General features: G+C 76.1%; 27 protein-coding genes (1 of these 27 running past the window's edge). 12 read left to right on the top strand and 15 right to left on the bottom strand.

All coding sequences use genetic code 11. From position 1 onward, the window contains the following. A protein-coding gene (locus ACWGB8_RS02455) for a prolyl oligopeptidase family serine peptidase (RefSeq protein ID WP_452209445.1) crosses the window boundary here: on the top strand, positions 1–591 show its 3' end. Its footprint begins 1,509 nt before the window's first position; 591 of the gene's 2,100 nt are visible here — the last part of the coding sequence; the start codon falls outside the window, past its left edge; its stop codon occupies positions 589–591. A 40-nt stretch (positions 592–631) separates the two neighbouring features. Here ACWGB8_RS02455 and ACWGB8_RS02450 read toward each other — a convergent pair whose 3' ends face one another. The 9 genes from ACWGB8_RS02450 to ACWGB8_RS02410 form a co-directional block, all read right to left on the bottom strand. Beyond that, entirely contained in the window at positions 632–1,414 is a 783-nt protein-coding gene (locus ACWGB8_RS02450; protein WP_452209443.1) for a thioesterase II family protein, read from the bottom strand. A gap of 35 nt (positions 1,415–1,449) precedes the next feature. Continuing rightward, positions 1,450–8,739 (bottom strand): hybrid non-ribosomal peptide synthetase/type I polyketide synthase, encoded by a 7,290-nt coding sequence (locus ACWGB8_RS02445; protein ID WP_452209441.1) that lies wholly within the window; start codon positions 8,737–8,739, stop codon positions 1,450–1,452. Beyond that, positions 8,739–14,507 (bottom strand): amino acid adenylation domain-containing protein, encoded by a 5,769-nt coding sequence (locus ACWGB8_RS02440; RefSeq protein ID WP_452209439.1) that lies wholly within the window; start codon positions 14,505–14,507, stop codon positions 8,739–8,741. Before ACWGB8_RS02440 ends, ACWGB8_RS02445 begins: the two co-directional genes overlap by 1 nt. Beyond that, positions 14,504–18,172, bottom strand: a complete 3,669-nt coding sequence (locus tag ACWGB8_RS02435; protein ID WP_452209437.1) for an ATP-binding cassette domain-containing protein — start codon at positions 18,170–18,172, stop codon at positions 14,504–14,506. Before ACWGB8_RS02435 ends, ACWGB8_RS02440 begins: the two co-directional genes overlap by 4 nt. Positions 18,173–18,183: 11 nt before the next feature. After that, positions 18,184–18,744, bottom strand: coding sequence for a DUF6817 domain-containing protein (locus ACWGB8_RS02430; protein WP_452209435.1), 561 nt, complete (start codon positions 18,742–18,744; stop codon positions 18,184–18,186). Positions 18,745–18,752: 8 nt separating this feature from the next. After that, a complete protein-coding gene (locus ACWGB8_RS02425; RefSeq protein WP_452209433.1) occupies positions 18,753–19,730 on the bottom strand; it encodes a TauD/TfdA family dioxygenase in 978 nt (325 codons plus the stop codon). 105 nt (positions 19,731–19,835) lie between these two features. Further along, positions 19,836–27,740 (bottom strand): amino acid adenylation domain-containing protein, encoded by a 7,905-nt coding sequence (locus ACWGB8_RS02420; protein ID WP_452209431.1) that lies wholly within the window; start codon positions 27,738–27,740, stop codon positions 19,836–19,838. Beyond that, the gene (locus ACWGB8_RS02415; protein WP_452209429.1) at positions 27,737–27,976 is read right to left on the bottom strand and encodes an MbtH family protein; all 240 of its coding nucleotides are present in this window, start codon (positions 27,974–27,976) and stop codon (positions 27,737–27,739) included. Before ACWGB8_RS02415 ends, ACWGB8_RS02420 begins: the two co-directional genes overlap by 4 nt. Before the next feature lie 528 nt (positions 27,977–28,504). Next, on the bottom strand, positions 28,505–28,831 hold the full coding sequence (locus ACWGB8_RS02410) for a hypothetical protein (protein ID WP_452209427.1): 327 nt from the start codon (positions 28,829–28,831) through the stop codon (positions 28,505–28,507). Positions 28,832–29,020: 189 nt separating this feature from the next. On the opposite strand from ACWGB8_RS02410, the gene ACWGB8_RS02405 reads away from it, so the two are divergent. Next, a complete protein-coding gene (locus tag ACWGB8_RS02405) occupies positions 29,021–30,001 on the top strand; it encodes a LuxR C-terminal-related transcriptional regulator (RefSeq protein WP_452209425.1) in 981 nt (326 codons plus the stop codon). Between the two features lie 165 nt (positions 30,002–30,166). Here ACWGB8_RS02405 and ACWGB8_RS02400 read toward each other — a convergent pair whose 3' ends face one another. After that, on the bottom strand, positions 30,167–31,603 hold the full coding sequence (locus ACWGB8_RS02400; protein WP_452209423.1) for a glyceraldehyde-3-phosphate dehydrogenase: 1,437 nt from the start codon (positions 31,601–31,603) through the stop codon (positions 30,167–30,169). Between the two features lie 454 nt (positions 31,604–32,057). Further along, positions 32,058–33,542, bottom strand: coding sequence for a helix-turn-helix domain-containing protein (locus ACWGB8_RS02395; RefSeq protein ID WP_452209421.1), 1,485 nt, complete (start codon positions 33,540–33,542; stop codon positions 32,058–32,060). A gap of 856 nt (positions 33,543–34,398) precedes the next feature. Between ACWGB8_RS02395 and ACWGB8_RS02390 the strand changes: the two genes are divergently transcribed. From ACWGB8_RS02390 to ACWGB8_RS02345, 10 genes are all read left to right on the top strand, one after another. Then, the gene (locus ACWGB8_RS02390) at positions 34,399–35,244 is read left to right on the top strand and encodes a Crp/Fnr family transcriptional regulator (protein WP_452209419.1); all 846 of its coding nucleotides are present in this window, start codon (positions 34,399–34,401) and stop codon (positions 35,242–35,244) included. Positions 35,245–35,287: 43 nt separating this feature from the next. Further along, positions 35,288–36,175: a hypothetical protein gene (locus ACWGB8_RS02385; RefSeq protein ID WP_452209418.1), complete on the top strand. Its 888-nt coding sequence runs from the start codon at positions 35,288–35,290 to the stop codon at positions 36,173–36,175. Next, the gene (locus ACWGB8_RS02380) at positions 36,168–38,999 is read left to right on the top strand and encodes a hypothetical protein (protein WP_452209416.1); all 2,832 of its coding nucleotides are present in this window, start codon (positions 36,168–36,170) and stop codon (positions 38,997–38,999) included. The genes ACWGB8_RS02385 and ACWGB8_RS02380 overlap by 8 nt, the downstream gene beginning before the upstream one ends. After that, positions 38,996–40,582, top strand: coding sequence for a hypothetical protein (locus tag ACWGB8_RS02375; protein WP_452209415.1), 1,587 nt, complete (start codon positions 38,996–38,998; stop codon positions 40,580–40,582). The genes ACWGB8_RS02380 and ACWGB8_RS02375 overlap by 4 nt, the downstream gene beginning before the upstream one ends. A 4-nt stretch (positions 40,583–40,586) precedes the next feature. Further along, entirely contained in the window at positions 40,587–41,216 is a 630-nt protein-coding gene (locus tag ACWGB8_RS02370; protein WP_452209413.1) for a Pycsar system effector family protein, read from the top strand. Positions 41,217–41,305: 89 nt separating this feature from the next. Continuing rightward, positions 41,306–43,711, top strand: a complete 2,406-nt coding sequence (locus ACWGB8_RS02365; protein WP_452209411.1) for a VWA domain-containing protein — start codon at positions 41,306–41,308, stop codon at positions 43,709–43,711. Between the two features lie 172 nt (positions 43,712–43,883). Further along, positions 43,884–47,873, top strand: a complete 3,990-nt coding sequence (locus tag ACWGB8_RS02360; RefSeq protein WP_452209409.1) for a tubulin-like doman-containing protein — start codon at positions 43,884–43,886, stop codon at positions 47,871–47,873. Continuing rightward, positions 47,870–50,506, top strand: coding sequence for a hypothetical protein (locus tag ACWGB8_RS02355; protein ID WP_452209407.1), 2,637 nt, complete (start codon positions 47,870–47,872; stop codon positions 50,504–50,506). Before ACWGB8_RS02360 ends, ACWGB8_RS02355 begins: the two co-directional genes overlap by 4 nt. Next, on the top strand, positions 50,503–52,620 hold the full coding sequence (locus ACWGB8_RS02350; protein ID WP_452209405.1) for a hypothetical protein: 2,118 nt from the start codon (positions 50,503–50,505) through the stop codon (positions 52,618–52,620). Before ACWGB8_RS02355 ends, ACWGB8_RS02350 begins: the two co-directional genes overlap by 4 nt. Further along, a complete protein-coding gene (locus ACWGB8_RS02345; protein WP_452209404.1) occupies positions 52,617–54,713 on the top strand; it encodes a hypothetical protein in 2,097 nt (698 codons plus the stop codon). Before ACWGB8_RS02350 ends, ACWGB8_RS02345 begins: the two co-directional genes overlap by 4 nt. A 24-nt stretch (positions 54,714–54,737) precedes the next feature. Here the strand turns inward: ACWGB8_RS02345 and ACWGB8_RS02340 are convergent, their stop codons facing one another. Genes ACWGB8_RS02340 through ACWGB8_RS02325 form a run of 4 tightly spaced genes read right to left on the bottom strand, consistent with a single transcriptional unit; the run spans position 54,738 to position 57,186 of the window. Beyond that, positions 54,738–55,613, bottom strand: coding sequence for a phosphotriesterase family protein (locus tag ACWGB8_RS02340; RefSeq protein ID WP_452209402.1), 876 nt, complete (start codon positions 55,611–55,613; stop codon positions 54,738–54,740). Further along, the gene (locus tag ACWGB8_RS02335; protein WP_452209400.1) at positions 55,610–56,008 is read right to left on the bottom strand and encodes a carboxymuconolactone decarboxylase family protein; all 399 of its coding nucleotides are present in this window, start codon (positions 56,006–56,008) and stop codon (positions 55,610–55,612) included. Before ACWGB8_RS02335 ends, ACWGB8_RS02340 begins: the two co-directional genes overlap by 4 nt. Positions 56,009–56,027: 19 nt before the next feature. Then, complete coding sequence (locus ACWGB8_RS02330; RefSeq protein ID WP_452209398.1) at positions 56,028–56,609, bottom strand: DUF4865 family protein; 582 nt, start codon at positions 56,607–56,609, stop codon at positions 56,028–56,030. Between the two features lie 19 nt (positions 56,610–56,628). Further along, on the bottom strand, positions 56,629–57,186 hold the full coding sequence (locus ACWGB8_RS02325) for a TetR/AcrR family transcriptional regulator (protein ID WP_452209396.1): 558 nt from the start codon (positions 57,184–57,186) through the stop codon (positions 56,629–56,631). Positions 57,187–57,671: the final 485 nt, after the last annotated feature.

Here is a 57,671-nt window from a genome sequence, read left to right as displayed (position 1 = left end):
GGTGGCGGCGAGGAGGGCGAGGAGTGGCACCGCGCCGGGATGCTCGACTGCAAGCAGAACACCTTCGACGACTTCCACGCCGCCGCCGACCACCTGGTGGCGGCCGGCTGGACCACCCCGCGCCGGCTCGGCATCTGGGGGGCCTCCAACGGCGGTCTGCTGGTCGGGGCCGCGCTGACCCAGCGGCCGGAGCGCTACGCCGCCGCGGTCTGCATGGCGCCGCTGCTCGACATGGCCCGCTACGAGCTGTCCGGGATGGGTCCGAGCTGGGTCGGCGAGTACGGCAGTGCGGCGGACCCGGAGCAGCTCGCCCACCTGCTCGCGTACTCGCCGTACCACGCCGTCCGGCCGGGCACCGACTACCCGGCGGTGCTGTTCGCGGTGTTCGACGGTGACAGCCGGGTGGATCCGCTGCACGCCCGCAAGACGGCCGCCGCGCTGCAGGCGGCGACCGCCGGCGGGCGGCCGGTGCTGTTCCGGCTGGAGCGCGGGGCCGGCCACGGGGCCCGGGCGGCCTCCCGGCGCACCGCGCTCTTCGCCGACCTGCTCGCCTTCTTCGCCGACCGGCTCGGGCTCCCGGGGGGCTTCTGACCGATCCCCCCGGGAGCCCCGGGTCCTGTCCGGCCGCGCGCTACCGGCCCAGCTCCGCCCGGACGGCGGCGAGCAGTTCGTCCCGGGCGGAGCGCAGGAAGAAGTGGCCGCCCGGCAGGACGTGCCGGGCGAAGCGCCCGCCCGCCTGCTCCCGCCAGGGCGCCACCCGGGCGGGCGGCACCTCCTCGTCGTCGGCGCCCGCGAAGGCCACCACCGGGCAGCCGAGCGGCGGCCCGGCCCGGTGGGCGTAGGTCTCGCAGACCGCGAAGTCGGCGCGGATGGTCGGCAGCAGCAGTTCGACCAGCTCCGGTACGGCGCAGACCTCCTCGGGGAGGCCGCCCATCGCGCGCAGCCGCTCCACCACGGCCGCGTCGGGCAGCTCGTGGACGAGCGGGTGCTCGCGCCGCAGGGTCGGGGCGAGGCCGCCGGAGACGAACAGCGCCCGCGGTTCGCCGTGGCCGCGCCGGCGCAGCTCCCGGGCCAGCCCGAAGGCCACCAGCGCGCCCATGCTGTGTCCGAACAGCGCGTACGGGACGCCGAGTTCGCCGGTCAGGGCGGAGGCGAGGGCCTGCACCAGCGGGTCCAGCCGGTCGTACGGCGCCTCCCGGGCGCGGGTCTGGCGCCCGGGCAGTTCGACCGGGCAGACCTCGATGTCCGGGCCGAGCCGGCCGGCCCAGTCGGTGTAGACGGCGGCGGCGCCGGCCGCGTACGGCAGGCAGAACAGCCGGAGGGCGGGCGGCACGGCCCCGCGCGGGGTGCCGACGATCCAGCCGTCGGCCCGTACCGCGCGGCGTGCCGCGAGGGGGATCGCAGAGGTGTTCACGTGCGGATGCTCCGTGGGGTCGGTCGGTCGGCGGGTCAGTGGGCGAGCAGGGCCCGGGCCTCCTCCTCGGACATCCCCTCCAGGTCGGAGAGCAGCAGGTCCTCCAGGACGGCCGCGGTCTCGGCCAGGGTGGGGCTGTCGAAGAGGACCCGGATCGGGATCTCCAGCTCCAGGGCCTTGCGCAGGTGGACGACGGCGCGCATGGCCATCAGCGAGTCGCCGCCGAGGGCGAAGAAGTTGTCGTGGACGCCGACGCGCTCCGCCTGCAGCAGTTCGGCCCACACCTCGGCGACGGTCTCCTCGATCGGCGTGCCCGGGGCCTCGTACGGGGGCGCGGCCTCGTCGACGGCGTCCTCGGGCACGACCAGCGCCTTCCGGTCGACCTTGCCGTTGGCGGTGAGCGGCAGCGCGTCGAGCTCCAGGTAGACCACCGGCACCATGTAGCGGGGCAGCTTGGCGGCGAGGAACTCGCTGACGTCCGCGGGCACCGTGCGGCACTCCTGCGGGAGGACGAAGGCGACCAGCCGCTTGGCGCCGCGCGGTTCGCCCTGGACGGCGACGACCGCGGCCCGGACGTCCGGGTGCTGCATCAGCGCGGCCTCGATCTCGCCGAGCTCGATGCGGTAGCCCTGCACCTTGACCTGGAAGTCCTCGCGGCCGAGGAACTCGATCTCGCCGCCGGGGAGCAGCCGGCCCAGGTCGCCGGTGCGGTAGAGCCGCTCGCCGGTCACCGGGTGGGTGGGGAAGGCCGCCGCCGTACGGGCCCGGTCGTGCAGGTAGCCGAGGGCGAGCCCGGTGCCGCCGATGTACAGCTGACCGGGGACGCCGGCCGGGCGGGGGCGCAGCGCCTCGTCGAGGACGTGGAACTGCTGGTTCCGCATCGGCCGGCCGTACGGGATGCTCGCCCAGTCGGCGGGCACCTCGCCGATCGGGTACAGGATCGACCAGATCGACGCCTCGGTCGCGCCGCCGAGGCTGACCACCTCGGGGACGCCGAGCAGCCGCCGGATCCGGTCGGGCAGGGTGACGGGCAGCCAGTCGCCGCTGAGCATCACCAGGCGCAGCGCGGCGCCGGCCGCCCCGGTGACGCCGATGTGCTCGACCAGCAGCTCCATCAGCGCGGGCACCGAGTTCCACACCGTGACGCCGGCCCCGGTGAGCAGGTCCAGCCAGGCGGCCGGGTCGCGGTGCGCGCCCGCGTCGGGCAGCACCACCGCGCCGCCGACGGCCAGCGGGCCGAAGACGTCGTACACCGACAGGTCGAAGCTGAGCGAGGAGAGCGCCAGCACCCGGTCGTCGGCGCCGACGCCGAAGCGGTCGTTGATGTCGGCGACGGTGTTCAGGGCGCCGCGGTGGTCGATCATCACGCCCTTGGGCAGCCCGGTGGAGCCGGAGGTGAAGATCACGTACGCGAGGTCGCCGGGGCCGGCCGGGACGGCGGGCCGCAGCGGAACGCCGTCGGCGGGCAGCGCGTCGACGCACAGCACCGCCTCCGCGCCGGCCGACCGGCCGTGCACCCGGCCGGCCGTCCCGGTCTGCGTCAGCACCGCCCGGACCTTGCCGTGGTGGAGCAGGAACTCGATCCGCTCGTCCGGGAGTTCGGGGTCGATCGGCAGGTAGGCGGCGCCCGCGGCGAGGATGCCGAGGACGGCGGCGCACTGCTCCCAGCCCTTCTCCATCACCACCGCGACCAGGTCGCCCGGCCGCAGCTCCAGGTCGGCGAGCCGGCCGGCGATGCCGTGGGCGCGGGCGGCCAGTTCGCCGTAGCTCAGCGTGCGGGACGGCGTGATCACCGCGGGCCGCTCCGGGGTGCGGGCGGCGGCGGCGAAGAACGGCTCGTGCAGCAGCCCCTCCGGCAGCCGGCCGGCGGTGCGGTTGTACGCCTCCCAGGCGGCCAGGTCGGCGCCGGGCACCAGGCTCGGCACGGCCCGCTCCCACTGCGCCTCGTCCGCGGCGAGCCGGCCCAGCAGCTCCAGGGTGGCGGCGTGCATCGCGGTGACCATCCCGTCGGGGAACAGCCCCTCGACGGCGTCGATGTCGAGCACCAGCGCGCCGTCCGCCTCGTACACCTGCGCGTCGATCCAGACCTGCGGGGTCTGCGAGATGCTGTAGGCGACCTCGCCGAGCTGCTCGTCCGCGCCTCCGTGGTTGGCGAAGAGGCTGGTGAACACGACCGGCATGGCGGCGGCGCTGTCGCCGCGCATCCGCTTCATCTCGCGCAGCACCCGGACCCCGCTGTACAGCCGGTGGTCGAGGTCGGTGGCCAGCCGGTCGCGGACGGCCTCCGCACGCACCCGGAACGGCGCCTCGCTCACCGCGTCGATCTCCAGCAGGGTGACCGAGGTGAAGTCGCCGATGATCGCGTCCACCTGCGGGTGCAGCGGCAGGCGGTTGGCCATCGGCAGGTTGAGGGTGAAGCGGCGGTGCTTGGACCAGGTCGCCAGCACCTCGCTCCAGGCCGTCAGCAGCAGCGCCGTCGGGGTGATGCCGCGCCGCGAGGCCGCCGCCTTGACATGGGCCCACGGGCCGGCCGGCAGCTCGCCGGAGGTGCGGTGGAAGCGCGGGGTGTCGATGGTGCGCGGGTCGCGGGCGAGCGGCAGCTCGGGCGCGAGGGCCAGCTCCGGGACGCGCTCCTGCCAGTACGCCTCGGCGCGCCGGAAGCGGTCGGTCCGCTCCAGGGCCTGCTCGGCCAGCACGTAGTCGCGGAACGAGAGCTCCAGCGCGGGCAGTTCGGCGTCCGGGCGGGTGTAGAGGTGGGCCAGCTCCCGCATCAGCAGGTTGTACGCCCAGGCGTCGGTGATCAGGCCGTCGACGCTGTAGTGCAGCCGGCCCACCCCGCCGTCCATCAGGGTGGCGCGCAGTTCGAACAGCGGCCAGCGGTCGGGCACGAAGACCTGGTGGGACATCGCCGTCCGGGTCTCCTCCAGCACCGCCCGCGCGTGATCGGCGGGCAGGCCGCGGACGTCCTCGGCGGCGATCACGTAGTCGGGCACGGCGGCGAGGATCTCCTGCTCGCCGTGCGGGTGCACGATCGCGCGGAGCATCCCGTGCCGGGCGACCAGCCGGCGGAACGCCTGCTCCATCCGGGGCAGGTCGAGGCCGGGGACGTCGAACTCCTCGTAGCCGTGCATGCCGACGTTGCCCAGCTCGAACACCCCGGTGCGGCCGACCAGGTAGGCCTGCTGCACATCGGTCAGCGGGAACGGCAGGGCGGCCGACGCCGGGTCCGGCACCACCGCCGGCAGCGCCTCCGCCGGGCCCCCCTCCCCCGCCGACTCCCGGGCCGCCCGGACGGCGGCGGCCAGCCCCCGCACGGTCGGCTCGGCGACGAAGGTGCGCAGCGCCAGCTCGACCCCGCACACCTGGCGGACCCGGGTGACGAACTGGGCGGCCAGCAGCGAGTGCCCGCCTAGCTCGAAGAAGCCGGCGGCCGGGTCGACGTCCGGCACGCCGAGCAGATCGGCGAAGATCCCGGCGATCCGCTCCTCGGTCGCGTCCGCGTACTGCGGGGCCCCGGCGGCGGCCGGGCCGTCCTCCGGCTGCTCCGGGGTGACCACGGTGTGGCAGGGGCCGGTCGCGGCGCCCACCACCCGGGCGGCGGCCCGCTCGACGGCGGCCGGGTCGGCGTCCTGCCAGCCGAAGGTCGTCCAGAGCAGCTCCGACTCCCGCCGGACGAGCGCGACCGCGGCCTCGACGACCCCGGCGAGCGGCGCCTCGGCGCCGGCGGCCACCACATGGACCTCGCAGCCGGTCAGGGTGCCGGCGGGGGCCTCCCGGACGGCCGCGGTGCAGCGGTCGAGCAGGTCGAGGGCCTGCTGTGCGGGCGCGTCGGCGTCCAGCAGGACGAGCGCGGTGGACGGGGCGGCGGCGAGCGAGGCGGCGGCGGACGGGTCGGCGGCGGGCTCCGGAGCGGTGAGGTCGGCGGTGGTCCGGGCGCCGGCCCGGGTGAGGGCCCGCTCGGCCGCGGCGACCAGCGCCGGGTCGCCGGCCAGCGCGTACCCGGCACCGGTGTGCCGGTCGTCGGCCGGGGCGGTGCGCAGCGGTTCGAGGCCGGCCGCGAAGCGGTGGCCGCCGCGCAGGGCGAGCACCGGGGCCTGCGCCGGGGCGGCGGCCTCGGCGGCGACGGCGGTGAGCAGGCGGCGCAGCACCGCGGCGGCCGGCGGGGCGTGGAGCGGGCCGGCCGCGGCCGGGTCGGGGACGTCCAGCAGAGTGCGGGTGCCGGGCCGGCCGGCCGCCGCCCAGGCGGTGAGCGCGCCCCTGCGGGGCTGCAGCGGCTCCTCGCCGGTGACGTCCAGGGCGCCGGAGGAGACCACGAGGATCCGGGCGGCCAGGTCGCCGCGGGCCTCCAGGGCCTGCCCCAGCAGGTCGAGCGCGGGCAGGTCCGCCCCGGACGGCTCGCCGTCCGGGCCGTCGGCGCCGAGCGGCCCGCCGAAGACCACCCCGGCGATCCGCTCGCCCTCGGCGACCGGCAGCACCGGCGGCACCTCGGCGGCCGTCCCGGCCGCGACGGCGGTCAGGCCCGCGGCCCGCAGCCGGTCGGCGAGGCCGTCGAGGGCGCCAGCCGGGTCGGTGAGCACCAGCCAGGTGCCGGCCGCGGCGGCGGCCGGTCGGGCGGCCGGCGGTCCGGTCCGCCGGTAGCCGCGCACCGCCAGGCCCTCGGCGCCGGCGGCCGGACGGGCCGGGTGCCCGCCGCGCGGCGGGTCGATCCAGCAGCGCTCGCGCTCGAACGGGTAGGTCGGCAGGACGGTGCGGCGCGGTTCGCCGCCGCCGTGCAGCCGGGCCCAGTCGAGCTCCACCCCGAGGCACCACAACTCGCCCGCGGCGGTGAGCAGTTCCACCCGGGCGTCGGAGTCGTCGGCGGCCGTCGGCAGTGAGGAGACCGCGGCGAGGGGCGCCGTGCCGCCCCGGGCCAGGGCGGTCAGCACCCGCCCGGGGCCGACCTCCAGCAGCACCGCGCCGGGGCGGTCGACGGTGCGCAGGGCGTCGTCGAAGCGGACGGCGGAGCGCAGCTGGCGGGCCCAGTAGGTGGGGTCGGTGGCCTGCTCGTCGGTGATCCAGGTGCCGGTGACGTTCGAGACGAACGGCAGGCTCGGCGGCTCGGGCCGCAGCCGGGCGACCTCCGCCGCGAAGGCCGCGGCGGCGTCGTCCATGGCACGCGAGTGGAAGGCGTGCGAGGTGCGCAGCAGCCGGGTGTCGAGGTCGCGCGCGGCGAGCAGGGCGCGCAGCTCCTCGACGGCGCCGGCCGGGCCGGAGACCACGCACTGGCGCGGCCCGTTGACGGCGGCGAGGTCGAGCCGGCCGCCGAGCAGCGGCAGCAGCTCCGCCTCGGGCAGCGGCACGGCGGCCATCGCCCCGGCGGGCGCCTGCTGCATCAGCCGGCCGCGGGCGGCGACCAGCCGCAGCGCGTCCTCGAACGGGAGGACGCCCGCCACGCAGGCGGCGACCAGCTCGCCCAGGCTGTGCCCGACCATCGCCGTCGGCCGCACGCCCCGGTCCGCCCAGAGCGCGGCGAGCGCGTACTCGACGGCGAACAGCGCGGGCTGGGCGTACTCGGTGCGGTCCAGGGCCGCGCGGGCGGCGTCGCGCTCCTCGTCGGCGGGGTGGAGCAGCCGGCGCAGGTCGGTGCCGAGGACGGGCAGCAGGACGGCCGCGGCCCGGTCGATCTCCGCGCGGTAGACCGGCTCGTGCTCGTACAGGGCGCGGCCCATGGCGGGGCGCTGGGTGCCCTGGCCGGAGAAGGCGAACACCACCGTGCGGTCCGCGTCGGCGGCGGGTCGGGCGGGGGCCGGGAGGCGCAGCGCCCCGGCGGCGCCCTGCGGGTCGGCGGCGACCGCGAAACCGCGGTGCGCGAGGGCCCGGCGCCCGGTCTGCAGGGTGTGGGCGGCGTCGCCGAGCGGCTCCCCGGGCCGGTCCGCCAGGTGGTCGGCGAGCCGGGCGGCGGTGGCGGCGAGGGCGGTCGGGGTGGCGGCCGAGTACGGCAGCAGGTGCGGCCGGGGGTCGGGGGCGGCGGCCGGGCGCGGCGGCGCCTCCTCCAGGACGACGTGCGCGTTGGTGCCGCCGATGCCGAAGGAGCTGACCCCGGCGCGCAGCACCCCGGCGGTCCACGGGGTGGCCTCGGTGACGACGTGGAACGGGCCGTCCTCGGTGCCGAGGGCCGGGTTGGGGGTGGTGCAGTGCAGCGAGGGCGGCAGTTCGCGGGCGCCGAGCGCCAGCACCGCCTTGATCATGCCGACCACGCCGGCGGCGGTGTCCAGGTGGCCGATGTTGGTCTTGACCGAGCCGAGGGCGCAGCGGTGGTCGGCCCCGGTGTCGCCGAAGGCGGTCCGCAGGGCGGCCACCTCGATCGGGTCGCCGATCCGGGTGCCGGTGCCGTGCGCCTCGACGTAGGTCACGGTGGCCGGGTCGACCTCGGCGACGGCGAGCGCCTCGGCCACGGCGTCGGCCTGGCCCTCGACGCTCGGCGCGGTGAAGCCGACCTTGCGGGAGCCGTCGTTGTTGATCGCGGTGCCGCGGACGACCGCGTGGATCACGTCGCCGTCGGCGAGCGCCTTGTCCAGCCGCTTGAGGACGACGACCCCGGCACCGCTGGCGGGCACCGCGCCGCCGGCGTCCGCGTCGAAGGCCCGGCAGTGGCCGTCGGGCGACAGCACCCCGCCCTCCTCGTAGCGGTAGCCCTGCTCCTGGAGGGCGTTGACGGTGGCTCCGCCGGCCAGCGCGACGTCGCACTCGCCGCTGATCAGGGCCTGGCAGGCGAGGTGGACGGCGACCAGCGAGGTGGAGCAGCCGGTCTGCACGCTGACGCTGGGGCCGTGCAGGTCGAGCTTGTAGGAGACCCGGGTCGGCATGAAGTCCTTGTCGTTGCCGAGAGAGGTCTGGAAGGCGCCGATCCGCTCGACGAGCCCGTCGTGGGCGAGCAGGTTGTGGTGGAGGTAGGAGCTCTCCCCCACGCCGGCGTAGACGCCGGTGACCAGGTCGTCGGGGCCGGCGGTACAGCTCGCGCGTTCCAGGGCCTCCCAGGCGCATTCGAGGAAGAGCCGGTGCTGCGGGTCGAGCATCTGCGCCTCGCGGGGCGAGAAGCCGAAGAAGCGGGCGTCGAAGTCGGCGGCGCCGTCGAGCACGCCGAAGGCCCGGACGCGGGCCGGGTCGGCGAGCTCCTCGGGCGCCACGCCCGCGGCGAGCAGCTGCTCGTCGGTGAGGGCGGCGACGGACTCCACGCCGTCGCGCAGGTTCTGCCAGAACTGCTCCGGGGTGTGGGCGCCCGGGACGCGCAGGGCCATGCCCACGACCGCAACGGCGCCGGCCGGCATCGGGTTCTCGTCGATCATCAGTTGTCTCCTGCGGTTCGGGGCGCGGCCGGCCGCCTGCGCGGCGGGCGCACGGTCTGGTGCTGCTTGCGTTCCTCGGCCCGGCGGCGGCCTGCGGCGCCGCCGGCCGGGCGGGGTTCGCCGCCCGCGGTGAGGTGGCGCGCCAGGGTGCGCACCGTCGGGAAGCGGAAGAGGTCGACGACGGGCACGTCCCGGCCGAGCGCCTCGGCCAGCCGGGTCTGGACCCGGACCATGAGCAGAGAGTGGCCGCCGAGGTCGAAGAAGTTGTCGTCGGCGCCGACGTGTTCGAGTCCCAGCACCCGGCACCAGATGTCGGCCAGGGTGCGGGCGAGCCCGGTCGCGGGCGGGCCGTCCGGTCGGCCGGTGCCGCTGGTCGCGGCGGGCGCGGGCAGCGCGCGCCGGTCGGTCTTGCCGCGCTCGCCGCGTGGCAGGGCCTCCAGGGCGACCAGCGCGGCGGGCACCATGTAGCCGGGCAGCCGCTCGGCGAGCCGGCCGCGCAGGTCGGCGGGTACGGCGGCGCCGGCCACCGCCAGGTAGCCGACCAGCTGCGGCCGGCCGGGGGTGTCCTCGCGCAGCAGCGCGGCGGCCTCCCGCACGGCGGGGTGGGCGGCGAGCGCGGCCTCGATCTCGCCGAGGTCGATCCGGAAGCCGCGTAGCTTGACCTGGTCGTCGCCGCGGCCGAGGAACTCCAGCTCCCCGGCCGCGGTGCGGCGGGCCCGGTCGCCGGTGGCGTACATCCGGGTGCCGGGCGGGCCCCACGGGTCGGGCAGGAAGGCGCCGGCGGTGCGGGCCGGGTCGCCCAGGTAGCCGTGGGCGACGCCGCCGCCGGCCAGGTGCAGCCAGCCGGTCACCCCGGGCGGCACGGGGCGCAGCGAGGCGTCCAGGACGTACGCCCGCACGCCGGGCAGCGGGCGGCCGATCGGCACGGTGGCACCGGGGGCCGGGGCGGGGCCGGGGGCGGGCTCGTGCACGGTGGCGGTGATGGTGGCCTCGGTGGGGCCGTAGGCGTTGAGCCACCGGACCCGGTCGGGGGCGGCAGCCCGCCAGGCGGCGAGCCGGCCCGCGTCGACGCGTTCGCTGCCGGTGACGACCAGCCGCAGGTCGGGGCAGGCCGCGACCGGGAACCGGTCGAGGGCGGCCACCCACTCGTGCCAGTAGGAGGCCGGCAGGTTGAGTACGGTGAGCCGCTCCTGCCGGGCGAGGGCGGTGAGTTCGTCGATGCCGGGCACCGGGCCCGGCGGCAGCAGGACGACGGCGGCGCCCCGGGCGAGGCCGGAGAACAGCTCCTCGGCGGCGACGTCGAAGGTGAGCGCGGCGAACTGCAGCACGCGGTCCTGCGGTCCGATCCGGTAGCGGTCGGCGACCGCCCGGACGGTGTGGGCGAGGTGGGCGTGGGCGACCACGACGCCCTTGGGGCGGCCGGTGGTGCCGGAGGTGTACAGGACGTAGGCGGGCGCCTGCGGGTGCACGGCGGGCTCGGCGGGGGCCGGACCGGCGGGCCCCGCGGCGCCGTCGAGGGCGTCCTCGACGGCGGCGAAGGGCACCGCGGTGCCGGGCGGCGGGCCGTCGGCGCGGGCGCCGAGCAGCAGCGCCGGGCGGGCGTCGTCGAGGATCGCGGCCAGCCGCCGGGGCGGCGCCTGCGGGTCGGTCGGCACGTACGCGGCACCGGACTTGAGGATGCCGAGCAGGGCGACCGGCCAGTCGGGGGTGCGGTCGAGGCGGACGGCCACGGTGGTGCCGGTGCCGATGCCGCGGGCCCGCAGGAAGGCGGCGACCCGGTCGGAGCGCGCGTCGAGGGCGGCGTAGTCGAGCGTCCGGCCGCCCTGGGCGATCGCGGTGCGCTCCGGCTGCCGGGCGGCGACGGCGCGGATCAGGTCGAGCACCGTACCGGCCGGCTCACCGTCGACCGGCCCGGCAGGCGCGGTCGCGGTCTCGGGCGCGGTCTCGGGCGCGGTCTCGGGTGCGGTCTCGGGTGCGGGCGCGGGCTGCAGGCCCGGCTCCGGCTCGGCGAGCGCCGGCAGCCGGTGCAGCGGGGTCCGCGGGTCGGCGAGCGCGGCCTCCAGCAGGAGCAGGTAGTGGCCGGTCAGCCGCTCGACGGTGGCCCGGTCGAACAGGTCGGTGTCGTACTCGACGGTGCCGCCGAGCGCGCCGGAGCCGAGGGTGCCCTCGTCCCAGGCCACCGTCAGGTCGAACTTGGCGGCGCGGACGGCCGATTCGCGCACCGCCACGGCGAGCCCGGGCAGGTCGGCGGTGTCCGCGGGCACGTCCTGCATGGCCAGCATCACCTGGAACAGCGGCGCCCGGCCGGGCTCGCGCGGCGGCCGGACCGCCTCGACGACCTGCTCGAACGGCACGTCCTGGTGGGCGGACGCGCCGAGCACGGCCTCCCGGACCAGGTCGAGCAGCCCGGCGAAGTCCAGCCCGTCGTCCCAGGCGGTACGGATCACCAGGGTGTTGACGAAGAAGCCGATCAGCCCCTCGAACTCGGGGCGGACCCGCCCGGAGACCGGGGTGCCGACGCTGACGTCCCGGCTGTCCGCGTACCGGCCCAGCAGCAGCTGGAACGCGGCCGTCAGCACCATGAACCTGGTCGCCCCGTACGCCCGGCAGACCTCGTCCAGCCGCCGGGTGGCCGCCGGGCCGAGCCGCACCGGCAGCACGTCGCCGCGGTGCCGGGGCACGGCCGGGCGCGGCCGGTCGGTGGGCAGCTCCAGGACGGGCGGGGCGCCGTGCAGCCGCTCCCGCCACCAGTCGAGCTGCTCCGCGCGGACCGGTCCTGCCAGGTGCCGGCGCTGCCACTGCGCGTAGTCCGCGTACTGCACCGGCAGGGCGGGCAGCGCGGGCGCGGTGCCGCGCACGGCCGCCGCGTACAGTGCGCCCAGCTCGCGCACCAGCACGCCCACCGACCAGCCGTCGGAGACCGTGTGGTGCATCGTCAGCAGCAGCTCGGCACGCTGCTCGGCGAGCCGCAGCAGCCGGGCCCGGAACAGCGGTCCGGCGGCGAGGTCGAACGGGCGCTGCGCCTCCGCGCGGGCCAGCCGCTCGGCCTCGGCGCCGCGCGCCGCCTCGGGCAGGGCGCGCAGGTCGACGGTGTCCAGCGGGTCGGCGGGCGGTTCGACGACCAGCTGGCGCGGGTCGCCGCCGCCGTCCGCGAAGACGGTGCGCAGCGCGGTGTGGCGGTGCAGCAGCCCGCGCAGGGCGGTGCGCAGCGCGGCGGTGTCCAGGGCCCCGTCGAGGGCGAGGACCAGCGGCACGTTGTAGAGGGCGCCGCCGGGGGCCAGCCGGTCGAGGAACCAGAGCCGCTGCTGCGCGTACGACAGCGGGTGCGGCCCCTCCCCGGCCGGGGTGACGGGGGTGCGGCCGACCGCCCGGGGCGCGCGGGCGGCGCGTTCGGCGAGCCCGGCGACGGTCGGCGCGGCGAAGAGGTCGCGGACGGCGAGCTCCACCCCGAGCCGGTCGGCGAGCCGGGCCACCGCGCGGCCGGCCAGCAGCGAGTGGCCGCCGAGGGCGAGGAAGTCGTCGTGCACGGACACCTCGGGCAGGCCGAGCAGTTCGGCCCACACCTCGGCGACGGCCGCCTCGGCGGGGGTGCGCGGCGCCACGTGGTCGGCGGCGCGGGCGCCGTCGGCGTCGGTGGGCGCGGGCAGGGCGCGGCGGTCCACCTTGCCGTTCGGGGTGACCGGCAGTTCGGGCACGGTGACGTAGCGGGCGGGCACCATGGCGGCGGGCAGCCGGGCGGCGAGGTGGGCGTGCAGGGCGCGCGGCTCGGCGGGCCGGCCGTCCCGGGTGACCACCCAGCCGACCAGCAGCCGGCCGTCGCCCTCGCCGCGGACGTCGACCACGGCGGCCCGGACGCCGGGGCAGTCCGCCAGCGCGCCGGCGATCTCCTCCGGTTCGATCCGGACGCCGCGGATCTTCAGCTGGGCGTCGGCCCGGCCCAGGTAGTCGAGTTCGCCGTCCTCGCGCCAGCGCACGATGTCGCCGGTGCGGTAGAGGCGCTCGCCGGGCTCGAAGGGGCAGGGCACGAAGCGCTCGGCGGTGAGGTCGGGCCGGCCGGCGTAGCCGCGGGCCAGGCCGGGGCCGCCGAGGTGCAGTTCGCCGGGGACGCCGATGCCGGCCTCGCGTCCGGCCGGGTCGAGGACGTGCAGCCGGGTGCCGGCGATCGGCCGGCCGATCGGCAGCCGGCCGTCCACCGCCGGTGCGGCGCCCACCTCGTGGACGGCGGCGACGGTGGTGCCCTCGGTCGGCCCGTACGCGTTGACCAGCCGCAGGCCCGGGAGGGCCCGGCGCAGCGCGGCCACCCGGCGGGGGTCGGCCGCCTCGCCGCCGAAGAACAGGGTGCGCAGCGGGGCGAACACCGCCGGGTCGTGGTCGGCGCAGCGGTGTGCGAGGACGGTGGTGAGCAGCATCGCGGTGACGCCGTGCTCGGCGAGGCGGGCGCCCAGCCGCTCGGGGGCGAGCACGTCGTCCTTGGCGATGCCGACCAGCCGGGCGCCGTTGAGCAGGGCGCCCCAGATCTCGAAGGTGGCCGCGTCGAAGGAGGTGTTGGCGACCTGGGCGACCGTGTCACCGGGGCCGAGGTCCAGGTAGGGGGTGTCGCGGACCAGGCGGACGATGCCGCGGTGGGTGATCTCGACGCCCTTGGGCCGGCCGGTGGAGCCGGAAGTGAAGAGCACGCAGGCCCGCTGGTCGGGGTGCGGTCCGGGCCGGGCGGCGGCCGGGCGGGCCGGCCCGTCGAGCGGCCGGTCGGTGCGGAGCACCGGGACGTCGCCGGCGAATCCGGGCTCCCGGTCGGCGAGCAGCAGGCGGGCGCCGCTGTCGGCCAGCATCAGGGCGAGCCGGGCGTCCGGGTGGCCCGGGTCCAGCGGCAGGTACGCGGCGCCGGCGGTGAGCACCGCGAGCATCGCGGTCACCAGGGCGGCGGACGGCTCCATGGCCAGCCCGACCACGCTCTCCGGGGTGACGCCGCGCTCGGCGAGCAGCCCGGCCAGCCGGTCGGCCCGGTCGCGGAGCGCGGCGTAGCCCAGGGTGGCGTCGGGGAACTGCACGGCGACCGCGTCGGGCGTCGCGTCGGCCTGCCGGTGGAAGGCCGCCAGGACGCTGCCGGCGGGGCCGCCGGCCGCCCGGCGGCCCCAGTCGGCGAGGCGGGCGCGCTCCTCGGCGGTGGTGTGGACGAGCTGCCCGACGGAGGCGGCCGGGGTGGCGAGTGCGGCGTCGAGCAGGGCCAGGTAGTGGCCGAGCAGCCGTTCGGCGGTGGCCCGTTCGAACAGGTCGGTGTCGTAGCCGAGGACGCCCTGCCGCAGCTCCTGGTCCCAGCCCAGGGCCAGGTCGTAGCACCCGTCGGCCGGGAGGCCCGGGCCGGTGGCGAACAGCGCCTCCACCGGCCCGTCCGTGCCGTGGTCCTTGCCGCCGTGGTCCTTGCCGCCGTGGTCCGGGCCGCCGTGGTCCGGGCCGCCGTGGTCCGGGCGGTCGGCGGCGAGCAGGTCGGTGAAGGGCGTCCGGTCCTCCCACCCGACGGCGCCGGTCCGCACCGCCCCGCCGCCGGACGGGGCGAGGGCCACCGCCGCCTCCCGGCGCCCGGTCCGACGGCCCAGCAGCAGCCGGTACACCGCGAGCAGCACGGCGGACGGCGCCACGCCGTGCGCCCGGCCCAGGGCGGCGACCCGCCCGGCCCGCTCCGCGCCGAGCGCGACCGGCAGCCGGCCGGTGGCCGGGCGCCGCACGGCGGGCCGCACCCGGTCGGTCGTCAGCTCCAGCGGCCCGGTCACGAGGCGGCTCCCGCCACCGCGCGCTCCTCGCCGCCCGCGGTCGCCCGGGCGACCCGGCCGCCGTCCAGCACCACGACGCGCTCGGCGTCGGCCAGCGCGTCGCCGCGGTGCGCGATGCACAGCACGGTGGCGCCCTTGAGCTCGGTGTCCAGGGTGCGGCGGATGTGCGCGTCGGTCTCGGCGTCCAGGCTGGCGGTGGCCTCGTCGATCAGCACGATCCGCGAGCGGTGCAGCAGCGCGCGGGCCAGGCAGAGCAGTTGGCGCTCGCCGGTGCTGAGCTGCGCGCCGCCGGAGGCGACGGTGTGGCCGAGCCCGCCGGGCAGGGCGAGCAGCCGGTCGGCGAGGCCGACCTTCGCCAGCACGGCCTCGATCTCGCCGTCCGGGAAGGCCTCGTACGGGTCGAGGTTGGCGCGCAGCGTGCCGGGCAGCAGCACCGGGTCCTGCGGGATCACCTCGATCCGCGCCCGCAGGTCGTGCAGCCGCAGGGTGGCGACGTCGACGCCGTCGATCAGGATCCGCCCGCTCTGCGGCTCGACGAACCGCAGCAGGGCGGCGAACAGGGTGGACTTGCCGCTGCCGGTGCGCCCGGCGATGCCGGTCTTCGCGCCGGCCGGGGCGTGGAAGGAGACGCCGTCCAGGGCGGCCGGGCCGCCCTCGGCGTACCGCAGGGTGACGTCCTCGAAGCGGATGTCGCCGGCGGCGGGCCAGCCCTCGGGCGCGGCGGCGCCGCCGTCCGACTCGGCCGGCACCCGGGTGTAGTCGTCGACCCGCTCGAAGCTGGCGAGCGCGAGGTCCATCGCCTGGACGGTCATCAGGCTCATCGCGAGGGTCTCGATCAGGGTGTAGACGAAGCTGATGCCGACGCCCGCGAAGCCCGCGCCGATGCCGCCCTGGACGACCAGCAGCGCGCCGTAGCCGAACAGCACCGCGGCGCCCATCAGGTCGAGCCGCAGGTTGAAGTGGCGGGAGAGCGAGTTGACGGTGTAGTCGGCGCGGTGCGCGGCCTGCGCGCGGGCCCGGAAGGCCCGCTGGTAGCCGTCGACCCGGGCCGGCCGGCCCTCGATCGAGGCGACGCCCTCGACCGCCTCGGTGAGCAGCGAGACCAGCGGCTCCTTGGCCTGCTTGGCGAGCCGGGAGGCCTCGACCGTGCTGGAGCGGGTGCGCTTCTGCCAGCGCAGGTAGACCAGCAGCACGATCGGGGTGAAGATCGCGGTGAGCGGGCTGGTGACGGCGAGCGCCAGCAGCGGGACGATCATGCCGACGGCGATCTTGAGGGTGTCCATCGTGTACTCGGGCAGTTCGAGGTCGATGGTCTCGGTGTCGGTGGAGAAGCGGGTCAGGACCCGGCCCGAGGAGCTCTTCTCGAAGAAGGAGAGCGGGGCCCGCAGCACCCGGCGCAGCATCGAGTCGTGCAGGGTCATGCCCGCCTTGACGCCGCGCGAGAAGCCGAAGGTGAACAGCGAGCGGTCCAGGACGAGCGTGAGCAGGCCTATCCCGGCGAACACCCCGGCGTACAGGGCGGTGTCCTCCCCCGGCCGCTCGGTCCACAGGCCCAGCCAGAAGGAGGAGGCGCCGAGCATGCCCTGGCCGAGGACGGCGAGCGCCACCAGGACCACCAGCAGCAGGCCGGGGGTGAGCACCCGCAGGTAGCCGCGGTAGGTGTCGCCGAGCACCTGGCCGGCCCGCACCGCGTCCTCGTCCGCGCCGTCCGCGCGGGCCTCCTCGGCCTCGGCGGCGGCCTGTGCGTCGGCGGCCTCGGCGGCGGCCCGTTCGGCGGCCTCCGCGGCGCGGGCGGCGGGCAGCAGCTCGGGCAGCCGGGAGCGGATCTCCTCGAAGGGGCCGACCGCGGCCACCCGGCCGCCGTCCAGCACCACCACGCGGTCGGCGCGCCGGGCGAGGTCCAGGCGGTGGGTGGCGACGATCCGGGTCCGGCCGGCGAGCACCCCGCCGAACAGCTCCTCGGTGATCACGGCGGCCACCGCGTCGTCGACCGCGCTGGTCGGGTCGTCGACGAGGTAGACGTCGGCGTCCTCGTACGCGGCGCGGGCGAGCGCGATGCGCTGGCGCTGGCCGCCGGAGAGGGTGGAGCCGCGCTCGCCGACCACCGCGGCGTCCCGGCCGGGCAGTGCGGCGAGGTCCGTCTCCAGGGCGGTGGCGCGCAGCACGGCGGCGTAGCGCGCGTCGTCGTGCGGGGCGAAGCAGCGGATGTTCTCGGCGACGGTGCCCTGCATGATCCACGGCCGCTGCGGCAGGTACACCGTGCTGCCGCCGGTGCGGGCGGTGCCGGCGACCGGGCTCAGCGCGCCGGCCAGGGCGCCGAGCAGGGCGGACTTGCCGCTGCCGACCCGGCCGAGGACGCAGACCAGCTCACCGGGGGCGATCTTCAGGTCGATGCCGTCCAGGCAGGGTTCGGCCGACTCGTCCGCGCCGGGCCAGGCGAAGGCCGCACCGGCCAGGTCGACGGTGCCCGCGGGCACCGGGGTCTCCTCCGCGGCCGGGGCCGGCGCGGCGGCGTCCGGGGCGTCCAGGAAGCCGGTCAGCTTGCCGAGCGCCACCCGCCAGGCGTTGCGCAGGTCGAAGTAGCGCACCAGCTCCGGCAGTTGGGAGCGCAGGACGGTGAGTACGGCGATCGCGGCGAACACGTCGGAGGCGCGCAGCTCGTGGCCGAGCGCCACGTAGGTGACCAGGGTGGCGGTGACCATCAGCACCGGCACGGCGGCGTTGACCAGGTACAGCGTGGCGAGGCGCTTCTGCCGGCCGACGAGCAGGGTGTTCAGCTTGGCCCGCTCGGCGGTGACGGCGCGCTCGGCGACGTCCTCCCAGCCGTGCGAGCGCAGGGTGCGCATCGCGCCGAGGAAGTCGCCGACCAGGCCGATCCGGGCGCCGTTGGCGTCGCGGATCCGCGGTTCGACCTCGTACAGCCGCTCGTTGGCGGCGTTCGACACGAAGAGGCCGGCCACCAGCAGGGCGATGCCGACCAGGCCGGCCCAGCCGAGCAGCACGCAGAGGATCACGCAGGAGCCGGCGATGCCCAGCGGCACCGCCCAGACCATGTGGAAGAAGGAGACCTGCCCGGCCTTCAGCGAGTCCGAGGAGGCCAGCGTGACGACCTCGCCGGTGGGGTGCGCGAGCCGCGCGCCGCGGTCCATCCGCAGGTACTTGCGCAGGACCTCGGTGCGCAGCAGCGCGTTGATCGAGTGGGTGGTCTTCCACGCCTCCGACCACTGGTGCTTGTGCGCCACCGAGTCGACCACGTGGAACAGCCCGAGGGCGCCGGCGATGAGCAGGCCCTGCCCCATCACGCCCTTGGCGTCGCCCTCGAACCACAGGACGAGCTCGCGCACGAACAGCGGCCCGAGGGTGGCGCAGACCTGGTACGTCAGGAAGATGAGCGCGGCGAACCAGAACCGCCGCCGGTACGTGTCGTACAGCGCCCGGCGCAGGCCGTCCTGCTGGTGGCGGCGTACCGCCCAGGCCCGTTCGAAGGCCGGGGCGACGCGCTCCAGGTGGTCGTACTCCGGCGGCACCAGGCTGTCCGCCGGTCCCAGGGACCGCTTCGCCCCGGCGGCCACCAGGACCGAGGGCCACTGGATGAAGACGCGGGAGAGCAGTCCCGCGCTCCCCTCGGCACTCGGCCGGCTCGGCAGCTTGTCCGTGTTCGCCACGTCGTCTCGTTTCAGGTCGTCGGTCGGTGCAGCGGGGCGAAGCCGTAGGCCTCTTCCAGCGCCTGCCGGGGGGTGGTGGGCAGGAAGTGGCGCATGGTGTCGAACTCGCGCGCCCGGCTGCGCCGCTTGTCCTCCGGGAAGCGGGGGCGCTGTTCGAGCCAGTTGGCGACGGTGAGCGCCGCCAGGTCGGCGTACTGGGCGGCGGTGACGCCGACCTGCCCGCCGGTGCGGGTCTCCAGCAGGAACGGCGCGCCCTCGAAGGCGGCGTCGAAGATGCTGCTGCGGGTGACGGTCCCGAAGAGGTGGACGAGCGTCTCGGCCTCCTCCCCGATGAGCTCGCGCACCGCGGGCCGCAGTTCGGTGGGCACCGCGCCGGTGGGGAAGATCTCGGTGCCGTAGGCGGAGTGGAACAGCCCGGCGTCGCACAGCGCGGGGCCGGAGCCCCAGGCGCGCAGCAGGTCGTGGACGCCCTCCAGGTGGGCCAGCAGGTCGGCGTCGGAGTGCGCGAGGCCGTCGGCGCCGTGCCGGCGGAGGAAGGCGGTCTTCGCCTCGAAGGTCGCGGTGGCGGTCACGGCGGGCCTCACGCCGCGGTGCGGCTGGAGAGCGAGCCGGTCATCGCGACGAGCACCTTGCGCGGGCCCTCGAAGCTCTTGCGCCCGTGCGAGAGCGTCAGGTTGTCGATCATCAGCAGGTCGCCGGGCTGCCAGGGGAAGGCGAGGGTGTGCGCGTCGTACGCGGCGCGGACGGCGGCCAGGTCGGCGTCCGGGATCGGGCTGCCGTCGCCGTAGTAGGCGTTGCGCGGCAGGTCCTCCTCCGCCATCAGCTCCAGCAGCGCGAGCCGGGTCGCCTCGTTCAGGTTGGAGACGTGGAAGAGGTGGGCCTGGTTCATCCACAGCACCTGGCCGGTGCGCGGGTGGGTGGTGACGGCCTGGCAGGTCTCGGTGGTGCGCAGCGAGCTGCCGCCCTCCAGCCACTCCACGGTGATGTCGCGCTCGGCGCAGAACCGCTCGATGGCCGCGCGGTCCATCCCGGGGAAGGTGTCCTGCCAGGACACGCCCAGTCCGGTGCGGTAGTTGCGGACGTAGCGCACGCCGTGCCGCTCGAAGCGCTCGCGCACCTCGGCGGGGATCGCCCGGTAGACGGCGTGGCTGTCGGCGAGCGGGGTCTCGCCGCCCGCGGTCGCGGCGATCGCCGACCAGAACCAGAGCCGCTCGGGCCAGGTGCTGGTGTACGCCATCTCGTTGTGCTGCGGGATGACCTCGCCGGCCGGGTACTCGGTGGAGGTGTAGACGTCGCCGACCTTGGTGCGCGGCGTGGAGCGGTAGGTGTACTCGTTGAGCTCCTCGCCGAAGACCCGGACGAAGCGGGAGAACACCGTCTCGTCCGGCACGTCGAAGCCGCGCAGCAGGCAGGCGCCGGCCGAGGTGACCCGCGCGTCCAGCAGGTCGCGGTGCCGCTCGGCCCAGGCGACCGGGTCGAGGCCGGGCTCGGCCGCCTCGAACAGGGCCACCCGGTCGTGCGCGGGGAAGACCAGGGATTCCTTCACGTTGTCGCTCATGCCGTCGGTCCGTTCTGTGGGTGTGGTCGGATCGGGGGCCGCTCCGGGCCGGGTGTCGGGCCCGGCCCGGGGCGGCGGTGCCCCGGTGCCCGGGGCCGCGCGGGCTCAGGCGCCGGCGTCGGCCTCGGCGGCCATCGCGCGCAGGGCGTCCTCGGTGAGGGCGGCGAGCCGGGCGATGCTCTCCCGGTCGTTGAGGTTGCGGCTGTAGCGGAAGCCGAGCCGCAGCGCACCGTCGAACAGCCGGCCGTCCACCATCAGGCGGTGCATCCGCTCCAGCCGCGGCATCGGCCAGGCGTCCTCGATCGGGGCGCCGAGCAGCGGCGACTCGTCGGTGAAGCTGCCGATCTCGCCCCAGTTGTTGACCAGGATGTGCGGCTTGCCGAGCGGGGCGAGCGCCTGCGCGACCTCCGGCCGGGCGCCGAGGTAGCGCAGCAGGCCGAAGCCGAGGCCGTTGCGGGGCACGGCCCGCAGCTGTTCGGCGACCGAGTCGAGCAGCGCCCGCGCCCCGGGGGCCGCGGGCAGGTCGAGCAACCGCGGCGAGGTCATCGAGAAGCGGCCGATGGCGCGCGACAGGTCGAGGTCGTCGCCGCCGAGTTCGCGGCCCCGGGAGACCAGGTCGACGATCACCGAGCGCTGGCCGGACCACTCGGCGAAGCCCTTCAGCACGGCCGCCAGCAGCAGGTCGTTGAGGGTCAGCCCGTACGCGCGGCGGATCAGCCGGCGCAGCGCCGCGGTGTCCTCGCCGCTCAGTGCGACCAGCACCGCGTCCTCGGAGGACATGCAGTCCGTACCGCCCCGGTGGTCCAGCGGCCACTGCGGGACCGGCCGCCGGGCCAGCTCCGTCCAGTACGCGGCGTCCGCGTCCAGTTCGGCGGAGCGGGCCAGGGTGTCCAGGTTGCGCGCCCACTGGGCGAAGGTCGAGGTGAGCGGCGGCAGTTGCGGTTCGCGGCCGTCGGCGAGCGCCAGGTAGGCGGTCTGCAGGTCCTCGACCAGGACGCTCCAGGAGCTGTTGTCCATCAGCTGGTGGTGGACGATCGCGATGAACCGGTCGGGCCGGTCGCCGCCGAAGCGCACCAGGCCGAAGTGGACCAGCGGCCCGTGCTCGAAGTCCAGCTTGCGGTGCAGCGCGCCGTCCAGCCGGCGGAACGCCGCCTCCTGGTCGTCCGGGTCGAGCGCCGAGAGGTCGACCGCGGTGAACAGCGGCTGCTCGAAGCGCTCGTGGACCTTCACCCGGTACGCGCCCTGCTCCCGCGGGAAGGTGATCCGCAGCGCGTCGTGGTGCGCGACCACGGCCTGCACCGCCCGCTCCAGCAGCTCCGGGTCGAGGTGCCGGAGCGTCTCGAACATGAAGATGTGGGTGTAGAGCGGCTTGTCGGCGAAGTCCCGCTCCTGGAAAGCCCGGTGCGAGGGCACCTGCGGTACCGCGCCGCCCTCGTCGACCCGGGCGCCGTCCCCGACGAGCTCGGTGGCGACGGCGGCCAGACCGGCGATCGTCGGGTTGGCGATGAACTGCGCCGGGGTGATCGCGATACCGGCCTTGCGGGCCCGGTCCACCACCCGGATCGCGTGCAGCGAATCACCGCCCAGCTCGAAGAAGTCGTCGTGGGTGCCGACCTTCCGCAGCCTCAGCACGTCCTTCCAGATGGCGACGAGTTCCACCACCCGGTCCAGGTAGTCGGGGTCGTCGGAGCCGGCGCGGGGCGCCTCGGCCCGCCGTTCGGTCCGGGTCTGCACAGGTGTCGCCTCCATTGCGAGCAGTGCGGCGCGGTCGACCTTGCCGTTGGGCAGGCGCGGCAGGGCGCCGACCGTCACGAGGGTGGGGAGCATGTAGTCGGGCAGCTTCTCCTTGAGGGCGGCGCGCAGCCCCGCCGCCGTGACACCGCTGCCGGGGTGGAGCGCCGCGAAGGCGGCCAGCCGACGTTCGTCCGCGCCGTCCTCGACGCAGAGCACGGCGCACTCGCGCACCCCGTCCAGCGCCGACAGCACCGCGGCCACCTCGTCGGGCTCCACCCGGTGCCCGCGGATCTTCGCCTGGTCGCCGATCCGGCCGAGGAACTCGATCCGGCCGCTCGGCAGGAAGCGCCCCCGGTCGCCGGTGCGGTACAGCCGGCTGCCCGCCGGTCCGTACGGGTCCGGGACGAAGCGCTCGGCGGTGAGCGCCGGATCGCCCAGGTAGCCGCGGGCCAGGCCCGGGCCGCCGACCACGAGTTCGCCGGGGTGGCCGGGCGGCACCCGGCGCAGCTGCCCGTCCACCACGTGGATCCGGGTGCCGGGGACGGGCCGGCCGAGCGGGACGACCGCGCCGCGGCCCTCGCGTCCGGCGCCCACCGGGGCGAGCGCCACGATGCCGGTGGTCTCGGTCTGGCCGTACATGTTGACCAGCCGCGGCGCGTCGCCCGGGGCGCCGCGCAGGGCCTCCGGCAGGTCGGCCGGCAGCGGCTCGCTGGCGGTGAGCAGCACCGCGGGACGCCACTTCCCGCGGGCCAGCGCCGGCTGGACCACCCGCAGGTACGAGGGGACGAGGTCCAGGACGTCCACGCCGTGGCCGGCCGCGTACGCCAGCAGTTCCTCCGGGGCGGCCAGCTGCCCGCGGGTCGCCACGACCACCCGGCCGCCGAGCGCCAGCGGCACGGCCAGTTGGCGCACCGAGGACGAGAAGGCGAACGAGGCGGTGTGCAGGAACACCGGCCGCTCGGGCAGCTCCAGCGCCCGCGGCAGCGCCCGGACGTAGGCGTCCAGGCCGCGGTGGGTCAGCACCACGCCCTTCGGCCGGCCCGCGGTGCCGGAGGTGAAGACCACGTAGGCGGGCCGGTCCGGCGGGAGGGCGACCGGGCCGGGCCCGGCGGCGGCGGGCGCCCCGGCCTCCGCGTCCTCCAGCACCAGCACCGGCTGCGGCCCGGCGGGCACCGAAGGGGCCAGCGCGCGGGAGGTCAGCAGCAGGGCGGGCCGGGCGTCCGCGACCACCGCGGCCAGCCGCTCCGCCGGGTAGTCGGGGTCCAGCGGCAGGTACCCGGCCCCGGAGGCCAGCACCGCCAGGACGGCCACCACCAGGTCCGTTCCGCGCTCCAGGTGCACCGCGACCAGCGACTCGGCGCCGGCGCCGCGGGCCCGGAGCACCCCGGCCAGCGCGTCCGCCCGGGCGGCCAGCTCCCCGTACCCGAGGGTGCGGGTGCCGCAGGTCACCGCGGGGGCCGCGGGGTCGCGCCGGGCGTGGGTCCGGAAGCGCTCCAGGAAGGTGCGGTCGTCGCCGTCCGCCGGGAGGTCGGCGCCGGCCGGCGCGTCCGGTTCGGCACCGGCCAGCGCGTCCAGTTCGGCGGCCTCGGCGGGCAGCAGCACCTCCACGTCGAAGACCCGCTGCGCCGGGTCGGCGACCAGGCGTGCGAGGAGGGCCTCGAAGCGGTCCATCAGCCGGGCGACGGTCGGCGCGTCGAACAGGTCGGTGCTGTACTCGGCGTGCCCCTGGAGGCCCTGCTCGGTCTCCCAGAGGTCGACGACGAGGTCGAAGCGGGCCGAGACCTGCTCGCTCTCGATCTCGGTGAGGGTCAGCCCCGCACCGGGGTCGGGCAGCCCGCCCGGCATGTTCTGCAGGGCGAAGCGCACCTGGAACAGCGGCGAGTGGCTGAGGCTGCGCCGCGGGGCGACCGCGTCGACGACCATGTCGAAGGGGACGTCCTGGTGGGCGAAGGCGCCGTTCGTGCTCTCCCGGACCCGGCCGAGCAGCTCGCCGAAGGTCGGGTCGCCCGCCAGGTCGACGCGCAGCGCCAGGGTGTTGGCGAAGAACCCGACGACGGGCTCCAGTTCGGTGAGCGTCCGGTTGGCGACCGGCGTGCCGACGGTGATGTCGCGCTGCCCACTGGAGCGGGCCAGCAGGACGTCGAAGCCGGCCAGCAGCGCCGTGAACAGCGAGACGCCCTCGCGACGGGCCAGCGCCGCGACCGCGTCGGACAGCCCGCGCGACCACTGCACCTCGTGCCGGGCGCCGCGGAAGCTCTGCACGGCCGGCCGCGGCCGGTCGGTGGGCAGCTCCAGGGTCGCCGCACCGGTCAGCTGCCGCTTCCAGTAGCCGAGTTGCTCGTCCAGGGTCGGCCCGTCCAGCCAGGAGCGCTGCCAGAGCGTGTAGTCGACGTAGGTGTGCGCGAGCGGTGCCAGCGGCGAGGGCAGGTCGGCCGCGAACGCCCGGTACAGGGCCATGAGTTCGTCCAGCAGGATGGCGACCGACCAGCCGTCGGAGACGCTGTGGTGCAGGGTCACCAGCGCGGCGTGCGCCTCGGGCGCCAGCCGGACCAGCCGGCCGCGCAGCAGCGGGCCGCGGGCCAGGTCGAACGGCCGGGCGGCCTCGTCCTGGACGAGCGCGTCCAGCCGGGCGGCGGCGTCCGCCGACCCCGCGAGGTCGATCTCCTCGAACGGCGCCTCGCCGACCGGCCGGAACTCCTGCACCGGCTCGCCGTCCTGCGACGGGAAGTGCGCCCGCAGCCCCTCGTGCCGCTCCCACAGCGCGGCGAACGCCGCCCGGAACGCGGCCGGGCGGAACGCGCCGTCGAAGCGCAGCGCGATCGGCACGTTGTAGAAGGCACTGCCCTCGGCCAGCCGGTCGAGGAACCAGAGCCGCCCCTGCGCGTACGACAGCGGGATCGGCCCGGTGCGCTCGGCCACGGTGATCCCCGGACGCGGAGCCCGGCCGCCGAGCGCCTCGATCCGCTCCGCCAGGTCGGCCAGGGACTGCGCCTCCAGGAACACCGACAGCGGCAGGTCGATGTCCAGGGCCTTCCGCAGCCGGGCCATCGCCTGCACGCCGAGCAGCGAATGCCCGCCCAGCGCGAGGAAGTTGGCGTCCCGGGAGATCTCGGACAGGCCGAGGACGTCGGCCCAGACGGCGGCGATGGCCCGCTCCAGCGGGGTCACGGGCAGGTCGGCGGCCACGGCGGCGGTACCGGCCTCGGGCTTCGGCAGCGCCTTGCGGTCGACCTTGCCGCTCGGCGCGAGCGGCAGCGCCTCCAGCGCCACGAAGTGGTCCGGCACCATGTACTCGGGCAGGTCGGCCCGGAGCGCCGCGCGCAGCTCCTCCTCCGCGGGGGCGGCGCCCGCGGTGCCCGCGGTGGTGTACGCGGTGAGCCGGCGCTCGCCGGGGGTGTCCTCGCGGAGCAGCACCACGGCCGCGCGGACCGCCGGGAGGCGGGTCAGCGCGGCCTCGATCTCCTCCAGCTCGACCCGGTAGCCGCGCACCTTGACCTGGCTGTCGACCCGGCCCAGGCACTCCAGTTCGCCGTCCGGACGCATCCGGACCAGGTCGCCGGTGCGGTACAGGCGCCCGCCGGGCTCGGGGGCGAACGGGTCCGGGACGAAGCGCTCGGCGGTGAGGTCGGGACGGTTCCAGTAGCCGCGGGCCACGCCCGCGCCGCCGATGTACAGCTCGCCGACCGCGCCGCGGGCCACCGGCGCCAGGTGCTCGTCCAGCACGTAGAGGCGGGTGTTGGCGATCGGCCGGCCGATCGGCACGGTGCCGGACAGGTCGGTGCCCTCGCCCACCTCGTGGACGCAGCAGCCCACCACGGCCTCGGTCGGCCCGTACTCGTTGACCACCCGCAGGCCGGGGGCGCGCTCGCGCCAGGCCGCGACGGTGGAGCCGTGCAGCGACTCGCCGCCGACCACCAGGCAGCCGTCCGCCCGGATCCGCGCCGGCGGCACCGCCTTGTCGAGCGCCTCCAGGTGCGCGGGCGTCAGCTTGACCAGGCCGAAGTCGAGGTCGCGGCCGAGGGTCGCGGCCAGCATGTCCAGCTCCCGGCCCTCCGGCACCAGCACCACCGGGCGGCCGGCCAGCAGCGGGCAGAAGAGCGTGGTCACCGACAGGTCGAAGCGCAGCGGCGAGACCAGCGGCGCGCCGCCGCCCTCGGCCGCCCGGTAGGCACCGGTGCTCCAGGCCAGGTAGTTGGTGAGGCCGCGGTGGGTGACCACGACGCCCTTGGGGCGGCCGGTCGAGCCCGAGGTGTAGATGATGTACGCGGCACCCTCCGGGTGGGGGCGGGACGCCTGCACGTCCTCGCCGGCGGCGTCCTCCTCCCCGGTCAGGGCGTCCTCGACGGCGAGCACCGGGGCCCCGCCGGACGGCAGCCCCGCGGCGTGCCCGCGGTCGGTGAGCACGATCCGCACGTCGGCGTCGCCCAGCATGTAGGCGATCCGCTCGGCCGGGTCGCCGGTGTCCAGCGGCACGTAGGCGCCGCCCGCCTTCAGCACCGCCAGCACCGCGACCACCAGCTCGACACCGCGCGGCAGCAGCAGGGCGACCCGGGTCTCCGGGCCGACACCCCCGCGGCGCAGGCGGCGGGCCAACCGGTCGGCGAGGCCGTCCAGTTCGGCGAAGGTGAGGGTCCGCCCGCCGGAGACCAGCGCGGTCGCGCCGGGGGTGCGGGCCGCCTGCTCCGCGAACAGCTCGTGGGCCCGCCGGTCGCCGCAGAGCGGGTCCTCGGTACGGTTGGCGTCGACCACCAGCTCGCGCAGCTCCTGTGCGGAGAGCAGCGGGGCGCGCCCGATCCGGGTGTCCGGGTCCTGCGCGAGGGCGGTCAGCAGGATGCCGAGGTGCTCGCCGATCCGGGCCACCGTCGCCGCGTCGAAGAGGTCGGTCGCGTACTCGAACACGCCCTGCAGGACGTCGTCGGCGCCGGGCCAGACCTCCAGGCTCAGGTCGTACTTGGCGGTCGCGGTGTGGTGCTCCACCGCGGTGACCCGCAGACCGCCCCGCTCCAGCTCCAGCGCCGGGTCCTCGACCAGCGCGAACAGCACCTGGGCGAGCGGCGCGTGGCTCAGGTCGCGGGAGGGGTCGACGGCCTCCACCACCCGGTCGAACGGCACCTCGCTGTGCGCCAGGCCCTCCTGCGCCAGGTCGCGGGCGTGGCCGACCAGCTCGCGGAAGGTCGGGGCGCCGGAGGTGTCCACCCGCAGCGCCAGCGAGTTGGCGAAGAAGCCGACCACGGACTCCAGTTCGACGCGCGGCCGGTTCGCCACCGGCGTCACCAGCGCGACCTCGTGGTGCGAGGAGTAGCGCGACAGCAGCGCCGCGAATCCGGCCAGCAGCACCATGAACGGCGTCGCCCGCTCCTCGGCGGCCAGCTCCTTCACCCGCGGCCAGACGGCGGCGGGCAGCGCGAACCGGTGGCGGGCGCCGCGGAAGCTCTGCACGGCCGGCCGCGGCCGGTCGAAGGGCAGCTCGATCACCGGAACGGCGCCGTCCAGCGCCGCGCGCCAGTACGCCAGGCCCGCGTCGAGCTGCGCCGCCCGCTCCGGCCGGGCCTCCCAGGCGGCGTAGTCGGCGTACTGCAGCGGCTGCGGCGGGAGCACCGCCGCGGCACCGTCCGTACCGGCCACGCCGGCCGCGTACAGCGCGAGCAGTTCGTCGATCACGATGCTCATCGACCAGCCGTCGCAGACGCTGTGGTGGACGACCAGCAGCAGCACGTGGTCCTCGGGGCCGCAGCGCAGCAGCCGGGTGCGCAGCAGCGGCCCGTGCTCCAGCGAGAACGGCCGGGAGGCCTCGGCGACCAGGGCCTCCTGCAGCGCGGCGGCGCCGCCCGGGACGTCCACCGGCGCGAGGTCGAGCCCCACCGCGGGCAGGATCCGCTGCACCGGGCCGTCCCCGACCGTCGGCAGGCAGGTGCGCAGCGCCTCGTGCCGGCCGGTGACCTCGCCCAGCGCGCGCTCCAGCGCCCCGGCCCGCAGCGGGCCCTCCAGGCGCAGCGCCACCGGGACGTTGTAGACCGAGCCGCCGGGGCTGAGCTGGTCCATGAACCACAGGCGCCGCTGGGCGGCGGAGACGGCCGGGTCCCCGGTGCGCGGCACCGGGACGACGGCGTCGGAGGCGGCGGCGCGCCGCCCGGCCATCCGGCGGGCGAGCAGCGCCCGCTTGGCGTCGGACATCGAGTCCACCCGGTCGCGGGCGGAACGCGGCGCGGCGTCGGGCGCGGCGGCGCCGGTGTCCGGGGCGGCGGGGGCGGTGGCGTCCGCGCGGCCGGGGGTCATCGTCCGGGTCCCTGGACGGGCGGACAGTCCTGCGCCATGTGTTCCACCAGGCTCAGCGGACGCATGTCGGTCCAGGTGGCGCTGATGTACTCCAGGCAGGAGGTGCGGTCGGCCGCACCGTGGCACACCGTCCATCCCGCCGGGACGTCCGCGAACTCGGGCCAGATCGAGTACTGGCCCTCGCCGTTCACGACGACGTGGAAACTGCCATGGGGGTTGTCCAGCTGATTCGACATCGCGTCTCACTTCGCCTGAGGTTGGTGGGAGGTCCGGCGCCCGGGCCGGCCGTGGTGGGGCCCGCTGCGGGCCGCGGGGTAGGCGGTCAGTCCCAGGCCCAGTTGTCGGGCTCCTCGGGGATGCCGCCGGCGACCGGACGGACCTGACAGGCGCTCGTACATCGGTTCATCTCTACCTCGTGGGGACGGTGCGGCCCGGGCGCGCACATGCGGAAGTACGGCAGGACGGAACTGCGGAGGTACGGAACTGCGAAGGTGCGAAAGTGCGGAGGTGCGACAGTGCGGAGGTGCGGAGGTGCGGAACTGCTCGGCTCCGGGGAAGAGGAGGGAGCGTGCCGCCCGCGGGCCCGGATCGGGGCGGGGGCTCAGCTCACCCGTTCGATCCTGAGGCCTCGGCTTGGCGGGGGCCAGGCGTTTCGATGGCATCTGGAGGCCATGTCCTGCAAAGGCCATGCGGCTTCCGGCATCATCTGACGGACAGACAAACTCCGTGCCCGTCCGAGGAGTCCATGTGCTTGCCAGGGCCTCTCAATCGACATCGGGGACGATAGACGGCTTGGCGGCCCAGACGCCGAGCTGCAGATCGCCCTCGCAGGACAGCAGCCGCCAGCCGGTGAACCGCTCGCCGCGCAGCCAGGAGCGCCAGGCCTCACCCGCCAGCTCCTCGGCCGCCAGCAGGTCCGCCGCCGTCACGAAGGTCATGGCGACCAGGTGCGGGGGCACCGAGACCAGACTGACGTGCGCGATCCCGCACCGGGGGTCGCTGCGGATCCGCTCCGCCGCTTCGCCCCAGGGGCGGCACCCCGCGGAGCCGTCACCGGTCCTCGGCTGCAGAACGACCTTGATGGCGTACACACGGGCACTGTAGGCGGCCGCTCCGAACCGCACCCCGTACCGCCCTGGCCGCCAGCGGACATGTCCCCGAGCGGCCATCCGACCCGTCCCGGCCCCCTTCCCCGGCCTCCGAGGACATCTGTTGACTAGCCCATGCGACGAAGCAATGATCAGGTATGCGACAAGGCGTGCCGGCTTGGGGGAAACGAAATGCTGGAAAGTGTTGGCCTCGCCCAACGTGATCACGACGTCTACCGCGCCCTCCTCCTGCACCCGGGCTGGGACGTCCGGGACATCGAGGCGCACCTCGGACTGACCGGCGAGGAGGTCTGCACGGCCCTCGACCGGCTCTCCGAGCTCTCCCTCCTGCACGCCCCGACCGACGTGCCGGGCTTCGTCCCGGCCAGCCCCGAGGTCGGGCTCCGGCCGCTGCTCCAGCGGATCGAGGCCGAACTCGACGAGCGCCGCGCCCGGCTCTCCCGCGACCGCGCGGTCCTGGCCAACCTCGCCTCCGAGTACGCCTCGCTGCGCGTCCAGGCCGGCACCGAGGGCGTGGAGCGGCTCGACAGCGTCGACTCCGTGCGCTCCCGGCTCCAGGAGCTGTCCCAGCGCGCGGCCTTCGAGGTCCGCGCCTTCATGCCGGGCGGCGCCCTGAGCGCCACGGCCCTGGAGTACTCCCGTCCGCTGGACGAGCAGAGCCTGCGCCGCGGAGTCCGGATGCAGACCGTCTACCTCGACAGCGTGCGCAAGGACCAGCGGACGGTGGCCTACGCGAGCTGGTTCAGCGAACACGGCGGCCAGACCAGGACCGCCCCCTCGCTCCCGATGCGGCTGATCATCTGCGACCGCTCGGTCGCGGTGCTGCCGGTGAACGAGGACAGCAGCCGCGAGGGCGCCCTGGTGATCCACCTGACCAGCGTCGTCTCGGCCCTCAACGACCTGTTCTGCCTGGTCTGGGAGCGGGCCACCCCGCTCGGCGAGTCCGTCGCACCGGACGCCGGGGGCCCCAGCGAGCGCGACCTCGCGCTGCTCAAGATGCTGGAGGAGGGCCTCACCGACGAGTGCATCGGCCGCAAGCTGGGCGTCTCGATCCGCACCGTCCGCCGGCTGATGGCCGACCTCCTCAAGCGGCTCAACTCGCAGAGCCGCTTCCAGGCCGGGGTGGAGGCCGCCCGCCTGGGCTGGATCTGACCGCCCCCGGGGCCCGCCCCGCGGGACGCACGACGGAGGGACGCCGCACGCACGGCCGGGGGGCGGGCGCGTGCGGCCGGAGGCGCATACGACCGAGGGGCGGCCGTCCGGCACCGTCCGGTGCCGGGCGAACCGCCCCTCGTGAGCCGTGCTCGGACCCGCGGATCAGACCGCCGGGGCCGGGTACGTCGGGTACTCGACGCCCGAGACGTGCTGGACGACCCGGATGACCTGGCAGGAGTAGCCGAACTCGTTGTCGTACCACAGGTAGAGGATCGCGTTGTCGCCCTCGACCTTGAGCGCGCCGGCGTCGACGATCGAGGCGTGGCGCGAGCCGATGAAGTCGCTGGAGACCGCGTCGGGCGCCGTGGTGAAGTCGATCTGGCGCTTCAGCGGCGAGGTCAGCGAGATGTCGCGGAGGTAGTCGAGGACGTCCTCGCGGCTGGTCTCGGAGGCCAGCTGCAGGTTCAGGATGGCGATCGAGACGTCCGGCACGGGGACGCGGATCGAGCTGCCGGTGATCTTCGCCTTGAGCTCGGGCAGCGCCTTCGCGACGGCCGAGGCGGCACCGGTCTCGGTGATCACCATGTTCAGCGGTGCCGAACGGCCGCGGCGGTCCGCCTTGTGGTAGTTGTCCAGCAGGTTCTGGTCGTTCGTGAACGAGTGGACCGTCTCGACGTGACCGCGCAGCACACCGTACTTGTCGTCCATCGCCTTCAGCGGCGGCACGATCGCGTTGGTGGTGCAGGAGGCGCAGGAGATGATCTGCTCGTCCGGCTTCACGGTGTCGTGGTTGACGCCGTGCACGATGTTCGGGACGTCGCCCTTGCCCGGGGCGGTCAGCACGACCTTGGCGACACCGGGGCGCAGGTGCTTGGACAGGCCCTCGCGGTCGCGCCACTTGCCGGTGTTGTCGATCAGGATCGCGTCGTCGATGCCGTACGCGGTGTAGTCGACCTCGGACGGGTCGTTCGCGTAGATCACCTTGATCGCGTTGCCGTTGGCGACGATCGTGCTGGTCGCCTCGTCGACGGTGATCGTGCCCTGGAACTGGCCGTGGATGGAGTCGCGGCGCAGCAGCGAGGCGCGCTTCACGATGTCCTGCTCGCCGCCCTGGCGGACCACGATGGCGCGCAGCCGCAGGCCGCCCGCCTTCTCGACCAGCAGGCGCGCGACCAGGCGGCCGATCCGGCCGAAGCCGTACAGCACGACGTCGCGCGGCTCGCGGCGCTCCAGCTTGTTCGCCCCGGTGGCGCCGACGACGGCCTCCGCGGTGAAGTCCTCGACCGACAGGCCGCGGCTGTCCGCGCGGTAGGTCGCGGCGAGCATGCCGATGTCGATCTGGGAAGGACCGAGGTCCAGCCCGGTGAGAGCCTGCAGGAAGGGCAGCGTCTCGGTGACCGAGAGCTCCTCGCCGGCTATCTGGCGGGCGAACCGGTGGGTCTTGAGGATGCTGACCACCGACTTGTTCACCAGGGAGCGGCTGTGCAGCAGGACGGTGACGTCCCTCTCCCGGTGCAGTCGGCCGATGATCGGAATCATCGACTCCGCGATCTCCTCGCGGTTCTTCCAGTTCGTGAACACGTCGTCGTTGACAGTCACAGATCCATCTTTCGAGCTAGGCGATTGCTGCCATGCTAGCTTCGCGCCGCCCCGGCCGGTCGGGCGGGCCCGCCTGAGCAGCGAGTTTCCCGTCACACCCCCGGCCGCCCCCGGACCGGCCCGCGGGGCCTCCCCCGGCCCGCCCCCGAGGCGCGCCGGATTCTGACGCACCGTCACATCGCCCCGCCCGCCCCCTCCGTCGGACGGGGGTCCACCCCCGCCACCCGGCGGGGGCGCGGCCGCGGGCGGCCCGGTCGATCATGCTCGGCGGGCTGCCGCGGCGACGGTTCCGACGGCGCCCGGGGAGCCCTCCAGGTTGCGCCGGGTGACCGCTCGCCGACCCTCGGCGACCGACCGGGCCGGGGCGATCACCACCGCAGCGACGCAGGGCCCGTCGCCAGCCGTCCGCCCCACGCGCCCCTCCCCCCATGCGCCCCTCCCCCCACCGGACCCCTCACCCGCCGTCCGCCTCCGCGCACAGCAGTGCCGCCCGAAGATCCATCCGGTCGCCGAGGCGGGTGAGGCTCCGGCCGGTCAGCTCCTCGATCCGTTTGATCCGGTAGTGGACGGTGTTCACGTGGACGTTCAGCGCCCTGGCCGTACGGGACCACGAGGCGTTGTGCCGCAGGAAGGTGTCGAGCGTGCCGAGCAGCGAGACCGGGTTCGCCCGGTCGTGCTCGGCGAGCGGGGCCAGCAGCCGCCGGTGGAAGGCCGTCCGGACGTCCCTCGGCACCCCGCACAACAGCTGCTCCAGCGAATCGAGTTCGCCGCTGCTGCCGACCGTCCCGGCAGGCTGCGAGTCGAGCGCCCACCGGGCCTGCACCAGCGCGCCCGCCAACGTCCGCCCGCTCGGCGCGACGGACGGCCCGACACCCGCCCGCATGACCTGGCGCACCGTCAGTCTCCGCTGCAGTTCCGGCCAGGCGCTCCGGAGCGCGGCGGCGACCGCGGGCGCCGGGGCCGCCGAGAGCGCGGTGGCCCCGCCCCGGCCGTCGGGGGCGGCGACGAACGGCGCGCCGGTCCGGTGCAGCGCCTCGGCCAGGGCGGCGACCGCCCACGAGTCCGCGCCGGAGTCGATCCGCGCGACGACCGGGGTGAGCGGGCCGCGTTCGGGCAGTCCGCCGGCGGCGAGGGCCTCCTCCAAGGCCGCCGGGCCGCCGCCCTGGTGCAGCATGTGCATCACCCGGACGGCCGTCTGGCGCTGGGCGGCGGCGGTGGCCCGGGCCCGGGTGGCCAGCGGGACCAGCAGTTCGGCGAGGCCGTGCAGCACGGTGGTCGCGGTGGGCCCCGGCGCACGGTGGGGGCACAGCAGCCAGCCGTCGAACGGCGTACCGCCCTGCGGGCCGACGGGCACCGGCCGCCCCGCTCCGGGGCCGGGCACCGCGCCGGCCAGCACCCGTCCGCCGGCGGTCAGCAGCGAGCAGTCGGGCAGCCCGAGCCGGGCCACGGCCACCGCCAGCACCTCGGCGGGCGCGGCCCCGGCGTTCAGCAGGCCGGCGAGTTCGCGGCGCACCGCCGACGGGACGGCCGCGGCGCCCTCGGAGAGGGTCTGGAGATCGCCCCAGAGGCGCAGGTAGACCCGGTCGGTGACGGCACGGAAGCTGGTGCCGGCCGGTACCGACAGCAGGGGGATCCCGTGCAGCCGGCACGCCTCCGCCAGTTCGGGGGGCACGGCCCCGTGGGTGCCCTCGCCCGCCAGCAGGGCCGCCGCCTCGGCGCTGCGCAGCGAGTTGGCGAAGCGGACGGCGGCGGAGGAGGCGTCCTCGGGCCGCCACCAGACGAGTCCGGTGAGCACCAGTTCACCGGACTGCAGGTACCGCGCCGGGTCCTGGAGGTCGGTGGAGGTCACGCCGGTGACCTCCCGCCCGAGCAGCTCGGGCGTCGCCCAGGCCACCTCGATGTGCAGGTCGTCCAGCTCCAGCAGATCCCCGACGATCACGTCTTGCTCCTCGCGCTCCGCGCCCCACCCCGACTCTCGCATCAGCGAGGATGTAGTGTGCTCCGTCATCGTAAATGCGAGGACGGACTTCACCATCTTCCCTGTTGGATCATCCAGCGGACGGCCCCGACCCGGCCCCGGAACCCGGCGGTCCGCACGGTTGCGCCCCGCACGCAACCCCCGCCCGCCCCCTCGCACCCCCTCCCTCACCGCTCCGCCCGATCCAACAGGGCGATCGAAGCGACGCGCCACCGGCGGGACGAGCGGAACGGCACACCGGCGATCAGCAGCCGAGCTGGATGATCACCCAAACATTCAGCCACCGGCCCCCAACTCGTCGTCCCCGCCGACCGCTGCGGCGCCCGCTCCATCCGCTCCCTCACCACCAGCTGGATCGGCCCCGTCCACCCCTGACCCCACCCCGCCGAACTCACCACCTCTTGACCGCCCGACGCCGCCACCCGGCGCGCACCGCGACCGACGGTTCGCGCGCCTCCCCACGGAAGACCTGCGCCGCGTGCCGACCGGCGCACTTTTCGGAGCTTCCCTGGAATTTGTGCGCCGGGGCGCACGCCGGCGCATCGAATGTGTACACCGCACTGTTGCCAAGTGATGTCCGAATCGTGTCCGAATTAGGCCGGACTTTGCCGCAAAGCCTGCGCTGACCTGCGCATTCACCATGATGACGGAATGCCTGGACGTGATGGTGAAGACGTCCCACGCACCTCAGGAGCCCCTCGCCTACCACATCAGTCCCGTTGTGAGAAATCTGGCCAAAATCCACTTCCGCGCGGTCTACGATCTCCCAACGTCAGGCCGGTTCAGGGCCGCCGGTGATCACCAGGGGGGGGGTGGCATGGGACTGCTCGGCGGCGACCTGCCGTTCGCCCGCACACTCACGGCCCACGATCTCGAAGCACTCACCTCGCTCGGTGCCGCGCGGACCTTCCCGCCGGACGAGCACCTGCTCTCCGAGGGGGACCGCTCGACGCACGTCCTGCTGGTCCTGACCGGCTGGTCCATGGTCTTCACGGCCATCGACCGGGGAGCCACCCGGCTCGTCCTCGGGCTCCGTGGGCCGGGTGAACTCATCGGCGAGCTGGCCGCGTTGGACCAGCGCCCGCGCAGCGCGACGGTCCAGGCGCTGGGCCCGGTCGAGGCCCTGGTGATCGCCGGGGACGGGTTCCGCCGGTTCCTGGCCGAAAGTCCCCGGGTCGGCAGTCAGGTGATGACCCAACTGGCGTCCCGGCTAAGGGATTCCGACCGGGAGCGGTCGGCGCTGGCCTCGCTCACCGTGGTGCAGCGGCTCGCCCGCCGCCTGGTCGAGCTCTCCGGCGCCGACGCCACCTCCCGGCCCGGCCGGGACGGCACCGCCGCGGTGGTGCACCTGGCCCAGGAGGACCTCGCCGCCACCGTCGGCGCAACGCGGGAGGCGGTGGCCAAGGCGCTCCGCCTCCTGCGCGACCAGGGCCTGGTGCGCACCGGTACCAGGCGGGTGGAGATCCTCGCCCCCGCACCGCTGCTGCTGCTCGCGCGGGGGCCGCACGACCAACGACTGCACGACCAACGACCGCACGACCAAGGACCGCACGAGCAGCGACCGCACGACCAACGGCCGTACGAACGAGAGACGCACGGCAAACCGCCGGAGGCGCGACGGCGCGCGGGAGGCGCGCCCGGACCGAACACCCGGCGCGTGTAAACCGCCACAGACAACCCGGCGTGCGGAGCCGGATCCTGACGGCGTGTCGAAGACAACCATGGGGGTGAACGTGGACGACCAGGTGGTCGACGCGGTGTACGAGCTGGTGGTGGGCGTGGACGTCCGGCGGTCCGGCTCCTACGACGATCCGGGCAAGACCCGGATGCGCCGGCAGCTCTACACCGTCCTGGACCGGGCGTTCGACCGTGCCGGGGTGCCGGCCGGGGTCGTCCACCGGGAGGACCGCGGCGACGGGATCCTGGCGACCATCGCCCCGACCGTCCCGCCGGCGCGGATCATCGGCGTCTGGGTGACCGAGGTGCACGAGCAGCTGCGCCAGGTGAACCGCGACCTGCGGACGCCGCTCGGGCTGCGGATCGGTCTGCACGTCGGCCCGGTCACCCACGACGCCGAGGGGGTCAGCGGCCACGCCGTGGACCTCGCCTGCCGGCTCACGGACGCGGACGCCGCACGCCGGTTGCTCGAACGCGACCGCGCCGACCTGGTGGTGGTCGTCTCCGACTCGCTGTACCGGGAGGTGGTCCGCCACGGCGGCCGCTTCGTCGATCCCGAGCACTACGCGCCCGCCCGGCTGCGGCTCAAGGACGGCGAGGCGCCCGCCTGGATCCGGCTGCCGGGCCGACCGCGGCCCGCCCCGCTGCGCGACCACGAGGAACCGCCCGCCGACGGGCCGGCCACAGGGGAGCCGGCCACCGGGGGGACGGCCGACGGTCGCCGCAGCGGCGGCGGGACGCCCGGTGAGGCACCCGTCGAGACGGCGCCGCAGCAGGCGGACCGGACCGCCGGCCCGACCGGCACCGACCTGCCCGGCGGGACCACCGTCGGCGGGGACTTCTCGGTGCACCGCGACAACACCTACCAGGCGCCGGTGCACATCGGCCGCACCACCGGGGGAGGCCGCCGTGGCTGAACAGCCCAGGGCCCTCGACACGCCCGCCGGGCACCGGACCGAGGAGCCGCGCGAGCCTGCCGCCCGACGGCCGGAGGGCCACCCGGAGCGCCGGGCCGACGCCCCGGAGCAGCGCGGCCGGGGCGACCGTGCCGACCGGGACCGCCCCGGCCGCCGCGCGGACCGCGCCGATCACCCGGACCGCGCCGACCGCGAGCCGCGCCGACCGGCCGGCGAGCAGCCCGGCCGCGCCGGGGACGAGCCGGGCGCACCCGGGCGCGACCGGGAGGAAGCAGGGCGCCCCGAGCACGACCGCGAGGAGCAGGAGCGCTCCGAGCGCGAGCGCGCCGCCGGCCGCTTCCGCGAGCGCAGCCGCGACCGCCTGCTGGACGAGCAGGAGGAGGAGGGCGGCGCCGCCACCGGCATGGCCGCCACCTCCCGCGCCCACCGTTCGGCCCGCTCCTCGTACCAGGTCGGCGGGGACCACAACCTCTTCGACCGGTCGGTGTTCCACCGCGCCCACATCGGCGACGTCCACCTGCGCCTGGACAGCCGGCAGGCGGTCGGCCCGGTCAGCGGTCCGGTGCCGGAGGCGGAGCTGCGGCGGGTCCGCCGGATCTACCGCGAACCGGAGGGGTACGTCGGTCTCCAGCGGGCGCTGCGCGGTCGGCGCGTACTGGTGCTCGCCGCCGCCCCGGGTACGGGCCGGACCTGCACCGCGCTGGCCCTGCTCGACGAGTTCACCGAGGCCGAACCGCCCGGCGACGGCGCACCCGACGGCGGAACGGCCGGTGGAACGGCCGACGCCGGGGCGACGGACGGGCCCGCCGCGGACGGGGGGACGGAGCCGTCCGCCCGGGTCTCCCTGCTCGCGCCCGACACCGCGGTGAACCGGCTGACCTCCCTGGTGCGCGACGGCGAGGACCGGCGGCGCGGCTACCTGCTCGAACTCCCGTCCGGCGGCGGCCGTCCGGTACTGCCGCCGGAGGAGCTCGAACTCGACGCGCTCGCCGCGTCCCTGGCCGCCCGGAACTCCTTCGCCGTGCTGGTGGTCGCCGCCGGCCCCGCCGCGGCGCCGCTGCTCGCCGGCCGGTACGGGCTGATCTGCCCGCCCGCGCCCACCGAGGAGTTGCTCCGGGCCCGGCTGGCCGAACGGCTGGCGGAGGAGTCCGGCCGGACGTCCGCCGAGGGGATCGCCTGGGCGTCCGGACATGCCGAGGAGTTGGTCGACGACCCGGAGGTGCGCGCCGCGGTCGGCCTGGAGGACCTCCGGCCCGCCGAGGCCGAACTGCTCGCCGACCTGATCGCCGCCCACGTCCTGGGCCGGCTCACCCGCGCGGAGCTGCTGGACGGCTGCGCCAGCTTCGCCCCGCAGCAGGCCCAGGAGTGGTTCGCCGGCGCCGACCGGGAGATCGCCGACAGCACGGACAGCGCCGGGAGCGGCGAGCGCTCGGCCGCGACGGTGCTGCACCCGACCGCGTCGCGGATCGCCCTCGCCGTCCTCAACGGCTCGGCGCACAGCACCGTCGCGGAGGCCGCGCATCTGCTCACCTGGGAGCTCGCGGTCGCCCGGGACCCGGCGAACGCGCCCGCCCGCCCGCTGTTCTGCGACGACCCGACCTCCGACCTGGCCTTCCTGCGGGCCGAGTTGACCACCGGCGAGGTGGAGACGGCCGGCATCGGCGCGCCCGCCCGGATCGTCCGCTACCGGGGCGCGGCGCTGCCCGCCGCCGTCCTCGCCGAGGTCTGGGACCGCCACCACCCGGCCCGCGGGCCGGTGGTCCGCTGGATGCGGCAGCTCGCCGACGACCCGCGGCCCGAGGTGTGGGTGCGGGCGGCGCTGGCCGCCGGTGAGCTGTGCGCCCGGGACTTCGCCACCGGCTACGAGAAGCTGGTCCGCCCGATGGCCGTCGCGCCCGCCACCCAGCGGCGCGCGTTCGCCGCCGCCGTCCTCGACCAGACCGCCCGGCACGAGAGCCACCGGCCCGCCGTCCGGGCGCTCGTCCGGGACTGGGCGGGCTCCGAATCGTCCCGGCTGCGCTGGACCGCCGCCATGGCGCTCGGGTTCGGCCACATCGCCCCGGTGGGGGAGGCGCTGGACCGGCTGGCCCGGATCGGCGCCGACGAGGACGACGACCAGGCGCCGCTCGCCTCGCACAGCGCCGTCCGGCTGCTGTCCGGTCCGGACGACCGCGACGTGCTGCGCCGGATCGCCGCGTGGACGGCGGACCGCCGGGTGCCGTACCAGGACCTCGGGCTGCTCACCACCGTCCGGCTGGCGCTGACGACGGTCGGCGAGGTGTGGGACGGCGAGGCGTCACCGGACCTCGCGGACCTCCTGGACTGGCCGCTGCCGCTGGCCCTCGCGGCGGCCCGACCGGACCGGGCCGGGGCGCTGGCGGACCTGATGTGGACGGCGCTGCGCACCCCGCGCTCGCACGAGGCCGCCGTCGACTGCCTGGAGTACTGGCTGCGCGGGGGCGTCGCCGAGGAGGACGGCGGGCCGGAGGGCGGCCCGGACACCCGGCGCGGTCTGGCGGCGCTGCTGCCGCCGCTGCTCGCCGAGGACCGCGAACGACAGCTCCTGGACTGGCTGTTGCGCCGGATGATGAAGGACCCCGACGACCCGCTGGAGACGGCGGCGGCCCGCCGGCTCTGGCACCTCGCCACCAGCGGCCGGCCCGCCCCGGGCGGCACCGGCCCCGACCGTCCCACCGCCGGGGACCGCCCGGACCGCGACCGACCGGACCGCGACCGAACGGACCACGGCCGGCAGCGCGACAGCCGGCCGACCCACGGCCGACCGGACCGGAGCCACCGGGGCACCGAGGAGGAGGCACGATGACGGACGACCCGAAGCCCGCCCCGAAGTCCCCCGGCAGGGCCGGGGCGGCGGCGCACCCCGCGGGCCCGCTGCTGAAGGAGTACCCGCGCCCGGAGAGCGGCATCCAGCGGCCCGGCGCCGGCATCGCGCTGGTGGTCTTCTACCGCAACGGCGGCCACAGCGTCGTCACCGCGATGGGCGACGAGCACGTGGGCCGCCCGTTCATGGCCCGCCCGGTGACGGTCTGCGAGGTGGCGCGGGGCACCCACGTCACCCGGCTGTCGCTCCAGGTGCCGGCGGCCGGCGGCACCACGTTCTTCGAGGTCGAGGTCGACGTCCAGTGGACGGTCACCGACTACCTCAAGGTGGTGGACGAGCAGGTCACGAACGTCGCCGTCCGGCTGCGGGCCCCGCTCACCGAGCGCCTGCGCGGAGTCTGCGCCGGCTACCCGGTGACCGCCGCAGCCGACGCCGACCGCGCCGTCAAGTCCGCTTGCCGCAACGGCCAGTGGGACGACCTGGGCTACGACCTCGGGCTGCGCGCGGAGCTGTACGTCCGCTTCACCGTGGACCGCAAGACCATCACCCAGGCCGAGGAGGTCAGGGACGACGACCACCGGGGGACGATGGCCGAGCGGGAGCACGTGCACACGCTGACGGGCGAGCACCGCTCCGGCGAACTGCTCCAGCTGCGGATGCAGAAGTTCCGGGTGATGCTCGAAGGCGGCGAGTGGAGCCAGATCTGCTTCATGCTCGCCGACGACCCGGGCGAGGCCCGTGCCTTCATGGAACTGCTGCGCCAGGAGGCCCGCGCGGACAAGCGGGAACTGCTCGGACACACCCTGGACCTGGTCGAGAAGGGGGTGATCCAGTCCGCGGAGCTGGAGAGCCAGGTCCGGGAGCTGCTGGGCACCGGGGGGTACCGGGTCGAGGGCAGCTTCGGCCGGCCGCCGATACGGTCCGCGCCCCGACGCGGTGAACTCCCGGCCGGCGGGCGCCAGGACGCCCCGGACGACCGCGGGGACGAGCGGCCCGCCGGGCGCCACGACGACCGCCTGGGCGAGCGGGACGACCGGGGCAGGCAGGGCGGGCGGTACGACGCGGACGACCGCCGGGACGAGCGCCGCGACCGCCGGGACGAGCGCCGCCCCGAGTGGAACGACCCCTGGGACGACGGGTACCCCGCGCCCGACCGTACCGACTCCGCCGACAGCACCGACAGGGCCGATCGCACTGACCGCACCGACTCCGCCGACCGCGCCCGGCGCACCGAGCGGGACGGCGGCGGCGGCCGGTGGGACGACCCCTGGTCCGAGCGCCGGTCCGAGCCCCGGCGGGGCCGCGGCCCCGCCGACGCGCTCGACGACGGTCAACGCCCCTACACCCCTGCCTGGTTGGACACCGACCCGGAGGCGCCCCGGCACGCCCCGGCCGCCACCCGGTCGCGCCGGCGGCCCAGCGAGGCGTTCGACGACTGGGACACCGGCCCGGCCCCGGACGACCGCGGTGGACGGACGGACCGCGACGACCGGGACGCCGGCCGGCCGTCGACCGGGGACCGCCGGGACGACGACCGGTCGTGGTCACCGGACGGAGGTCGGTGACCGCATGACCGAGAGCCGTGCCACCCCCGTGCCGCCGCCCGCAGGGTCCGCCGCCACCACCGGGCCGACCACCGCACCGGCCACCCGGCCCACCACCGCTCCGCCCGCACCCACACCCGTACCCGACACCGCCACGCCCACGACGCCCCCGGCGGCCCCCGACGAGACCCGCTTCGTCGCGGACCGCCTGCTGGCCGCGGTCCGCGAGGACATCGGCCGGGCCGACACCAAGGCGTCGATCCTGCTCACCGCGGCCCTCGGCCTGCCGGCCCTGCTGCTCGGCCGCAGTTGGCCGGACGGCCGCCCGACCTGGCCCGCCGTCGTCCTGCTCGCGCTCGGCGGTGTGCTCTGCGCGGCCGGCGCCGTGGCGCTGGTGCGGGCGATCCTGCCCCGTACCGGCACCCAGCGCGACCGGGAGGCCGTCACCTACTTCGGCGACCTGCTGCCCGCCGGTGGCCGGCCGGCGCTGGCCGACCGGGTGACGGCGGCCGGTCGCGACCCGGTCGGCTGGCTGCTGGTCCAGGCCGTCGACGTCAGCGCGATCCTGGCCGCCAAGTACCGCTGGATCCGCTGGGGCGTCGGCTGTCTGGCGCCCGGCGCCGTCCTCACCACCGCCGGGGTGCTGCTCGCCTGAGCCCACCCGACCCGCCCCCCATCCGCCGACTTCCGGCCGGCCCGTGCCGGCCGGCCGGAAGCACGCACCCTGATCCGGAGGAGATGACGGTGCTCCACCTGTCCCTCACGCCCACCCGCGGGCGCCCGCCGGCGGCCACGACCCGGCCCCGGCGACCGCGGCGCGGCCTCGGGCGAGCCGCGTCCGTCGTCGCGGCGGCCCTGCTGACCACGGGCCTGCCGACCGGTCCGGCCGTCGCCGACGACCCGTCGCCCGCACCGCCCGCCGCCGGCACACCCGCACCCGGGACACCGACAGCCGGAGCAGCCGCACCCGGAACACCCGGGACTCCGGCGGGCGCGATAGGCCCGGTCAACTACGCCGTCGCCGTCGACGAATCCGGCAGCCTCGAACCCGCCGACCTCGAACGCGAGCGCGCCGCCGCCGTCCGGATCGCCCTCGGCGAGCTCCACCCGGCCTCGACGGTCGGCATCTTCGGCTTCGCCAGCGCCGACCGACCGGGTCAGCACCCGGTGGACGAGGTCTGCCCGCCGACCGTCCTGGACGCCGCCGGCCGCGACCGGATCGGCGTCTGCGCCGCCGGGCTGCACAGCCGCACCCCCGCCGAGGGCCAGGGCACCGACTTCCCGAGCGCCGTCCTCCAGGGCGTCAGCCGGCTCACCACCTCCACCGACCCCGCCGTCCCGCGGGTGCTGTTCCTCCTCACCGACGGCAAGCTGGACGTCAAGGACAGTCCCGCGTACGGCGATCCGAGCCACCGGGTGGCCGCCGGCGAGAAGGCACTGGCGGAGGCGCTGGCCGCCGCGAGGGCCGCCCGCGTCCAGATCTGGCCGCTCGGCTTCGGTGCGGAGCCCGACCGGGCCGCCCTGGACCGGATGGCCGCGGGCGGGTTCCAGGAGGGCTGCGTCAGCCTCCCCGGCGCCACGCCCCGGGCCTCGGTGGTCAAGGACTCGGGCGAGGTCGGAGCCGCGCTGGAGGCGGCCTTCGCCGCCGCCCACTGCCTGCGGACCGAGGGAGTGAAGACCGGTCGCCCGCCGGTCGACCTGCCGGTGCGGATCTCCCCGCTGGCGACCGTCGGCAGCATCGTGGTCGACAAGGGCGACCCGCTGGTGAAGGCGACCTACTTCGACCCCGGCGGCCGCGAGATCACCGGCCCCGGGTCCGACCCGGACTCGTCGTTCGAGTTCTCCGGGCGGGACAAGGCCGTCGAGTCGCTGCGCATCACCGACCCGATGCCGGGCACCTGGCGGGTCCACCTGGACGCCCCCGAGGGCCACCGGTCGCAGCTGGCCAGCGTCAGCGTGCTCTGGCGCGGCGCCCTGAACAGCTCGATCACGCTGAACCCGCCGTCGCCGCGGGCCGGCGAGAAGGCCACGGTGACGGTCAAGCTGCAGACCCGCAAGGGCCTGGAGATCGCCGACCAGCAGGACCTCAAGGGCCTCGGCGTCAGCTCCGTCCTGACCGGCGAGGGCTTCCCGCCCGTCCCGGTCGAGCTGGTCGACGACGGCGCGGCCCCGGACGCCCGGGGCGGCGACGCCACCTTCACCGGGACCGTCACCGTCCCCGCCGGCGCCACCGGCCGGATCACGGCCTCCGGCACGCTGACCGCGTCCGGTCTGACCGCCGACCAGAACCGCCCGTTCAACTCGGTGATCTCCCCCGCGGTGCCGCTGGTCACCGCGACCTTCTCGCTGAACGGCGACCACCGCGTCCACCCCGGCGAGTCGTTCGAGGGCACCCTGACCGTACGCAACGACGACACGGCGGCGCACACCCTGCGCCTGGCCGTCACCGACGTCGCCCCCGGTCTGCTGACGCTGTCCCCGGGCACGATCACCCTGGCGCCCAAGGAGTCCCGCACGGTCGACGTCACGCTGACCGCGGGCGACCGCAAGGCGTTCGGCCGCCTGTTCGGCGACGACGGCGTCACGGTGGGCGGCAAGGTCTCCGTCGTCGACGGCTCCGACCGCGACCGGGTGGTCACCGACACCCCGCTGTCGGTCGCCGTCACCCCTCCGCCGACCTTCCTGGAGAAGTGGTGGTGGGCGCTGCTGCTGCTCGGCGCCCTCGTGGTGGCCGCCGTGCTGGCGCTGCTGGTCCGGTCCCGGATCACGGGCGCCCGCCGCTCCCCGGCCGGACTGGAGCTGGTCCTGCTGGACGACCGCGGCCGCGAACTCGGGAGGCACACCGCCTCCGCCGGGTCCCGCGGCTGGTACGAGTTCGAGGTCAGCGGCGTCGGCGGCCCGCACCCGCGGATCGTCCGCCGGCCCGGCGGCGCGTACCGGGTGCAGCGCAGCCAGGACGGCGGCGCCCTGCTGGAGGTCCGCCGCCGGAACCCGTCCCGGCTCGTCGCGGGCAGCCCCGTGCCGCTCGCCGAGGGCCTGAGCCTGACGCTCGGCGCGGGCCGCCGCCCCGGTCCGGGCACACCGCCACCGAGGCCCGGCGGCCGGACCTTCCCGAACGAGCAGACCACGCCGCCGTCCGACTACCTGTGACCCGACGTCCCACGGCCCGGCTTCCGGTGGCCCGACTTCTTCTGGCCCGACTTCCGGTGGCCCGTTCCGGCACCCATCGCTCGGCCCCTCGTCCTTCTCGTCCCCCACGTCCCCCTCGTCCCACCCGACACCCGAACCGGCCGCGCCGCGCGGCCGGATGGAGGCGGAACCCATGAAGATCTTCCAGCCGATGCTGTTCGTCGGCCTGGGCGGCACCGGCGGCCTGGTCGGCGCGGAACTCGACCGGCGGCTGCGCGCCGAGCTCTGCGGACCCGACGGCACGGCGCTGACCGGTCTCGGCGCCATGGCCCCCTACCAGCTGCCGGACTGCCTGCAGTTCGTCTACGCCGACTTCAGCGAGACCGACCTGGCGCGCCTGCCGCACGCCACCGCCGCCCCGGCGCTGCGCCCCGCGTTCAGCCGCACCTCGCGCTCCACCCACGACCTGCTGCCGAACTTCGACAGCTCGCCGGACGTCACCAAGATGCTCCGGGCCAGCCTGCCCGAGGAGACCGCCGCCTGGCTGCCGCCGCGGCAGAACGAGCCCCGGGTGGTCCCGTTGAAGAACGGCGCCGGCCAGCTCCCGACCGTCGGCCGGGCAGGTCTGTTCGGCACCCTGCGCGGCGGCCTGGACCCGGTCGTGGAGCCGCTGATGCAGGCCATCGACGCGCTCGCCCGCTCCGGCGGGATGCTCAGCCAGCTCGGCGGCGGCCCGGTCAACGGCTGCGACGTCTTCGTGGCGTTCTCCGTCGCCGGCGGCACCGGCGCCGGGATCTTCCTGGACTACCTCTACCTGATCAACCACGCCTTCCGGGAGAAGGGCTTCGACGGCGTCAAGATCTACCCGCTGGTCGTGATGCCCTCCGCGTTCCCGGCGGCGAACGGCGGCGGCCGGGAGGCGGAGCTGAACTCGGCCCGCGCCCTGGTCGACCTCTTCCGCCTGGTGGACGAGCAGAACGCGCCCGTCGAGGGAGCCGAACTCGGCGACCTCGACGAGGACCTGACGCTGCGCATCCGCTACCCGCACACCGCCCCGATCCGGCTGCGCACCGGGATCCTGCCGACCGCCTTCCTGTTCAACCGCACCGCCGGCATCCGCCCGGACGACCTGCGCCGCTCCATGGTGTCGCTGGTGATGTCGCTCATCGGCACCGAACTCGGCGACGGCCGCGCCGTCCGTACCCGGGCCGACGACGACTACCAGACCTTCGCCGCGAGCTTCATCAACCGCGGCGTGCAGCGGGCCGCCAACGCGCCGTCCGGCATCGGCCGGTGCGGGGTCTCCACCAGCCTGGTCGCCTCGATGACCGCGCCGGTGGACGAGTTGGCCTCGCTGGTGTCCGGCCGCATCCTGCACGCCTCGGTCGACCGGCTCGACGACCGCGCGCACCGCCCGGTCCGCGCCGCAGAGGAGCTGGTGAAGCAGATGTTCACCGACTCCGGACTGGAGGAACTGCTGCTGCGGCCCGTCCTGGAGATCCAGCCGCCCGCCCCGGAGCCGCGCGGCAGCTCGGCCATCGAGGCGGGGCTGGCCGCCCGGCTCGTCGACATGCAGTCCGAACTCGCCAACCTGGCCCGCCAGGTGGCCGCCAGGACGGCCGAGATGGCCAAGGACTTCGCGCCCCGCCGGGCGGTTGACCGGCTGCTGGCGAGCGTCGACCCGTTCACCGTGCAGCGGATCGTGCGGGGCGAGCCGCAGGACGCCAACGACCTCGCCCGGCTGGGCTTCCTCGGCATGCTCGACCAGCGCACCCACACGCCCCCGCTGCCGCCCGGCACCCACGAGCAGCCGCCGCCGGTCCCGCGGATCCGGCGCCGGATGGGCGGCCTCGCCCAGCCGCGCTGGGGCGACGAGGACGTCCAGGCCGTCCTGCGCGCCCAGGACGCCTGGTACCGCTGGCGCAGCCGCCAGCTGTGGCACGAGGGCTGGAAGAGCCAGCAGCAGCGCTGGGAGCCGACCGCCCGGGCGCTGGACACCGAGGTCTCCCGGCTCGCCACGGCCTTCCGCAACCACGCCAAGGACGAGCCGCGGGCGTTCGCCGAGCAGTCCCAGACGCTGTACGAGGACCGCACCGGCGTCTCGTACCTGCTGCCGCCGCAGCGCGACCTGATGCACTTCTACGACGACCTGGTCGCCCGGCTCACCGCCCGCGAGGGCCTGCCCGAGACCGAGGACGAGGCGGCCCTGCTGATGCGGCTGGTCGGCGGCGACGAGTGGCGCTCCGCCAACACGCTGAGCCGGCGCAACCCCGACAGCGCGGTCGGCGAGGTCAAGGCGGCCGTGGAGGCGGGCGTCAAGCGGCTGTTCGCGGAGAGCGGGCAGCAGTTGGAGGAGCGTCCGCTGCTGCCGGCGATGGGCGTGCTGCTGGCCGCGGCGGCCGGCAGCTCGGAGGACGCCGAGCAGGTCAGCAAGGAGGCGCTGGAGCAGTTCGGCCGCAAGCTGGCCGGGCTGCTGCCGGCCGGGTTCGTGCCGGAGGGCACCGGGCCGCTGAAGGCGCTGGTGACCTACCCGCGGGTGAAGTCCGCCGACGACGTGGAGGACTTCCTGCGCAAGGCGCTGCGGCTGCCGAAGGACGCCCGGGCGGAGTTCCGGGGGGTCGAGACGCAGTCGATCACGGTCGTGCTGTTCCGCAGCGAGATGAGCCTCACCCAGGTGCCCGAGGCCCGCAAGATGCTCCGCCAGTGGGCGAAGGCGAAGGAGCACGAGCAGAGCGACGACGTACTCCGCTGGCGCCAGCGCCTCGGCCACCGCGACGACTGGCTGGTCTCCACGGAGGCGGACCGCCGGCTCATCCTGCACCGGCTGCTCAGCCTGCTCTGGAACGGGCAGGTGGACGTGCTGGACGGGCCCGAGGAGTCGCCGTACCTGATCCGGCTGCGGCTGTTCCGCGACCGCGGGGTGGACGTGCCGGGCGTACGGCTGCGGCTGGGCGAGCAGCAGAACGGCGTCTCCAGCTGGGCCGAACTGCTGCGCGCCTACGAGCGGTGGACGGTGCTGGACGACGAGCGGACGGTGGAGGACTACTGCAGCCGGCTGATGGCGGCCCGCCCGGCCGGGCTGACCCGGTCCGCGAGCCGGCCGGACCCGCTGTTCGTCCGGCTGGTCGAGCAGATCGCGCCGCAGCAGCGGCGGATGCTCACCTCCCGCCGCGAGATCGGCGGGGAGCGGGTCGACGGGTGGTTCCGCCCGCTGTGGCAGTTCTGGGCGGAGACCCTGCCGGCCGCACTGAAGCTGGAGTTCAACGACCAGCGGGCCGTCCAGCCCAACCTGGAGACACTGCTGGACGTCATCCAGCGCGGCGAGCTGACCCCGCGCGCCGCCGAGGACGTCGACGACGACGTGTACGGCGGGCACGGCACCCGCGTCCCCCCGGTGCGCGAGGAGGACGACTTCGGCACCGCCCGCCCGGCCGACCGCCTGGACGGCCGCAGGCCCGGCTGGGACCCGACCGGGCCCGAGCCGCGCGCCCGCCGCGACGACCGCGCGGACCGTGACAACCGCGGCGACCGCAGCACCGGGCGCGGGTACGGCGGCGGCCGGGACGGGTACGGCGGCCGGGACGGTGACCTCCGGGACGGGTACGACGGGGCCGCCGACCGGCCGAACCGCGGCGCGAGCGGGTACGACGACGACACCGACCGACGGGTCCGCGGCACCGGCGGGTACGACGACGACACCGACCGACGGGTCCGCAGCACCGGCGGGTACGACGACGACACCGACCGACGGGTCCGCAGCACCGGCGGGTACGACGACGACACCGACCGCCGGGTCCGCAGCACCGGCGGGTACGACGACGGCTACGACGGCCGGGGGCGCGCCGACGCGTACGGCACGGGCCGCGGCCACCGCGACGGCACCGACCGCGACGAGCCCGCCGACCGCACCGACCGTGGCGACCGCACCGACCGCGCCGACCGGCCCGGGACGGCGCGCGACGGCGAGTGGACCGCGGGCACCGGCCGGTCGTCCCACCGGCCGTCCGACCGTTCCTCCGACCGTACGTCGGACTGGGGTTGGGACCGCCCCGCAGCCCCGGCCTCGGACCCCGGCCCGGCGCCCGGCGCCGACCGGGACCCCTCGGACGGGCCGGGCGGCCGGTACTCCTGGGAGAAGCCGGACCGGCCGGACTCGGAGCGCCGGGACGGTGAGCCCGCGTGAGCACGCCACTCCCGCTGCCCGCCCCGGTCGTCCACCTCGACCTGCGCAGCGACGAACTCGCCGGCGACGACCCGGCCGCGCTGCGGACCGCCGTCGCGACCCGGCTCGCGGCGCAGGGCCTGGCCCAACCGCACGACCAGCGCTTCCTGGTGGTCGACACCCCGGCCGGGCTCGACGAGCACCGCACCCGGTTCGAGCAGGTCATGGGCTACCGCACGCCCGGCCGGGTGCGGGTGCTCTGCCTCCTGGTGGGCGGGCTGCCCGCGTACCCCGCCGAGGGCTACCCGGCGGAGCGCCGGCTGGTCCGGCCCGCCACCCTGCGGGCGCCCGAGGCCGGCCTGATCTGGGCCGGCGACCTGCAGGCCGGCCACGGCGCCGACGACCCGGACGGACCCACCGACCCGCAGGCCCTGGCGGTGCTGGTCGACCTCCTCTCCGTTCCCGAACTGTTCGACGAGGCACTGGAGTTGCTCGGCTCGCTGCCCGACGGGGTGGCGGCCCCGGCGCTGCGCGTGCTGGAGCACGGCCTCTCCCCCGAGGTCCGCGGCCAGGCCTGGAGCGAGGCCCTGCTCCGCTTCGCCGGCTCGCACACCGCGGCCCCGGCCGGCCCGACCGCCCTCACCGGCGGCGACCTGCCCACCACCCTCGCCGGGCTGGTCGCCGGCGCCACCACCGGCACCCCCGGACGGCGGGTCGACGGCGGCGAGGCGTCCCGCGCGTACCACGAGGTGGTCGGCGCGCTGGCCGACGCCGAGGCCGAACTGGTCACGCTCGGCGGCCCGGCCGGGCTGCTCACCGGCGCCGGCCGGCGCGAGCTGGAGTCCGCGCTCGACCGCGGCCGGCAGGCGCTCGACCGGTACGGCAACCTGGTCGGCGAGGTGCTGCGCAGTGACGGCGGCACCGCCGGGACCCAGCCGGCGGCCGAGTCCGCCACCCGACTGGCCCGCCTGGGCGTCGCCGTGGACCCGCCCACCACCACCGGCGAACGGATCGGCGAGAGCCTGCGCGGCCTCGCCACCGGGCTGCTCCGCGAGGGGCTGCCGCTGCGCTCGGTGGCCCAGCGGTTCGCGCTGCTCGCCGAACTCGTGCAGCCGCTGTCCAACGCCCCGCTGCTCGCCGAGCTCGACCGGCTGCGGGAGCACCGGGGCCCGCACGACCGTCCGCTGCCGCCCGACCCGCCCGGCCCCGGCGTCCTGGCCGCGACCGGGCTCGCCGGCGCGCTCGGCGGGCTCTGGACCTGGCCCGCGCTGCCGGCCGCGCTCACCGTCCCGGTGCTGCTCGTCGTGGGCGTCCTGGTCGCCGTGCTCCGGCTGCCCGGGGGCCCGGGCCGGCCCTCCGACATCGGCCGGTTCGGCCCGGCCGCCCTCCTCGGGGCCGCGGCGGCGGCCGCCACGGCCACCGCGACCGGACTCCCGCCCTGGGCGGGCGCGGTCGGGCTCCTGGCCGGCCTCGGCCTCGGCGGCTGGCTGCTGCTGCGCACCTGGCACGACCACGCGCAGCGGTGGGGCCTGGAGCGCGGCATCACGCCCCTGCAGGACGAGCTGAACGGCCTCGACGAGCTGCTCTCCCGGGCCCTGCGCGAGTTCTGGGCGATCGAGGAGCGCCGCTACTGCGCCGACGCGGCGCTGTCCGTGGTCGGCGTGCTGCGGGCGACCGCGGCCGCCGCCGCGGAGGAGGCCACCCGCGACCTCGCCGCCGAGCGGCCCGAGGCCGCCGCGGAGAGCGAGGACGACTGGCTCGGCCGCACCGCCGACGACGAGTTCCCGGACCCGTCGCAGGGGTACGACCGGGACGGGTACGGCGACCGCGAGGGGTACGGCGACCGGGACGGCTACGACGACCCGCCGGGGTACGACGACCTCGACGACCACGGCGCCCGAGAGGGGTACGGCGGCCGAGACGGGTACGACGACGACCCGCACGGATACGGCGACCGGGACGGGTACGACGACCCCGACGACCACGCCTGGACGAGCGTCCCGTCCGGGGTGGGCAGCGGCCGGACGGCCGCCGGCCCCACCGTCCCCCGCGGCGCCCGGCCCGCCGCCGGCCCGCGCTGGCTGGAGCGCGGCGAGGCGAAGGGCGGCCCCGACCTGGTGCCGACCCTGGCCGGCGACCTGACGGACGCCACCCTGACCGCCCTGGAGCCGTACTGGGGGGCCGTCGAACGCGGCCACGCCGGCGAGGCCGCCCAGGAACGGATCGCCGAGCGGGTGCGCGAGCTGCTCGCGGTGGCCCGCGACCACCTGCGGCGCAACGACGTCCTGCCCGCCCCGCCGTTCGCGGCCCCGCACCGGGTGCGCAGCGGCCCGTCCGGGCTGCTCGGCATCGACATCCGCCGGGCCGCCGACCCGATCGGCCCCGACCAGGACGGCCAGGGCCTGCTGCAACTGAACTCGGCCGAGCAGCTGGACCTGCTCAGCCGCAACCCCGACGCGGTCGCCCTGATCCGCTTCGCCCCCGAAGCCGCCCGCGAGGACGCGGTCGGGAGCGCCGCCGAGGAGGGCCGGGAGGTCCGCACGGCAGCCGGCCGCTACGCCGGGCGGCTGCGGCTGACCGCACTGCGTGCCGGGGTGGTCGAGACGGTCCGGCAGCGGCACGTCTCCCCGTACGACGAGGAGGAGCAGTGGTGAGCACCACCGGGTCCGGCCCGCACCCGCGGAACGCCGACGACCCCGGCCGGCGCAAGGGCGTCGACCTGCCGTTCCTGACCCCGGCCGGGCGGCGCCGGCTCGCCACCGCGAGGTTCGGCCCCGACCCGTCCGGCCCCGCCCGGGGCGCCCCCCGGATGCGCAACGCCCTGCTCGACGGCACCGTCAAGTGCGTCCAGGTCCGGGCCGCCGCCTCCGACGAGTCCGGCGCCACCGAGGCCGCCCGCGACGCGCTCGACACCGAGGCGGCGACCGCCCTGCGGCTCCACCGCACCTTCGGGGGCACCGACGCCGCCCGGCTCTTCCCCGTGGTGATCGGCTACGACCTGGACGTGGCCGAGCCGTTCGTCCTCTACCGGCCGCCGCGCGGCAACCCGGCCGAGCGGCTGCACGGCCTCGCCGGCACCCAACTGCGCACCGTCGAACGGGATCTCGTCGCCGCCGCCGCGCTGCTCGCCGAACTCGGCCTGGTCCACCAGGGCGTCACCCCGTCCACCGTCCGCTGGGACGGCCGGTCCGTCCAGCTGTGGGGCCTGGACGCGGTGGCCCACACCGGCCGGCCCCGCACCCCGCGCGGCCCCGCGCCGTACGCCTCGCCCGAACTGCGCGGGGGCAGCGGGTACAGCGACCCGCGCGACACCCTGTGGAGCACCGCCCAGGTGATGTACCGCCTGGTCACCGGGCGGGCCGGCGACCCCGACCGGGAACCGGCCGACCTGGCCGACCACCGTTCGCTCGCCCACACCATGCGGTCCTCGTTCGCCGCCCGCGCCGTCGACCGGCCCACCCCGGCCGCGCTCCTCGGCCTGCTCGCGCCCGACCACGGGACGACCGCCGGCCGCACCGTCGGCGGCGACGGCCTCGCCCCGCACCGCACCGCGTTCGACCACACCGTCTCCCTCAAGCGCGCCGCCGGCGGCGACCCGCCCGGCGGACCCGGAGCGGACGGCGCGCGGCCGAACGAGGCTGCGGAGTCGTACGGAACCCCCTACGGGGCGGAGGCCACCGACCACCACAGCGACGGCGTGCTCTGCCCCTACTGCCTGGAACACCTCCGCTTCGACCCGGGCGCGCTCTACGCCCCCGACGCCGTCCAGGAGCTCCAGCCGTACACCTACACCGAGCAGCAGAGCTCCCGGCTGGTCGCCGACGAGCTGCGCGGAGCCTTCCAGCTCTGCCCGGGCAACCAGGCGACGCCGCCCCACCACATCCCGGTGCCCTACCTGACCAACGGGCGCCCGCTGACCGTCGCCATGATCGGCCAGTCCAACACCGGGAAGAGCCACCTGCTGACCCAGATGATCGCCGAGATCGCCGACGACCGGCTGAAGCCGTACGGCGTCAGCTGGCAGTCCGTCAACCCGGAGCAGCACGCCACCTTCCTCAACGACCGCGTGGTGCCGCTGCGCGACGGCAACGTGATCGCCCACACCGCCGGACTCGGCAACAGCGAGTCCGCCCGCTTCGTCGAGTCCCTGCTGATCACCGACGCCCGCGGCCGGGTCCGCCCGCTGGCGTTCTTCGACCTCGCCGGCGAGGACCTGCTGCGCACCGACGCCCTGCTGCGCTTCCTGCTCGGCATCGACGCCCTGGTCTTCGTCGTCGACCCCACCCTCGCCATGCCCCTGCCCCAGCTCGACGAGATCCGCACCGCGCTCGGCCTGCACGTCAACCGGGACGGCGACCCCGCGTTCGCCACCGCCCTGGACCGCATCCCCCGGACCGGCCCGTACCTGACCGTCCCGTCGGCGGTCGTGATCGCCAAGGCCGACCTGCTGCGCTCCGAGCCCCCCGTCGACCGCTGGCTGACCGAGCCCGGCACCGTCCCCCTGAGCCGCCGACGGCTCTACGAGGAGAGCCGCGACGTGTACGCGCTGCTGCACCGCCACGCCGGGAAGGCCTGGCTGCGCCCCTTCGACACCGCCCTGCACTGCACCATGCACATCGCCTCCGCCACCGGCGGCCGGCAGGAGGACAGCCGCTACCCGCGCGGCGTCCGGGCGCAGCGGGTGCTGGAGCCGCTGATCTCGCTGCTCGCGATGCACGGCATCATCGACCTGGCCGACGGCCGCACCGGCACGGAGGCCGCCCGATGAGCTCCACCGAACCGGACGACTCCGTCGACCAGATCGTGTTCCGCTGGACGGGCAACCAGGGGCGCCGCGGCTCCGGCATCGCCGCCGCCGCCTGGTCCTGCCCCCAGGAGCGCGCCGACGACCTCGCCCGCGAACTCGCCCCGCTGCTCCGGGTGGACGGCGCGGTGCGCCCCAGCCTGGTCCGCACCCTCACCAAGCGCGGCGAGGCCGCCGTCATCCGGCGCTGGCCGACCACGGACGCGGGCGGGCGGCCCAACACCGCCTGCCACCTGCTGCTCGGCGACCGCGTCCTGCTCGGTCCCCGGCTCACCCTGGACCTGCACGCCTGGCCGCTCGGCGACCAGCGGTTCGCCGAGCACGCCACCGGCCTGCGCCGGCGGGTCGAGTACGACCGGCTGCGCGAGGCCGCCCGGCAGGCGAGGGCCCACACGCCGGACCTGATCGCCGAGATCGCCGAGGTCGCCGACGCGCTCACGGCCGCGACCGCGGCCCTGCTGCGCAGCCCCGGGGCCCGGCTGTCCCTGCGCGCCGACGCCCTGCCGGACTGGCCCGACCGGAACCGGTCCACCGCGGTGATCAAGGGCCTGCACGAGATCTTCGGCCGCGCCTGGCTCCCCCAGCCGTGGACCTTCGCCACCTACGACGTGACGGACCGCCACGACCTGCTGGTCACCTGGGTCACCGACTGGACCACCGACTCCGGCCGGCAGCACCCGCGCTCCCGCGTCGACCCGCGCCGCCCCGACCCCGACCTCGCCCACGACCTCGCGGCCCGCCTGGTCGAACGCTGCCTGGACCGCCCCCTGCCGAAGGTGCCCGGCCTGCCCGAGCTCAACGGGAGGGCCCTGCACGACGCCGCCACCTGGCCCGCCGACCAACGCCTGCCCCGCCTCGCCCGCCTCCTCGGTACCACGGCCGGCAGCCGCCCACAGCCCGAACGCACCCAGCCCGAACGCCCGAAGCCCGAACGCCCGAAGCCGCCGCGACCGGAGAGTCTGCGGACCGACCGGCAGAACGAGCGGCCCGTCCACGACGAGGAGCGCCCCGTCCGCCCCGACGAGCGCCCCGTCCACGACGACGACCGGACCGGGTACGCCCCCGGTCCGCACCCCGGACCCGACCGGCACACCGCCCCCGGTCCCGCCCCCGCCCCCGCCCCGACGGAGCGGCACGTACCGCTGTCGGCACCCGGCCCCGTCGACGACCCCGAGGACCCCGACGACCAGGGCGTCTACACCGCACCGCCCACCGCCCCGCCGAAACCCTCCCTCCAGGACCTGCACCGGGCCCTCCACCACCCCGGCGCGAACAGCGAGGTCCTGCCCCTCCTCCTCGACCTCAGCGACGGCATCGGTGACGGCCCGCTGCTGGAGCTGCTGCGCGAGGAGGACCTGTCCGACGCCATCACCGGGCGCCTGCTCCTCCTGCTCCACCACCGCCGCACCCCGCGGGACCCGGCCGAGGAGTACCTGCTCTGCGCCGAGGTCCTGCGGCAGCGGCTCTACGTCTACCGGTCCGACCGCTCCCGCCCGGGCCACCGCGCCGCCCTCGACGACGGCATCGTCAAGCGCACCGTCTGGCTGTTCGGCTGGGCCGTCGCCCCGTACACCCGGGACCCCCGGCACGAACAGGGCCTCGCCGCCCTGGTCAACGCGCTCCTGCACCACGGCACCGCCGTCGAGGGCGAGGTGCTGCGCCGGCTCGTCCCCCCACCCGGGTCGTCCGACCCGGTCCCCGACCTGCCGCCCGCCCTCTGGCGACAGCTCCTCTACGACTTCCCCGGCACCCTCACGGACCCGCCCGCGCCACCTCCGACACCCCCGACTCCCCCGGCCCCCGCACCGCACCCCACCACGTCCGCTCCACCCCCGCCGACCACCCCCGCACCGCCACCGCCGGCCGCCCCCAGCCCCACACCCACCCCCGCCGAACCCGACCCGCCCCCCGGTCCGCCGTCCGGCCCGTTCACCACCCCGCGCGCGGGAGGCCCCCCGGCCCTACCGGACCAGCAGGCGCGGAACATCTTCTTCGTCCTCGGCATCGGCGCCGCGCTGATCACGATCCTCGTCCTCCTCACCATCGCCCTGGCGTGACCCCACACGCCCGTACCTTCCCGGCTACCAGGCGAAGGCCCTGGCCGGGTTGGCGACGAACAGTGCGCGGACCGCCTGCTCCCCCAGGGCCCGGGCCAGCCGGGGGCGCAGCGTGCGCAGCAGGTACCCCATGCCGGGGTTGCCGCGCGCGGCGGCCGTGGTGGTGTCCCCACCGAGCAGCAGCTGGCCGCCGTGGCCCGCCTCGGCCAGGGTGACCAGGCAGTCCGTCAGCCGGTGGTCGGTCGCGTGGTGGACGCGCGACGGCCCGTCGAAGGCCAGGAAGGCGCCGGACGCCGCCAGCTCGCGGTGCAGCCGCAGGTCGGGGAAGCGGTTCAGGTGGCCGAGTACCAGCCGGTGCGGCGGCACCCCCAGCCGCCCGCACAGGAGGTCGAGCACCTGGTCGGCGGCGGTGCCCTGCTCGTGGTGGACGGCGATCGGCGCGCCGGTCGCGTGGTGCGCCTCGGCCGCCGCCCGCAGGGTCCGCTCCGCGTGGGCGTCCAGTCCGTGGAACCCGCCGGCCACCTTGATCAGGCCCGCCCGCGGCCCCGGACCGGTCAGCTCCCCGACGAAGAGCTCGGCGAGCTCCGGCCCGGGCAGCCGTTCGGGCGGGTAGTGCGCGGCCTGGTGCAGCCCGGTCGCCGCGACGATGCGCACCCCGGTCGCCTCCGCCAGCCGCACCAGGTCGGCGGTCCGCCCGCCCATCCCGTACGGCGTCCACTGCACCACGGCCTGCCCGCCGGCCGCGGCGAAGTCCAGCAGTTCGGCCTCGGCGGCCGACGGGTCGTCCAGTTCCTGGCCCGGCAGCAGGGCGCTGCGGTTGAACAGGTGGTCGTGCGCATTGCAGACGCCGAGCTCCGCAGGGTCCACCTCGCCGAGGACGGTGTGCACCGCGGCGGTCATCCGGTGCCCCCTGCGGCACCGGCCGCGACACGGAGCGCGGCCAGGGCCTTGGGGACCCCGATGTAGGGGGCGAGGTGGACGAAGGACTCGGTGATCTGCTCGGCCGTCAGACCCGTTCGCAGGCCGCCCCGGATGTGCGCGCCGAGCTGCGGTTCGACCCCGCCGAGCGCGGCCAGGGCGGCGATGGTGAGCAACTGGCGCTCGCGCGGCTCCAGACCGGGGCGCTGGTAGGTGCCGCCGAAGAGGCTGGTGACGATCCAGTCGGGGAAGCCGGGCGCCTGCGCGTCCAACGCGGGCAGGGTGGCCGACTGGTCGGGGTCGTCCATCAGCTCGGCGAGCACCCGGTAGCCGGCTTCGCGGTCGAACGGGGCGGGGGTGAGGTCGGCGGGTCCCATGGCTGCGGTGGCACTCCGTTCAGTGTCGGTCTCGGTCTCGGTCTCGGTCTCGGACGAGGCTCAGCTCGGGGCGGGAGAGGTGCAGGACCTGGTAGCGGACGCCCGGCAGGTCCGGCGCATCGCCGTGCCAGAGGCTGAGGCGGACCAGCTCCCAGCGCTCGGTGTCGAGCGACAGGGTGGTGGAGTGCAGCCCCGGCCCGTCGGCGAACTCGGAGCCGTCGGGCAGCGCGGTGAGGTCCGCATCCTCGGACAGCGCGGTGGTGGTGCGCAGCGCCGCACGGGGCGCCAGCCCGACGGCGGGGCCGGGCCGGAAGCCGAGGGCCGGCCGGTGCCGGACCGCGGGTCGGCCGAAGTCCGCGCAGAGGGTGCGGAAGCCGGGGCCGGTGAGGAAGGCGGCCATGCCGTCACCGGTGCGCCAGAGGTAGCTGGGCGCGTACTGGTTGACCGGCGAGCCGTCCACCCCGCGTTCGCGGATCAGGAACGCCTTGTACGCCAGGCCGGGGAAGTCGTCGGTCAGCGGGCCCTTGTCGGCGACCCGCCTGCGGATGGTCCCCATGTCATGGCCGGCCGGCAGGGTGAACTCGTACTGCATGGTGTGCACGGGTGGATCCCTCCCCTGGTCAGTGGGGCCGGAGCAGGGCGAGCGCGCCCCGCACGGCCTGGTGGAACGGTTCCTCGTCGCCGGCCGCACGGGCGAGCACGTACCCGCCCTGGACGACGGCGGCAAGCGCGGCCGCCACGTCCACCGGATCGCCGGTGTCCGCCAGTTCGCCGGCGGCCTGCCCCTCGGCGACCAGCTCGGCAAGCCGCCCGCGCAGCCAACCGAAGGTCTCCGCAACGGGCTCCCGCAACCGGGGATCGGCGAGCACATCGGGATCCTGCGCCATCCGCCCGATCCGACACCCCCGCAGCACCTCCCGCTGCCGCAGCAAGTAGCCCGCGATCCGCTCGTACGCACTCCCGGGAGCCCCCAGCGGCTCGGCGGCGGCAGCCCGCAACTGCTCGGCACTGCGGTTCAGCGCGGCGGCGGCGAGGTCGGGCTTCCCACTGAAGTGGTGGTACATGCTCCCCTGCCCGGCACCGGCCCGCTGCTGAATGGCCTTGGGACTGGTCCCCACGTACCCGCGCTCCCAGAGCAGCTCCTGGGTCGATTCGATCAGCCGATCCTGTGCACTCATACCGTACATACTAGTAGGTACAGAATGCGGACCGCCAGCGTTCCCGGGGGTGGGACGGATGCGGTCGGTACGGCACCGCACTGCTCCGGTGGTGGCTGGTCGCGCGGCCACGGCCACGCGCCGGCGGTCGGAGTCGCGGTCGGCGCGCAGCCGACGAAGGCGGTCTTCAACGCAGGCGCACTGCTACACGTCGAGGGCGCCGGAGAGGTACTGAAGGTCCAGGCCACGCTTCGTCGCCGGGAGATGAGCACGACGTCCGACATCTACGCCCCCCTGCCTCCGACCAGCAGCAGGCGTCGGCCGAGGCCGTGGCCGACCTGATCGCCAGGCATCGGCGCAGGGCGTAGCGCCCCCGATCAGCTCGGCATCGTCATCAACCGAACAACGAACAAGGCCGGGTCCGACGCACAACATGCGTCGGACCCGGCCTTCTTGGTAGCGGGGACAGGATTTGAACCTGCGACCTCTGGGTTATGAGCCCAGCG

The organism is Kitasatospora sp. NPDC054939, assembly GCF_053610105.1.
Note: the sequence above shows the minus strand (reverse complement) of the source record. Positions and strands in the feature narration are given on the sequence as shown.

Excerpts from the sequence above, each read along its gene's own strand:
- ACWGB8_RS02445 (WP_452209441.1), bottom strand. The coding sequence starts at position 8,739 with ATGATCGACGAGAACCCGATGCCGGCCGGCGCCGTTGCGGTCGTGGGC.
- ACWGB8_RS02425 (WP_452209433.1), bottom strand. The coding sequence starts at position 19,730 with ATGAGCGACAACGTGAAGGAATCCCTGGTCTTCCCCGCGCACGACCGG.
- ACWGB8_RS02420 (WP_452209431.1), bottom strand. The coding sequence starts at position 27,740 with ATGACCCCCGGCCGCGCGGACGCCACCGCCCCCGCCGCCCCGGACACC.
- ACWGB8_RS02415 (WP_452209429.1), bottom strand. The coding sequence starts at position 27,976 with ATGTCGAATCAGCTGGACAACCCCCATGGCAGTTTCCACGTCGTCGTG.
- ACWGB8_RS02405 (WP_452209425.1), top strand. The coding sequence starts at position 29,021 with ATGCTGGAAAGTGTTGGCCTCGCCCAACGTGATCACGACGTCTACCGC.
- ACWGB8_RS02390 (WP_452209419.1), top strand. The coding sequence starts at position 34,399 with ATGGGACTGCTCGGCGGCGACCTGCCGTTCGCCCGCACACTCACGGCC.
- ACWGB8_RS02375 (WP_452209415.1), top strand. The coding sequence starts at position 38,996 with ATGACGGACGACCCGAAGCCCGCCCCGAAGTCCCCCGGCAGGGCCGGG.
- ACWGB8_RS02370 (WP_452209413.1), top strand. The coding sequence starts at position 40,587 with ATGACCGAGAGCCGTGCCACCCCCGTGCCGCCGCCCGCAGGGTCCGCC.
- ACWGB8_RS02360 (WP_452209409.1), top strand. The coding sequence starts at position 43,884 with ATGAAGATCTTCCAGCCGATGCTGTTCGTCGGCCTGGGCGGCACCGGC.
- ACWGB8_RS02345 (WP_452209404.1), top strand. The coding sequence starts at position 52,617 with ATGAGCTCCACCGAACCGGACGACTCCGTCGACCAGATCGTGTTCCGC.
- ACWGB8_RS02340 (WP_452209402.1), bottom strand. The coding sequence starts at position 55,613 with ATGACCGCCGCGGTGCACACCGTCCTCGGCGAGGTGGACCCTGCGGAG.
- ACWGB8_RS02335 (WP_452209400.1), bottom strand. The coding sequence starts at position 56,008 with ATGGGACCCGCCGACCTCACCCCCGCCCCGTTCGACCGCGAAGCCGGC.
- ACWGB8_RS02325 (WP_452209396.1), bottom strand. The coding sequence starts at position 57,186 with ATGAGTGCACAGGATCGGCTGATCGAATCGACCCAGGAGCTGCTCTGG.